Source organism: Nocardioides sp. (genome assembly GCF_035481145.1).
Classification (GTDB): Bacteria; Actinomycetota; Actinomycetes; order Propionibacteriales; family Nocardioidaceae; genus Nocardioides.
Map to the genome: position 1 here is coordinate 1 of NZ_DATIHB010000153.1, position 48,937 is coordinate 48,937.

Consider the following 48,937-nt stretch of genomic DNA (forward strand, 5'->3'; position numbering starts at 1 on the left):
GGCGATCGCGGCGTCGATGCGTTCGTCGGTCGCGGTGATCGCGATGCGCACGTGCTGGGCTCCGGCCGGCCCGTAGAAGGCACCCGGGGCGGCCAGGATGCCGAGGTCGGCGAGGTCGGCGACCGTCTTCCAGCAGTCCTCGTTGCGGGTCGACCACAGGTAGAGGGCGGCCTCGGAGTGGTCGACGGTGAAGCCGGCCTGCTCGAGCGCGGCCTTGAGGCGGGTCCGACGCGCGGCATACCGGGCGTACTGCTCCTCCGCGTGCGCATCGTCGGAGTAGACCGCGGTCATGACCTCCTGGACCGGCCCGGGGACGATCAGGCCGAGGTTCTTGCGGACGGCGAGAAGTTCCTTGATGACCGCCGTGTCACCGGCGACGAAGCCGGCACGGTAGCCCGCGAGGTTGGACCGCTTGGAGAGCGAGTGGACGACCAGGATGCCGTCGGCGGACCCACCGGAGATCGAGGGGTGGAGCACCGAGAGGGCCTCGCCCTCCCAGACGCAGTCGAGGTAGCACTCGTCGGAGACGAGCAGCACGCCGCGCTCACGGCACCAGTCGACGACCTTCTTCAGGTGCTCCGGCGGAAGCACGCGGCCGGTCGGGTTGGACGGCAAGTTGAGCCAGAGGATCTTCGGCGTCTGCGGCCCCAGCGCGGTCAGCGAGTCGCTCGCCTTCGGCGTCGCGCCGGCGAGCGCCGCACCCACTTCGTACGTCGGGTAGGCGGCCTCCGGGAAGACCACCAGGTCGCCCTCGGTCACGCCGAGGTGCAGCGCGAGCTGGGCGATGAGTTCCTTGGTGCCGACGACCGGGAGGACCTGGTCGAGGCCGAGCCCGGTCACGCCGTGGACGCGCGCGAACCAGTCGCTGATCGCCTGACGCGTCGCGGGCAGGCCGATCGTGGTCGGGTACCCCGGCCAGTTGGCCGCAGCCACGAGGGCGTCGACCGCGACCTGCGGAGTCGGGTCGACCGGCGTGCCGATCGAGAGGTCGACGATGCCGTCAGCGTGCGCGCGTGCCTTCTCGGCGTACGACGTGAGCTTGTCCCAGGGGAAGTCGGGGAGACGTCCCGAGACAGGACCGGAGAAGGTCACTCCTGGTTCTGCGGGGGGAGCTCGGCGATGATCGGGTGGTCCTTGTCGATCTCACCCATCTTCGCGGCGCCACCCGGCGAGCCGAGGTCGTCGAAGAAGTGAACGTTGGCGTCGTAGTACTGCTTCTGGTCGGCCGGGACGTCGTCCTCGTAGTAGATGGCCTCGACGGGGCAGACCGGCTCGCACGCACCGCAGTCGACGCACTCGTCGGGGTGGATGTAGAGCATCCGCTTGCCCTCGTAGATGCAGTCGACGGGGCACTCGTCGACGCACGCGCGGTCCTTGACGTCGACACACGGCTGGGCGATGACGTAGGTCATCCTGACCTCCGAAGGCTTGGAAGAGGGCTTGCGCGGCCCAGCCTAGTATCCCGGTCATGCCCGACAGCACCCGCTCTCCCTATCTGGGCCCTCACGTCGTCGGGCAACGCGTCGTGGTGCGTCGGTTGGTGCCCGGGCAGACCGGCCCGACGGGCGGTCCGGCGTTCACCGATGTGCTCGGCGACTGCGTCGCCTGGGACCCCTGCGTGGTCGTCACGGCCGCCGGGGACTGGGTCGAGATCCCCCTCGACCTGATCGTCTCGGGCAAGCCGGTCCCGCCCCGACCGAGCGTCCGGATGCGTGCCACGGTCGCTGAGTGCGAGGCCCAGGTGGCCGGCCTGTGGTCGTCCGTCACCACGTCACGGGTGGGCGCCTGGCAGGTCCGCTCCTCCCCCGCCGTCCCCCGGCGGCGGGCCAACTCCTGCCTCGCGGTGGTCGACCCGCGCATGCCGCTCGCGGCCGCGGTCGAGCAGGTCGTCGCCGCGTACGCCGCGCGCGACCAGGCCGCGCTCCTCCACGTCGAGACCGGCTCCGACCTGGCAGGCGCACTTCGCGCCCTCGGCTGTACGCCGGCCGGCGGCGAGGCCGATTTCCTCCTGGCCGGCACCGGCCGCGCACTCCGCGCCGCGCGTGCCCATCCGGCGCTCGTCAGCCCGGAGCTCACGGAGAGGGGCTCCGCAGCGAGCGGGTCGGCGTACGCCTCGGTGAGCCACGGCGGCGCCTGCGACTCGATCGTCGAGGCGCAGGCCACCGTCACCGGGGAATGGCTCGGGATCCACGACCTCGTCGTCGACGCGGGCCACCGGCGCCGGGGGCTCGCCCGATCCGCTCTCGCCGCCTTGCTGGAGTGGGGCGCCGAGCAGGGCGCGTCGCACGCATGGCTCCACGTGGAGACCGGAAACCTCGCCGCTCGTGCGCTCTACGGCTCCCTGGGCTTCGCGGAGCACCACCGCATGGAGTACCTCACACCGCCTCGCTGAGCCTGCGCCTGGCGCCTGTCGGCTGCGTCACCTTCCCGTCACGCGGTGCCCCGTGGGCCGTTTACTCCTTCCGTGACATCGCAGGTCCTCGAGCAGCCGAGCCCGACACCGTCGGGCCCCTCGGCGACCTCCCGGCGCGAGCCCTGGGCAGACGTCGCGAAGGGCACATGCATCCTGCTGGTCGTGCTGCACCACCTGGTCCACAAGCAGCTGGACCTCGTGGCACCGCTGGGCCACCCCCACTGGCAGGACATCTGGGCCTCGGTGACCTGGGCACTGAAGCCCGTGCGCATGCCGCTCTTCTTCCTGGTCAGCGGCTTCTTCGCCGCCGGAGCGATCCATCGCCCGTGGGCGCAGGTGCGCCGCCGTGTGCTCACCCCCGCATGGCTCTACGTCGTCTGGCTGGGCGTCCTCAGTGGCTTCTACCTGCTCGAGACGACCACGCCAGCGAACCGGATCACGAGCATCGAGGAGCTGGCGCGCCAGCTCGTGCTGCCCGCGACGAGCATGTGGTTCCTCTACGCGATGACGGCCTACTTCCTGCTGGCCCGGCTCCTGCGGAAGCTCCCGCCCGGGCCCGTGCTCGCGGTGGCAGCCGGCCTCTCTGCGAGCGTGTCGTGGTGGGGGCTCGAGGGCAACAACGAGATCGCCTTCCTCAGTCACTTCGTCTACTTCGCTGCAGGCGCCTGGTTCCCCGACGCCGTACGCCGGGTGGCCGCTGCCGACCTCTCCCTGCGCGCAGTAGGCCTCGTCTACGCGGCAGCGACCGTCGTCGTGCTCGTGGCCCCGCTGCGACTCTCCGCCTCCGTCGTGCTGCTGGCCCTGCTCGGCGTGCCGCTCGGGATCGCCGTCGCCCAGCGACTCAGCGGTACCGCGGCAGCGGGCCCGCTCGCGTGGCTCGGCCAGCGCACGCTGCAGGTCTACGTGCTGCACCTGCTCGTGATCGGCGTGCTCGCACACATCCCGATGCGGATCGGCCCGGACCCCGGGCCGTCCGAGGTGATCGCGTTCGCGACGTACCCCCTGCTCGCGACGGTGGCCGTCACCGGCGCCTGCCTGGTGCTCCACCGCGCCCTGCTCGGCGCGGGGATGCGCTGGATGTTCCGCGCACCAGCCTGGCTGACGGGTCGCTGACCACAAGCCCCACCTCGCGTGACCACAAGCCACTCCTCGGCGGGCCACAAGCCCCACCTCGGCGTCAGCGGGCGGCGGGCTTCTTCTCCTCGGGCTTGCGGCAGGTCACCTTGTCGGCGGAGTTGTAGTGCGTCGTCATCGTCTCGGTGCGCACCCGCTCGCCGTTGCGGTTGAAGTAGCGGTAGACCTTGATGTCGAAGCCGGTGTTGGGATCCTGCGGCTCGCAGTCGGGATCGGTCGAGACGCGCTCGCCCGGCTGGACGATGTTGTAGCGCTCGCTGGTCGAGGTGGTGATGTCCCAGTACTTCGTCGACCACATGGAGACGGTGACGACGCCTGAGCTGCCCGGCGTGGAGCGCTGGACACTGGTGTCGATCAGGACGCCGTAGGGCGTGTCGTTCTCGAACTTCAGGTCGACGTAGGGCCAGGCCACCGTGGCCTCGCGCCCGACCGGGTAGCGGTCGAAGTAGAGGCTGTGCGGCTTGTGCTGGATGTCCTTCAGGCCGGCGAAGAAGGCGGCGTTGAAGGTCGTCGTCGCCACCTGCGAGACGCCTCCACCCAAGGCCGTGGTGATCTGGCCACCGTCGATGACGAAGCCCTCGACGAACCCGTTGGCTGCTGTGCGCTGACCGACCGTCTCGTTGAGGGAGAACGTCTCACCCGGCGCCAGGACCGTGCCGTCGATCAGCTCGAGGGCCCGCGGGATGTTGACGTTGCGGTAGTCGGTGTGGGGGTAGTAGGTGGTGAACGTGGAGACCTTCTCCTTGATCCCCCACTTGCGGGCCTCGGCAGTGGTGACCTCCGGCTTCGCGACCTTCGCCTGCACCGCGAGCGTGCGCTCGCCGGCCGGCTTGGTGACGACGTCGAGGAACTGGGCGCTGACGTCCTTCGGGTCGTAGGTGACGCCCGGCTTGCCCGGCACCACCCGCGGCACACCGCCAACGAGCTCGACCGTGGCGTCGACGGGCTTGCCTGCGTCACCGAGACGCGCATCGACGATCGCCTTCAGCCGCTTGGCACCCAGGTGCGGGACGAGCTCGCCGTCCTGTGCCACCAGCGCCAGCGCGGGGGTGAACTCCACCGGCTTCAGCACGATCCGCTGGTCGTCGAAGAGCAGCGTCACCGGGCCGCTCACGGCCGGCTCACCGAAGGCCTCCAGCGCAGCAGCGGTCTCCTCGTCGGTCACCTCGGGCTGCACGTCGGTCAGCGGCAGTGTCGCTCCCTCGCCCGCGACGTACGCCGCCTGGAGCGCCTTGCGCGTCTCGTCACGGTCGAGGCCGAGACCGGTCGCCGCGGGGATCGCCTTCGCGACAGCACCCTTGAAGCGGACGGCCCCCTCGCGCGCCGCTCGACCGTGGCGCTTCTCCAGCCCGGCGATCGCCTGCTCGAAGGTGCCTCCGTCGACATTGATCACCGGCGTGACCTCGTCGACGCCGGCGTAGTACTCCCAGAGGCGGCGCGGGTCGAACGAACGTCCGCCACCGGCCTCCTCGACCGTGGCCGCTGCGTCGAACCGGAAGCCGAGCTGCGCGACCGTGAGCGTCTCGCGCGCACCGCCGACGGTCACCTCGACGGCCTTTCGGCCGGCGAACTCCTTCTCCAGCCTCTCCTGGGCGGCCTCTGGCGAGAGGCCGCCGATCTCGACGCCGGCCACGGTGGCACCACGAGGGAGCTTGTCGGCCGCGAAGACCCAGGCCGCGGCGTAGAGCCCGCCCAGGAGGAGAAGGACCGCGATGCTGACGATGAGGGCGGCGCCGCCGCCGAGTCGGCGCCCCATCAGAGCCCCGCGAAGAGGTCGGTCTCGAAGCCCTCGGGCCCGACCGGACCCAAGGTGCCCTTGGCCAGGCGGTAGAACTCGGTGCTCCAGAAGGCCGTGCCGACGGAGCCGCCCATCGCGAAGAAGGGGCCCTCGGGGTCGATCTGGGTGCGGTGCGCCTTCATCGCCTCGATCTTCTGCTCACCGAACTCGCCTCCGTCGACAGCGGCCGCGAGCCACACGTCGGGCGTCGTGAACGGGCCCATGTCACCCTCGGGGTCCATGCCGGCGAAGGTCTCGGTGTCGCCACTGGCACGGAGCGCCCTGAGGCTCTCGCGCATGCGGCCCTCGCTCATCGCGCACCAGTAGATCTTGGCGATGTCGTGCGGCTCGCCGAGGTCGAGCTTGTAGGAGGCGACGGCGGCCAGCTGGGCGGCGTACATCGCCACGCGGTGGGCCTGGATGTGGTCGGGGTGGCCGTAGTTGCCGAACTCGTCGTAGGTGACGAGGACCTGGGGCCGGACCTCGCGGATCACCTTCACCAGCTCGTCGGCTGCCTGGGTCAGGTCGGCGTTGGCGAAGGCCCGCTCGTCGGTCTCGTCGGCCGCGATCGCGTGGCCCTGCTCGTGCCACTTCATGCCCGAGTCGCGGTAGGCGCCGAAGCCACCGAGGAACCGGTGGTCGGTGACGCCGAGGATCTTCATCGCGTCCGCGAGCTCCTCGCGGCGATGATCGCCCAGGACGTCGTCCTGGTCGGCGGCGATGTGTGCCAGCTCGGGCACCAGCACCTCGCCGAGCTCGCCCGCCGTGCAGGTCACCAGCGTCACCTGGCGGCCCTCCGCGACGTAGCGCGCCATCGTCGCGCCGTTCTGGATCGTCTCGTCGTCGGGATGCGCGTGCACCAGCAGGAGCCGCATGTCGGCGGGGCGAAGCGTCATGCCCGCAACCCTAGCCAGCGCGACCGACAGGCCGGCGCCAGCCGCTCCGCATCACTGCAGGTCTGGCCGCTTCACCCTGATCGGCGCCTGCGGGAGATCGGCCTTCAGCGGAGGCAGCACGACCGCCGTCGGCGCCTGTGCGTCGACCTCGAGCCAGCCGTCGAACTCGTCGACGAGGAGCTCCAGCGCGATGTCGGGAGCGTCGGTGACGACCGCCCACGGGTGGTCCTCGTCGTCGTCCTCGCCGGCGAGGCGCTCACGCACGACGTCGGCGTCGAAGCCGTCGGAGCGGAGTCGCGCAGCCGCTGCCCGCGCGTCGTCCTCCTCGAAGAAGATCCCTCTCATGGGCGCTACGGTGCCAGACATGGCGTACGAGTTCATCCAGGGCGTGCACCTGCGGCGCACCCAGGAGCGCGTCGAGGAGATCGACGCCCTGGCCGACCTCTGTGGCGGCCGCGCCGGCGGGGTCGGGGCGCTCCTCGCCGACCGTCGTACGCCGGGACGCCGGCGCATGCGCCGCTCACTGCCGGCAGGGCTCAAGGTCGCGGCGGCCTGGCGCTGGGAGACGGCCGACAACCGGACCGAGCGCTGGTGGCCGCAGGGCATCACGACGTCGGCCGACGCCTTCGCGTCCACCCGGCTCGACGGCCGCGAGGTGATCGCGGTGAGCTGGTACTCCAAGGAGGTCGGCGGCTACGGCAAGGGCACGCGGATCTCCTTCATCGACTTCCTGGGCCGCCACTACCGCCACGTCCTGCTCGTCGTCCCCAAGATGGTCGACGGCCGGGTGGAGCTCGAGCCGCTGCACGCCCACGCCGGCGGGATCGTCTGGGCCGGCAACCACCTCTACGTCGCCGGCACCCGCAAGGGCATCTACGCATTCCGGGTGGACGACCTGCTGCGGGTGCCCGACGACCTGCACGTGGCCGACCACGCGAAGGTGGGGCGCGTCGGCGACCGCCTCGCGACACACGGCTATCGCTACGTGCTGCCGCTCCGTTTCGCCTGGCAGGCCTCCGCCGACGAGGGACACGAGCCGCTGCGCTACTCGTTCCTCTCCCTGGACCGCACGGGCCGGAGCGGACCCGAGCTGGTCGCCGGTGAGTACGGCCGCCGCAAGCAGAGCACCCGCCTTGCGCGCTTCCCGCTCGATCCGGAGTCGTGGCACCTGCTGGAGGCCGAGGATGGCTACTCCCGCCCGCTGCTGCTCGACGCGCAGGGCGAGCGTGGCATGCAGGGCGCCACCGTCGTCGACGGGACCTGGTACGTCACCTCCAGCCGTGGACCGGCCGGCCTCGGCAGCCTGTACGTCGGGCGGCCCGGCAACTTCCGCGAGCACCGCTGGGCGCTGCCGATCGGTCCGGAGGACATCGCCTACGTCGGCGAGAACGACACTCTCTGGTCGGTCAGCGAACACCCGCGCCGGCGCTGGGTCTTCAAGGTGAAGCGGTCGAGCGTGCCCGGCCCGAAGTGCTGAGCTCGCGGCACGGCCTGCGGGCTCAGCGGCCGGCCCTCACAGCCAGCGCTTCGTACGCAGCGCGTAGTCGTCCCACTGCTCGCCGAACTTCTGCTCCATGACCCGCTCCTCGGGCTGGACCTGGAGCTCGTCGATCGCGAGGACGAAGCCCGCGACGGGCAGCCAGGTGAGCAGGCCGCCCTCCCCCAGCGCGTGGGCGGCGAGCGCGCCGGCCATGCCGACGTACATGGGATTGCGCGTGCGTTGGTAGGGCCCGTCGGTGACGAGCGTGCTCGCCTTCTCGGGGTGGAGCGGATGCACCGTGGTCTGCGCGGCACGGAAGCGCGCAACCGCCGCGCCGGCGAGGCCGACACTGCCCGCGGCGAGGGCGGTCGCGGCGACCTTGCGGACCGGGCCGGCGCCCTGCTTCGGAGCGAGTGCGTGCTGCACCGCGGCGAAGCCGAGTGCGATGACCGGAGGCGGGATGACGGGCATGCTCCGACGCTAGGGCATGTCTCTCGATTCGGGGCCGTGCAGCAGGCCGGGACTTGAGAGACATGCCCTGGTCGCGTGCCGGTCAGCGGGGCTACCGTGGCGGGATGGGAGAGCTCGCCGAACCAGTCGCCCCGCACTGCCCCACCTGCGGCCAGCCGTTGCGCAGCGGCGGGCACCTGCGGCCGGACGACGCCGAGGCAGTCGCGCGCACCGGCAACGCGGGGATCACCTTCGAGACCCAGGGGCGCTGCGAGAACGAGGCGTGCCCCGACTTCGGGCGTGAGTTCGCCCCGGAGGCGTGGCTGACCTGATCGGGCCCGTCAGCGGGCCTCGTCGACGACGGCGTGGGCGTGGCGTACGCCCTGCTCGAGCGCGCCGTCGCCGCCGAAGAGCTGGTGCATCGTGTTGGCGCCGGCGAGGAATGCGTCGATGCGGAACGCCGCGTCGTCGGGCTCGGGGTGGCCGGCCGTCGCCAGGTCCGCGGCGAGCAGCGTGAGCCACTCGCGCTTGAGCGCGCGCACGCTGTCGGCGACGGCACCGTCGCGGTGGCCGTACTCGACCGAGGTGGCGGTCAGGAAGCACCCGCCGCGGAAGACCTCACCTCGCTGGTAGGCGAGCCAGGCGTCGAGGATCGCGTGCAGCCGCTGCGCCCCGGGCTCGGCTCCCCAGGCGGGTGCCATCACCGCCTCGCGGAAGATCTTCCGCGCCTCCCCGACGGCTGCGACCTGGATGCTCTCGCGGGACCCGAAGACCGTGAGGATGCCGGACTTGCTGACCCCCGTGGCCGCAGCGAGCCCGCCGACGGTGATCGAGTCGAGGCCGCTCACCGTCGCGACCATCGCCGCTTCGCGCGCGACCGTACGCCGGGTGGCATCACCCCGTGCGCGTCGTCCGTCGACCTGCTCCATGCCGACAGTCTATGCGACCGACTGGACGTAAAGGTCGTATCGGCTCTACGGTGAACTGAACGTCCGATCGGTCGCAAAGGAGCCTGTCCCATGAACGTCCCCGTCCTCGAGCAGAGCATCGAGATCGCCGCCCCACCCGCCGAGGTCTGGGCGCTCGTCAGCGACCTGCGCCGCATGCCGGAGTGGAGCCCGCAGGTCGAGTCGGTCCGCCCCTCCGCCGGCCACGAGACCATCGGCCTCGGTGCCCGCGTGACCAACCGCAACGTGCTCGGTGAGCTCGCGTGGATCACCCACGCGGAGGTGGTCCGCTTCGAGGGCGAGCGCGAGATCGCGTTCCGGATCGAGGAGAACTGGTCCGTCTGGTCCTTCACCGTCGCGCCCTCCCCCGCCGGCACGCGGCTGACCCAGCGCCGCGAGGCGCCGAATGGGCTGTCGCCGTCGTCGATCACGGCCCAGGAGACCTGGCTGGGCGGCCAGGCCGCGTTCACCCAGACGCTGCGCGACGGAATGGCCGAGACCCTCGAACGGATCCGCGCGACGGTCGCCGCCACGGCGGCGTGACCCGACGGACCCCACCTGCCAGTCTGGGCGCATGGCCGTGCGCGTCGACCTCAACATCTCCCTCGACGGATTCGCCACCACGACGGACCAGACGCCGGAGAATCCCTTCGGCGAGGACTGGGGCCGGCTCACCGCGGCGTACGTCGCGACCCGGACGATGCAGGAACGGGTCTTCGGCAACGCCGACAGCGGCACGACCGGCATCGACGAGAAGTACGCCGCGGCGTACTTCGAGGGGATCGGGGCGGAGATCATGGGCGCCGGCATGTTCGGGCTGCACCTGCACGGTGACGACCCCGACTGGCGCGGCTGGTGGGGCGAGGAGCCGCCGTTCCGCTGCCCGGTCTTCGTGCTGACGCACGCCGAGCGACCATCGATCGAGTTCGCCAACGGCACGTCGTTCCACTTCGTGGCAGCCAGCCCGCGTGAGGCACTGGAACAGGCGCAGGAGGCGGCATGCAAGCGCGACGTGCGCGTCGGCGGCGGCGCGAGCGTCGTCCGCGACTTCCTCCTCGCCGGGCTCGTCGACCGGCTGCACGTGGCGATCGCCCCGATCCTGCTCGGTCGCGGCATCCGGCTCTGGGACGACCTGCGCGGCCTGGAGTCGGGCTACGAGGTCACGTCCGAGACCGATGACGAGAGCGGCACGGTCCACCTGACCTTCAGCCGCTGAGCCTCAACAGAACGAAGCCCGGAACTGGTCTTGAGTGGCAGATTTCTGAGCCTGAAATCTGCCACTCACGACCAGTTGCGGGAGCCGGAGGCCGGTTCCCTGCGGGGCGGTCACTCAGCGGCGCCGGGTCCACGTGGGCGATCGGCGCTTGCGGGCCCGCCACGTTTCCTGGGCCCAGTAGATCGGGGCGACGGCAAGGGTCGCGACGCCGAGGCCGACCCACACCCAGCCCATGCGAGGCGCATCGTCCTCGGTCTCCACGGTCAGGCTGCCCCTCCTGCTGGGCATCTCCCATCCGACCGTGTGCGCCGGATCGAGCAGCGCGACCAGTCCCCACCCGATGAGCAGGAGACCCCCTGCGGTCGCGGCTGCCATGACGACGACCTGGTCACGCGCCATCACCCCGCGGGGTCGCGCGAGCACCACCAGCGTGACCGCGGCAACGAGCGACGGCACGCTGCAGGTCACGACCCAGCCCCACGCGCCCCAGGCCAGCAACGTCGCGCACGCGCCTGCTGCCGTCACCACCGCGGCAGCGACCGCAGCCCGGCGTCGCGCGCTCGGCCGCGGGGACAACTCTGCGGCTGTCACGCTCCGACCACTCAGACGTTGAAGCGGAACTCGACCACGTCGCCGTCCTGCATGACGTAGTCCTTGCCCTCCATGCGGGCCTTGCCCACCTCACGCGCCTTGGCGACGGAGCCCAGCGAGATGAGGTCGTCGAAGGAGACGATCTCGGCCTTGATGAAGCCCTTCTGGAAGTCGGTGTGGATGACGCCGGCGGCCTCGGGGGCGGTGGCGCCCTTCTTGATCTCCCACGCGCGGACCTCCTTGGGCCCGGCTGTGAGGTAGGTCTGCAGGCCGAGGGTGTCGAAGCCGACGCGGGCGAGCTGGTCGAGGCCGGACTCGGCGATGCCGAGGTCGTTGAGCATCTCGAGCGCCTCCTCGTCGGTCATCTCGATCAGCTCGGACTCGATCTTGGCGTCGAGGAAGATCGCCTCCGCCGGAGCCACGAGCTCCTGCATCTTCGCCTTGAGCTCCTCGTCGGCGAGCTCGTCGGTGTCGCAGTTGAAGACGTAGATGAACGGCTTGGCCGTCAGCAGCGAGAGCTCGCGCAGCAGGGAGCGGTCGATCTTCGTGGCGATGATCGGCGTGCCGGCCTCGAGGGCGGCCTTGGCCTCCTGCGCCGCGGCGAGGTTGGCGGCGAGGTCCTTGTTCTTCTTCGCCTCCTTCTCGAGGCGGACGACGGCCTTCTCGACCGTCTCGATGTCGGCGAGGATGAGCTCGGTCTGGATCGTCTCGATGTCGGAGCCCGGGTCGACCTTGCCGTCGACGTGAGTGACGTCCTCGTCGCGGAAGACGCGGGTCACCTGGCAGATCGCCGCGGCCTCGCGGATGTGCGCGAGGAACTTGTTGCCCAGGCCCTCACCCTGCGACGCCCCGCGCACGATGCCGGCGATGTCGACGAACTCGACGGTCGCGGGCAGCAGCTTCTGCGAGCCGTAGACCTTCGCCAGCTCCGCCAGGCGCGGGTCGGGCACTCCGACGACACCGACGTTCGGCTCGATGGTCGCGAACGGGTAGTTCGCCGCGAGCACGTTGTTCTTGGTCAGCGCGTTGAAGAGCGTCGACTTACCCGCGTTGGGGAGGCCGACGATTCCGATAGTGAGAGACACGAGGCGCGATTCTACGGCCCTTCGACAGGCTCGGGACACCGCGTACGGCGGACCCCGCTGACGACGCACCCGCCGGCCGCCGGCCCCGCCGCCAGCCCCGCCACTGTCGGGCCGTCGTCGGGCGCTGTTGGGCCGTGAGCAAGGTGTTACGGCCGCGAACCGGCAGGTGACAGGCGCCGGAACGAGGAGGTCGCAGAGTTCAGGACACCGCGGCGGTCCCGATGGAGGAGACCGCCTGCACCCACGTTCGAGAGGAGTCCACGATGACCCGCAACCACTGGTTCGCCCGCACCGCCCGAGGCCGGGGATGGACGCCGATCACCTGGCAGGGCTGGGCCCTCGCCGTCGCGCTCGTCCTCGTCCCCCTCGCCTTCGCCGGACTGCTCGGCGCCGCACCCGGCGTGCTCGGTGCCGCGGCGTACGGCGCGACCTCGGCGTTCGCCCTCTGCGCGCTGCTGCTGGTGGGCTTCGTCAAGGGCCCGGCGCCGCAGTGGCGCCTCGCCGGACAGGACGACTGAGGCGGTCTCGGCGCGCTCACGCGTCCACGTTGGCGCGCCAATCGTCGCGCAGTAACGTGATCTGTGCCACGGTGGCCTCGAAGGCCAGGCAGGATCAGACGAAAGGCCAGCACAGATGGCGCACCACCCTCACTACTGGTTCGACCGCCGTAACCTGGGGCAGCTCCTCGTCCCTGTCACGTGGCAGGCGTTCGTGCTCATCGGCATCCAGGCCGTGCTCGTCGCCTCTGCCGCGCTGGTGATCTTCAGCGAGCTGGGCAACTGGGCGACGATCGGCTGGATCTCGCTGATCGGCCTCGGCCTCAACCTGACGTTCGTGGTCGCGATCGCCAAGAGCCCCATGCCGCACTGGCTGCGCCACAGCCTCGGCGACTGACTCCCGGCACCCCCGCCCGTTACCGACGAAAGTCGGTCCGGCGCAGACCTCCGGACGATGCGCGACGGCTGCGTCGGGTCGGAGGATGGAGCCATGACCACGAAGCAGCTCTGGTTCACCCGCAAGCGCTACGGATGGGGCTGGACCCCGGTGACCTGGCAGGGCTGGGCGGTCGTCGCCGGGTACGTCGCCTTCGTCGCCTCGGGAGCGTTCCTCTTCCTCCGCGACGACTACGGAGGCAAGGGCGTCCTGGCGTTCCTCGTCTGGACGCTGGGCTACACGCTCTGGCTGTTGAGCGTGACCCGGCAGCACGGACCGGCCCCACGGTGGCAGTGGGGCAGCCGCGCAGCGTCGGAGGAGTGACCTTCGCGGTCAATCGAGGCGGCGGACGAGCTCGGTGTGCTCGACGACGTCACCCTCGGGGGCAGAGGCGTCGACCGGGCCCGGGCCGCGCACCACGTCGCGCGTGGTGACCTCCTTGCGCGCCATCCGCGAGCGGACGATGAAGCCCACTCCGCCCAGCATCAGGACGAGCCCGAGCATGTCCGTGTCGAGCCACGACGACTCGGCCGTGATCGCGAAGGCGAAGATGCCGCCGATGACGAGGAGGACGATTCCGGGAGCCATGGGCCATCGGTGCCCGTCTCCCCCTCAGCCCAAACCGAGGCGCACGACACAGCGAAGCGCCCCGGAGCAGCTGGCTCCGGGGCGCTTCGTCGTACGGCGTGGATCAGGCGCCGAGCTTCTCGGGGTTGTGGACGTCCATCGAGCCGATGTGGGCCTGCGACTCCTCGAGGCCGGCGTCGGAGGGCTTGAGGCCCTTGTTGAAGACGCGGTCGCGCTGCTTGGCGCGGATGTCGTGGTGCGCCTCGCCCGGGACGTCGAAGCCGAAGTGGGCTTGGGCCTCGCGGACCTCCCAGATCCGGTCGCTCACCGGCGTGATGCCGAGGATGGCCGGCGCGGCGACGTCGACGGCAGCCGGAGCGAGCATGGAGAACATCCAGAGGCGGATGTTCATGGAGCGCTCGAAGAGCTTGTGCAGCGCCTTGTTGCCGACGAGCGCGTAGGCGTCGAGCAGCGGGCCCTGCTGGAGGTTCGCCATGTCGCGCATGTGCTTGGGGTAGGTCGAGATGACGCCCTTGCTCATCGTCCACATGACCGGCGCGAGGGCCTTCTTCTGCCAGGCCGGCATCGACGGCGGAAGCGCGACGCTCAGCGGCATGATGAAGTGGATCATGTCCTGAGCGCCCTCGGAGGCGGCCAGGCGCGGGCGCCAGGCCTCGAAGTAGGCGTGCACCTCGGCGCGGGTCGCGGGGACCTCGTCGGGGTTGATCGTCTGGAGCTTGGCGATCTCGCGGCACTCTGCCCAGAACTGGTTCTCCTCCGCCTCGGTCAGCTTGCCGGGGCCGAACATCTCGTAGCACTTGAGGATCGAGTGCCACGCGGTGACATGGATCCACAGCTGCGAGTCGGCCGAGTTGGCGTCGTAGGTGCCGCCAGTCACCGGGTCGTGCCCGACAGCCTTGGAGTGCACCTTGACCAGGACGTCAGCCGCCTTGGCGGTGACCTCAGCGCCACCGAAGAGCTGCATCGCGAAGTAGCGGAGCGTGCGGCCGTAACGCGTCGAGGGGCGGTACTTCACGCCGCCCGACTGGATGACGGCAGCAGCCAGGTTGGGATCGAAGTGCTCGATCGTCACCGCGCGTGCGAAACCGAGCACGTACGACGTCGGGTGCGACCAGACCTTCCAGGAGACCGAGTCCGGGCCGAGGAAGCCGTAGTCGGCCTGCGGCTCGTACGCCTTCAACATCTGCTTGCGGGTCTTGATGCCGAGCATCCCGGCGCCTCCTTGTTACGGGGTCGTAGCAATTTTCTACAGGCCCGTAGGTTCGCATGCGCCAGGGCGTCGCGGATAGCGTTTCCGGCGTGAGCCGAGACACAGCGTCACAGACACCGCGCCGACGCTACGCGGCACGACTGCCCGTCGACGAACGCCGCGAGCAGCTGCTCGACGCGGCCCTGACCGTGCTGGTGCGCGACGGCTATGACGAGGTCAGCGTCGAGGCGATCGCCAAGGAGGCCGGCGTCACCCGGCCGGTCGTCTACGGCGCGTACGACGGCCTGGAGCCACTCCTCCACGCCCTGCTGGACCGCACCCGCGACCGGGCGCTCGGGCAGGCGATGGCCCTTCTCCACGAGGCCGGGAGCCCGGCGGACGTCGACACCTGGATCCTGCGCGCGATGGACCTCCTCGTCGAGCAGGTCCAGGCCGACCCGGAGGTCTGGCGACCGGTGCTCGGCCTCACCGCGGGAGCCCCCGCGGTCGTGCGCGACCGGATCGCCGAGACCCGCGAGCTCATCCGCGGCTACCTCCAGGCCGGTATCGAGGCCGGCATCGACCTGCGCGGAGGCCCGTTCGTCGACGCCGAGATTCTCTCGCACATCGTGCTGGCGATGGCCGAGGAGTTCGGCCGACTCGTGCTGCAGGACCCACCCCGCTACGACAAGGGCCGCCTCGTCAGCGCTCTCGAGGGACTGCTCGCGGCGGCCCCGCCGACGCGGAGCTGAGCGGGTCGGTGCCGGATGTCGGCGCCAGCCCCTAGTCTCGCGCCATGAGCGACACGATGAGGGCAGCCGTAGTCCAGCGGGGCGAGTTCAGCGTGGTGGACCTGCCGGTCCCCCAGCCCGGGCCGGGGCAACTCCTCCTCAAGGTCGTACGGGCCGGGATCTGCGGCTCCGACCTGCACGCGCGATCGCACACCGCCGACCTGCATGCTCTCGGAGTCGACCTCGACTACCCCGCGATCATGGCGCCCGAGCAGCAGGTGGTGCTCGGGCACGAGTTCGTCGGCGAGCTCGTCGCCCGCGGACCCAGGACCCGCCGTAGGTGGAAGGCCGGCGCCCGGGTCGTGGCCCTGCCGATGGTGAAGCACGGCAACGAGATCCACATGACCGGCTTCGACGTCGCTGCACCGGGCGCGTACGCCGAGTACGTCCTCGTCCAGGAGGGCTTCGCCTTCGAGGTGCCCGACGGCGTGGACGATGAGAAGGCCGCCTTCGTCGAGCCGCTCGCGGTGGCCTGGCATGCCGTACGCCGCGGCGAGGTCGGCCGACGCCCCGCGATCGTGATCGGCTGTGGCCCGATCGGGCTGGCGATCATCCTGATGCTCAAGGCGTCCGGCGTGAAGACGATCATCGCCTCGGACTTCTCCCCCACCCGACGCGACCTGGCCCGCCAGTGCGGTGCCACCGTGGTCGTCGACCCGCGCGAGCAGTCGCCGTGGACGGCGTACAAGATCCCCGGGCCGATGGGCTCGGTCACCGAGTTCGCCGACTTCGGGCTCACGGCGATCGGCGGGATGCGCAAGGTGCCGTTCTTCCCGTGGGGCCGGGTGCTGCGCATAGGCGACAGGATCGGCGCGGCGCCGGCGGGACCCGTCGTCTTCGAGTGCGTGGGCGTTCCGGGCGTGCTCGACGAGATCATGGCGAAGGCCCCGGTCCGGACCCGGATCGTCGGCGTCGGTGTCTGCATGGAGCCCGACACCGTGCGCACCACGCTCGCGCTCAACAAGGAGCACGAGATCCGGTTCGTCTTCGCCTACGACCCCGAGGAGTTCCAGCACACGCTGGGCATGATCGCCTCGGGCGAGGTCGACCCGTCGCCGCTGCACACCGGCACCGTCGGGCTCGACGGACTGGCGCAGGCCTTCGCCGACCTCGGCGATCCCGAGCGCCACGCGAAGATCCTGGTCGACCCCGCGCGCTGAGGACGGAGCACGACCAGCAGCACCGGCGCGCGTGCGACGTACGTCTCCTTGACCACCTTCTTGACCGATCGGTAAATTAACCGATCGGTCAAGAAAAGGAGACGCCCATGGACCTCACCGCCTTCTGGCACGCGATCGAGAACCCGATCCTCTACGCGCTGCCCGTGTTCGCCGTCGTCATCGCCCTCGAGGCCGCCTTCTACGCCTGGGACGCGAAGAACGACGCGATGGCGTCCGCCGGGAAGGGCTACCTGCCGATCGACACCCGGACCAGCCTCTCGATGGGGGCCGGCGCACTCGTCGCGATGCTCGTCTTCAAGACGCTGACGCTGGTCCTCTTCGTCTACCTGTGGCAGAACTTCGCCCTCTTCGACATCCCCGTCACGTGGTGGTCGTGGGCCCTGCTCCTGCTGGTCACCGACTTCACCTGGTACTGCAACCACCGCTTCTCGCACCGGATCCGCATCGGCTGGGCGGCGCACCAGGCCCACCACTCCAGCGAGTACTTCAACTTCGGCACCGCGCTGCGCCAGAAGTGGAACCCGTGGTCCGAGGCGATCTTCTGGCTGCCGCTCCCCCTGCTCGGCTTCGAGCCGTTCATGATCTATGTGGTCTTCGGCGCCAACCTCGTCTACCAGTTCTTCAGCCACACCGAGCGCGTCGGCCGGCTCTGGGCCCCGGTCGAGTACGTGTTCAACACCCCGTCGCACCACCGTGTCCATCACGGCTCCGACGACATCTACCTCGACCGCAACTACGGCGGCATCCTGATCATCTGGGACCGCCTGTTCGGCACCTTCCAGCCTGAGATCCACACCCCGACGTACGGCCTGACCACGCCTGTCGACACCTACAACCTGATCGAGCTCGAGTACGGCGAGTACCGCAACATCTGGTGCGACGTACGCCGCGCGAAGGGCCTGCGCGCCAAGCTCGGGTACGTCTTCGGCCCACCGGGCTGGAACCCGGTCGACGGAGCCCCCGTCCTGCCGCCCCACGACGACCCCGCCCGCTTCGTTCCGGCCGGCGCCGTCTGATGTCGCTGCTGCTGCAGACCCCGCGAGCGCTCCTCTCCCGCGGCGTACGACGGGTGACCGGCGCCCCCAGCCCGCTGGCGGGGCGCGTCGTGATGATCACCGGTGCGTCCTCGGGCATCGGCGAAGAGACTGCGCTGCAGGTGGCCCTCCGTGGTGGGCACGTCGTGCTCGTCGCCCGACGCGCCGACGAGCTCGAACGGGTACGCCGGGCCATCGAGAAAGCAGGCGGCAGTGCATCGGCGTACGCGTGCGACCTGACCAACGGTCCTGCGGTCGACGTGCTGGTGGCGGAGGTACTGGATCAGCACGGCGCGATTGACTACCTGGTCAACAACGCCGGCCGGTCGATCCGGCGCTCCCTCGACCTGGCCTACGACCGGATCCACGACTTCGAGCGCACCATGGCGATCAACTACATCGCCCCGGTACGGCTGACCATGGGTCTGCTGCCGGCGATGCGGGCGCAGCGGTTCGGCCACGTCGTCAACATCGTGACGTGGGGCATCCAGATCAAGGCGCCTCGGTACACGGCCTACATCGCGTCGAAGGCCGCGCTGGACACCTGGGCCCGGATCGCGGGCCGTGAGACCTGGGCTGACAACGTCACGTTCACCAACATGCGGTTCGGCCTGGTGCAGACGCCCATGACCGCTCCCACCGAGGCCTATGCCGGCCGGGGCGAGACCGCCCAGCATGCGGCACGGCGCGTCGTCCGCGCACTCGAGGACCGGCCAGTCGTCGTCAACACCACCCTCTTCGCCCGGGTCTGCGAGGTCGCCAACCTCGTGACGCCGCGACTAGCTGATCATCTCGGCGCCCGCGGCTACCGCTCGTCGGAGGACTCCTCTGCGGCACGGCGGCACGGCGCCTGAGTACCCTCAGGCTGGTGGCCGCCCGACCCTCCCCCGCCAAGCTTCCCCGCGACCAGCGAGAGGCACTGCTGCTCGATGCGGCGCGCGAGGAGTTCGGCGCGCAGGGCTATGCCGGGGCCTCACTCGGTGCGATCGCGGCGCGGGCCGGGGTCAGCAAGGCGCTCGTGCTGACCTACTTCGGTTCCAAGGACGGGCTCCACGCGGCCTGCGCGGAGCGGGCCGGCAGCAACCTCGCCGTACGGATCGAGGAGGTCATCACCTCGCGCGTCGACCCGGCGGACATGGCGCTGGCGACGCTCACCGCGATCTTCGAGGGCCTCGACGGCCGCCAGCAGGACTGGAACGTCCTCAACGACCGCACGGCCCCGTCGAGCACGGACGCCGGCAAGGTCGCGCGCGACCAGCGCCGGACCATCGCCGAGCAGGCGACCCGCGGCATCGCGAACCTCGACCGCTTCGCCGCCCTCGAGAAGGACGACCGCGACCTCCTCACCAGCATCTGGATGAGCTCGGTGTCCGCAGTCGTCAACTGGTGGCTGCGCCACCCCGACCGCACCGCAGCGGAGATGGCAGAGCGCTGCGGTCGCATCCTCGCCACCCTCGACGACGGCTGAGGGCCCGTCCGGCCTAGGCTTCTGCGTCATGCGCATCGCCACCTGGAACGTCAACTCACTGAGGACCCGCATCGACCGAGTCGAGGCCTTCCTCCAGCGCCACGACATCGACGTGCTCGCGATCCAGGAGACCAAGGCGAAGGTCGAGCAGATCCCCGAGATGGGCCTGCAGATGCTCGGTTACGAGGTCGCCGCGGTCGGCTACGACCAGTGGAACGGCGTGGCGATCGTGTCGCGGGTCGGGCTCGAGGACGTGACCGTGGGCTTCCCCGGCATGCCGACCTTCAAGGACGCGAGCGAGGCCCGCGCTCTCGGCGCGACCTGTGGCGGCGTGCGCATCTGGTCCCTCTACGTGCCCAACGGCCGCAAGCCCGACGACCCGCACTACGCCTACAAGCTCGAGTGGCTCGCCGCGCTCCGCGCCTCTGCCGGGGAGTGGCGCGAGGTGCCGACCGCGCTCGTCGGCGACTGGAACATCTGCCCCACCGACGCCGACGTCTTCGACGTCGCGCAGTTCCGCAACTCGACGCACGTGACGCCGCCGGAGCGGGCTGCGTTCTCGGCGTTCGAGGAGGACGGCTGGCTCGAGGTGACCCGGACCCACGCGGAGGGGTACACCTACTGGGACTACTACCGTAACAGATACCAGAGGGACCGTGGCCTCAAGATCGACTTCGCGATCTGCTCCCCTCCACTCGCTGAGCGAGTCACTGGCGCATTCATCGACCGCGAGGAACGAGACCCGGACGTGTTCGCGGGCGCCCCCTCTGACCACGCCCCCGTGGTCATTGACCTGCGCGACTGAGCCTCAGTAGCCCGAGCGCTTCGCCAGAAGCAGGAACACCAGCGCAACGCAACCAGCCAAAACAGCAAGCACGACTAGGCTCCTGAGAGCACCGAGCGCCTGTGTCCCCAGCGTCTGCTCAGGCGGCTTCACGGTGCAGTGGCAAGGGGGAAGACTCTGCGTCCGGCCTGCCTCAATGAACCCACTTACTCGACATGGCACATCGCGGCCTCCAGACAGCCCCAGAAAACCCATGCCACTGCGGTGAAAGTCCCAACGGTGCTTGCACCTGGGGCATAGATCCGACTCGACTGCCATGTCCCACACCCTATTGGCGAACTGTTCGCCTAGGAGCCGAAACCGGCAGTCGCCTAGTTGGCGTGCTCCCTCAGCCAGTCCTCCAGGTCTTCGCGTCCCCAGCGAGATACCGGACGGTACGGGTTCGGCCCACCGAAACTGCGTGTCGGATCAGTCTTCGGCGGGTTGCCTAGCAACCGCTTCAGCGTCGGAATGTCGCCGTAGTAGTAGGACACTCGCCCATCACTGAAGGTGACGATCTGGGGCCGACTTCCCCGGACAGAGATCGGGATGACGATGCCCAGCTCGCGAGCGGTCTCGACAACCTGCTTGCGCATCACCGCGACCTGCTCGTCTGCGGTCTGCTGCTCGGAGACCTTGGCGACCTCGACCTGACGCCGGATGCGGGCGGTCACGTCGAACTTGTGCCATGCCCACCAGAGAACTCCAGGGACAGCGACTATCGCCGCGATGATGACCCCAGCGATCACCTGCTCCGTGATGCTGTCGGCACTGAGCTTCACGGCGGCACCTACGCCCTCGGGTCCAGGTCGATCTTTCCATCGACATACAAGGTGAGCAGATCCTCGATCAGTCGCGTCATCGTCCGGTCACCGGGGCCGGGGCGCTCAGGGACGCCGTAGACCTGTTGAGCCTCATTCCAGAGGTCGTCCTCGATCCTCACCTTGCGTTGCGGCGGTCCCTTGTGTCTGTCGCCGCCGCGCTTGTCCCCTGTCGCCATGCGGGTCATCATCTCAGCCTTCACTGCCCTCTCCTCTCATTCGTGGGCGCTCATGGGCTCACAGGTGTGAACCCTCCTCGTCCGTAGACTTGGCAGCGTCGGCCCGGTGGGACCATCACTCTCACCGGGCCGCACTGTCACTCCTCGGACCTCTCAGTCACTCGGGCGCTTCGCTCGATCCCTGACGTGCTCTCGCACGTCTTCCCTGTCCCACTGCTCACGACGACGGAGCAAGAGGGTCACCAACACCGCTGGCCGGCCGGGTCGCTCAGCGACCACAACGGTCAGTCCGTCCCTGACGTACCTGACGTGTCCGGCGTGACTCTCAGTCACGTGCGGATCACTGAGCACCTCAGCGACCACGGACCACGGCACCTGACGCTCCTCCCTCTTGGCGAGGAAGTGCATCGACGGCACAGTGTTGCCAAGGTCCAGGCGTCGCCCACTCACGCCTTGGTCGCCTTCTTGGCCTTGGTGAGCTCGGCCTGCACCTGAGTCAGCAGGTCACTCAGGAGCTCCCTGTCAGCCTCCTCGATCTCAGCCGCAGCGATCCGCTTGGCCGTGGTCAGGAGACGCTTGGCGTCCGCGATCACCTTGGAGTCGTCGTCGCCACCCTTGCTCTGGTTCGTCTTCTTCGTGACCTTGCCGTCACGGCCCACGGTCTCCCGGTCAGCGTCAACGTCACCGCTCTCCCGACCCTGCTGGATCGCCTTGTTGACGGCACCAGCGGAGACCTTCAGAGCCTCGGCGATCGCCTTCTGAGGCATCCCCGCGTTGTAGATCAGGACGAACAGGTGACGCCGGGACTGAGTGCTCAGCGTCTTCACGTCAACGTTGAGCGAGCCGAGCACGTCAGTCAGGTAGGCAGTCCAGGACTTGTACGCCTTGCCGGTCGCCGGGTCACTGAGCATCTTGTGGATCTGCTGACCCTTGGCCTCCTCGATCAGGTTGAGGAGGGCATCGTGCGAGTGGAGCACCACGCGGAAGCCGTCACGGATCTCCCGATCAAGTCGAGCTGCCTCAGCGGCAGGCGTGCCGGCCACGTCGGACGGCTTCACGATGGTCAGGTTCACAACGTCGCCAGCGGCGTCCAGGACGGCAGCCTCAGCGGTCTTGGTGCTCTTGGTCTTGGTGGTCATGTCTCTTGCCTCTCAGGTGGTCGTGAGGCGTTCACGGGTGTGAACGTCTCGGGTGTCTGGCACCCAGCGGGCAGAGACGTGCTCCCATCACAGGCACGTCTCTCCCACAAGAGGTCAGGCAGTCAGCCGAAGACGACGACGGGCCAGCGGTTGCTCCCCCACGCCTGCCACTCGTCGCAGCCGTCGCAGAGCCACGGGTGGCTTCCCTGCCACTCCTCCGGGTCACCAGCGATCACGCTGGTCATGGGCAGCAGCGCCCCGGCGTCATGTGTGTGCCCGTAGTAGTCACGGCATCCCGAGTCGTCGCCGTTGGCGAGCATCAGGGCGCAGCAGTCACAGACCTTCAGGTCTCCGGTGATCGTCGCCATGTCAGATCACCCCGTGTCCGAGGCAGTAGTCGATCGGCTCGCCACACGTCTCGCACGTGGGCCACTCCTCGGCGTCTTCCTCGTCGTCGCAGAAGGCCGTGACTCCGGGGAGCACCACGGGCTCAGTCAGGTCGTCGTGCTCGCTCATGTACCAGCGAGCGATGGTGCAGTCACCGACCTCAGCGATGTCAGGCGAGTAGGCGTAGACCTCCCAGACAGCGCCCTCGGGAGCGTCAGCACCAGCGGGGCGCACCACGCCCATGCATCCCCCGGCAAGGTCGTACAACTCGCCGTCCAGGTGGCGAGCCAGCGCCACGGTCTGCCCGTAGTAGTCAGGCGTCCAGATGCCGTCGTCGTCAACGGTGCCCAGCGGGTAGGTCAGGACGTGCTCGGTGAAGCGCCCCGACATGGGGCCAAGCATCTTGCTCATGGTGTCTTCCTCTCGGATCAAAGGTGGTGGGTACCCACCAGTCATGCGGCGACGACGGGGCGGATCATGCCCAGGCTGAGGGCGTAGCTGACCGTGGACTGGTGACGGGTGGTCGTCAGCGAGTAGCGCGTCTCGGGCATCACCCATCCGAAGTCAGGGACGTGCCATGCGATCGGCGTTGCGTAGGAGTAGACCGCGTAGTCAGCGGTCAGGAAGGACTCCACGTACTCACTCGGCAGGCGACCAGAGTCCCAGCGGCCCAGCGTCTCTCGACCCTCCAGAGCGCCATGCGTCTTGAAGGGGTCACGGTTCACCGCGTAGCGAGCGATCTGGCGAGCGTCACGGGTGCTGATCTTGGTCATGGTCTTCCCTCTCGGGCTCATGGGTTCACGGGTGTGACCCCTCAGTGAGTGCGCCGGGACTTGCACCCGGCATCGCTCGCCACCCGTCTCCGGGTAGGTCATGGCGCACGGCTCTACTCGGGCTCGCACTCTCGACCGTTGCTATAGGCGTGAGTTGTCACGGTGGGTACCCACCACTCATTCCGTTCCACTGTTGAGTTCTCAAGGGTCATGCGGTCACCGCGATCTGATCCCCGGACTGAAGCGCCGGACCACTCACGCGGGCCTGTCTGCTGCCGCACTGGCGGGTCTAGATCCGACTCGGGCAGAGCCCCGCTTGGAGGATGCTTGCTCGGTTCCGGTTGACCCCGGTGCCTTGCGACAGGAAGAACATTACATGGTGGGTACCCACCTGTCAAACCATGCCCGCCAGTGAGCGCCATTCACGCTCAGATCAGCCGTTCCCCTAGGTGTGTCAGGCGGACACACTGCCGCCCGACATGAGCCGGTGGCGTGGCCCAGCGTGCGACGACGGGACGCGGGCAGGCGCGGTGCCCCGGTCCCCTGTCGTCGTGCCTGACAGGCAAGCGCGCGCCACTGAGCCCGTGAGCCTGCCTGCCTTGCTCGCTTGCCCTGCCCGCGTGATCCAGGCGAGAGGTAGTCGAACAGACGTTCGATCAACCACGAGTCGGCCAACTGGTCGAACGTTTGTTCGGTTCGGGTCAGCCCCTCCCCCTATGACCCCCTCGGCGCGGGGGCCTGGACCGCCACGTCATAGCAGCAAGACTCGCGTTGCATTCAGAGGTCTGGAGCTGGAGGTCGCCCCGAGGAGGAGTTTCCGCGTTTTCCTGCGTGTCGGCGCACCCGTGGCTAGCCTCTTGAACAGAGCCACAGGTGACCCGAGACGCCTGTGGCTCTACCTATGTCTCGGGGACGCACGAAAGAGCCCCGTTGAGAGGCCATGACGGCATCCCAGACGGGGCTCAGCGTGCTTCTACTTGCGACGACAGGGTGCGGACCAAGGGAGATCGCTCCCCTGCCTGTCGTCGCAACCAGATCGGATCGTGCGACCGCTAGCGCGGCTTCCTGCGGCGGGATCTCACTCGAAGATCGCGGAGACGCTGGCGAGTACGCCGTCGTCATCCTCCTGGACACGCTCCAACTCGATCTGTGCCTTGCGACGATCAGTCTCGGTGAAGAGCAGGCTGTTGAGGTTCTGCATGAGCACTCGGAGGAGTTCCGGGGATCGACGGCCACCCTGTGAGAGCCAGTGATCGACTCCCTCGCACGTGAGGAAGAGGATCGACAGGTCGGAGCTCTCGTAGAACTCAGCCTGACCTGACTCCAGGCCGGCCTCCCAGACCTGACGAGCGATCGGGTGCCATTCGGGATCGGCCTCGATCGCCAGCAGCGGCTTGGACTCAGCCTTGGTGATCTTGTCCTGTCCACGGCTCTTGCGGGCGCGCTCACTGCCGGGAGCAAGGTCGGTGGATCGGTTTCGAGGACGTGGCATCAGCCCTCCTTCCACCCCGCCGCAGTGGCGAGGTTGTCGTATTGGTCGCTCCGGTGCTCACTCGGGAGACAGAGGACGCTCATGGCGGTGTTCGGGTGATCGCCCATCGGACCCAACTTGGTGAGCACCGCGTTGAGCCACTTGTGCGTCTGCTCGTCAGTCAGGCTCTCGCGGGCATCGGCGTAGCCCTCGGCGATCTTCAGGGCGAGCTCATGAGCCACGTCGTCCTCGATCAGGGAACCGAGGAGGTAGGCCGGACTCGGGTACGTGTCCATCAGACCTCCTCTCCCGAGTCGAGTCGTCGGAGAGTCGGCACCTTGTCGATCAGGAACGCCGAGAGGCGCGGTGGAGCGATCTGCACGAAGTTGCCCAAGGGCAGGTTGGCGATCGCATCGAAGTCGCCGTTGTAGATCAACTCGACGGTCACCTGCCCGGTGTTGTGCTGGATCAGCACGTCCAGAACCTCGACGCGGTTCTTCTCGGTCTGCCAGTGGGCGAACTCGTCGCCGTCCGCGAGCCGAAACATCGTCCAGCCGTCGCTGGCATCTTCAGCGATGCCGTCGCGGAAGCCCGTGAAGATCAGGTCCAGGTCATCGTCGGTGCTGATAGTGGTCATGTGTTGCTCCTCGTCGTCTTGGTGCTTGCCACCCGTCGCCTGCGGCCACGGATCTGTTGGGTGTAGCGGTCTCGCAGGTCCCTGCACTTCGGGCAGCGAAGAGGGAGCGGACCAGCCTTGCCAGCCACTCCCTCGATGCCGCAGTCGCAACAGGTGTACGAACGTGAACCCTTCTTGCGCAGACCCTTCGGTGCCTTGGCGGGTCTGCACCTGGGTGTGCAGTAGCGATGGACGCCGCTGGTCATCGGAAACTCGTTCCCACAGCTCGGGCAGCGAGCCAGTCCGATGAACTTCCTCGTCTGCCTCATGCAGCGTCCCGTTCCTGCTCGCTGGCAGCGGTCGCCCCGGCGTTTTCAGCCGACGAGAAGGAAGTCCGGCGCGGTGATCCCTTCCGCTTGATGAAGCCGCTCCAACTGGCGTCCTCACCGTCAATCTCGAACATGGCCCACTCGGTCGTTCCCTCGTAGCGGCTTGCGACCTCGGTGATCTTGTCGCTGGCCTTGGCCTTGTTCCGAAGAGCCGTGATGACCTTCCTCTGGTAGGTCTCGATGACGAGAGTGTTGGCGAAGTCGCTCGTCATCGCCTTGGTCTCGCGCTCATTGGCCGGAACGTACGATCCTCGTCCGCTGACAACGGTCGCCCCGCTGTTTTCAGGGTGGATCAGGGTCTCGGTGGGGAGTTCTCCCCCTCGCTTCACCAGACCACTCCAGGAGACGTCGGTGACCGGGATGCGGAACTCTGCCCAAGGCGAGGAGCCGTACGAGCCGCTCTTGGTCTCGGTGATGTTCTGGTTCTGCTTGGCCTTGTTCCGCAGAGCCCTCAGGACCGGTTTCTGTGCGGTCCAGATCGTCAGGTAGTCGTCGGCATCCGTCGTGTTGAGGATGGTCTCGCGCTCGTAGTCGGTCAGGTGCTTGGTCATGGTTGTCCTCCTTTGGACATGCGAAAGGGGCACCCTCCTCGGCAGGAGAGCGCCCCTTGGTGTGTGCGGTCATTGGGTCAGGCACGGGGCGGTGCGGACAGAGGAGCGCAACTCCTCTCGCCCCACACCTGACGACTCAGGATCAGCCGTTGTGGGCGTCCGCGGCCTCGAAAGGCTCTTCGTCGGCCCAGAAGGTGTTCGCACGCTCAGCAGCAAGCTCGCTGAGGTTCTGAGCGAACGAAGCCACGGCCTCGCTGCCGGGTCGCTTGATCTGGATGGTGTTGCTCATTTGTCAGTCCTCCTCGGACTCGATGGATCGGCGGTTGCGGCAGGAGCCGCAGGGGCAGCAGTCACGGCACCGGCAGTGGGCAGGGTGCTTCGCCCAGGCGGGCATGACTGCGGGGTTGTGCGGCTTGGTGAAGATCGCGGCGGCGATGCCGTCCTCGGCCCTTGCCTGGATCAGGTCATCGCGAGCCTGCTTCCGAGACAGCCGAGAGTCGCCGTTGATGAACTCTCGATCGCTCACGTACGGGTTGACGTAGGTCATGCGGAGACCTCGACCGGCTCGTAGGTGAAGTCCAGCTCGACAGTGATGCCGAACTTGCCGTCGTACATCCGGTTGTAGATGCGCGGCTGGCCCTCGGGCACCCAGGGGCCACAGTCCTTGACCTCAGCCACGTTGATCTTGCTGAGCACGCCGGCCGACGTGTGAACGCCAGCGCGGAAGTGGCTGATCGCATCGTTGATGAACCCCTGCATCTGGTAGAGGGGCGGGTACTCGTCCTGAATGCCGAAGACGGCGACGACCTTGCCCTTGGCCGTGCCTGCCTCGATCACGTCCAGAGACGCCTCGATGGTCTGCCAGAGCGGCTTGTAGTAGGCGTACGAGTTGCCCGCCTTCTTGCCTCGCTGGATCTCGGCCCCGAACGTCTGCTCTAGTGCCTCAGCGAACTGCGACACCGCGAGGACGGAGGGCTGTGCGAGTCGAGTCACCGGCCAGAGAGCAGAGTCGAAGTCGATTACGTCGCCGTAAACGTTGACCTCAGACCCGGTGCCTCGGAGAGCGTCTTCCAGCGCCTCCAGGTCAAGCCCGGTGACGCCTCGCTCGGTCACTCGGACGATGCCACTCGCCTTCACGGTTCCGTAGCCCTTGGTCGGCTCGGTCTGGCTGAGGATCACTGCGTCAGCGATCCCCTTCACGTCACCGGGACGCTTGCGTACGAGCACCGGCACGTCCACAAGTTCAGAGATCGTGTCGGCGACGAACAGGGCCAGATGGTTGTCGGCGAGGAGAGGATCCACAGCACGCTGAGCCTTGCGGAGATCGGCCTCAGCTGGCTTCAGCTTTCCCTTGGTCGCACGGATCGCCATGTCAGCCTCCACGACCTCCAGTGGAGACACAGAGTCGTCTCCCCCGTCGATCCGCCTGTCCAGAGCGGCCTTGGTTGCCTCAGCGGCGGCGAGGGTGTCAGAGAGAGCCTTGACGGTGGCCTGGGCCTTGGAGAGCTCGAGCTCCAGGTCTCCCTTGACCTCCTCGTCTGCCTCGATCCCAGCGGAGATCAGAGACCTGATGACCTCTACTCGCTGTCCCTTCAGGGCGTTGATGTCCTCGGTGATCGAGCGGTGGGCGTCGATCAGGTTGTCGTTGATGGTCTCGGTCATGTGTTTCCTCCTTGGTGAATGTGAGTGAGCAGGGTTCTGGTCGTGAACCCTCAGCGGCGCTTGCTTCGCTTCGCCTTGGCAGCGGCGAGGTCGAACGAGTGGTGGACCTGAACCGAGGTCACCCCGATGTGCTGGCGGCGGTGGCCGTCGAACGACGGCAGAAGGTGGTTCCAGATCTGCCACGGCTCGGCCAAGAGCACCGGGGTGGTGATGGTGGGTCGATCGGTTCGGGTCTGCTTGCTGGTCAAGTGGTTGCCTCCTTGTGGCATCAAAAAAGGCACCGGAGAAAACTCCGATGCCTGCTGGCTTGGTCGATCTATTCAGTTGTTGTGCTGGGAGCGATCTCAGGTGGCCTGGGCGAGAGTCCAGATGCAGTCCGAGCCTGAAGTGCATCCAAGGCAACGACACTTCGCCTCTGCCTCCTCCTCCACTGCCTCCACCTTGCTTTCTGGAAACCCGGAAGCCTCAGTAGAGATAAGAGAAGGAGTAATGATTAGAGAAGTAGAGAGGTTTACTCTTCCGTTCCGGGTTTCCAGAACGCCCTTGGCTTCCGGGTTTCCAGAATGATCCTCTGGGAGGTATGCCTGAAGGATCGGAACGTTGACGAAGTAGAGCGTTGTGTCCTCGCGCCGCTGGATCGCTCGAATGACCTCGCGCTCCGATGCCCACTTGCGAGCGGCGTAGAAAGCGTCCTTGCCGCATCCCATGTCTGCCGCCGTCGTCTTCCAGGCCGTTGAGCACCCGGCTTCCCCACGCGAGTTGATCGTGTGGAGCAGGAGCTTCACGTTGCCGGGGACACCACGAACGTCGCGGATCAGCCACCCGATCTCTGTCTGACTCAGCGTCATGGCGTTCTCGCCTGCTTCTCATGATGAACGCAGTAGGCCGAGCCTCGCCGTCGAGCAGCCTGACAGGGTTCGCCGTCAGATCGGACTCCGCTGCATCGGGAGGTTTCAGCGACCGCCTTGCCTTCCTCGTAGCCGAGTTCGTCCCTGAGCGATCGGATCAGCCTGACCCCATCCGCCTTGCTCATCGTGCCGAGGATCGCCTCGCCAACGTCGAGCAGGTAGTAGTCCAGAATGAACTGGTCGAGTCCCTGCATCTTCGCCCACAAGACCTCGACGTAGCTGGACTGCTTGTCGGTAATCGGTGCCGTCACGTGCTGTCTCCGTACTCGTCCCTCCAAGGAGAGTTGGGCATGATGACCCATCCGCCGTCCTTGACCGTCTCCCTGACAAGACGCACGAGCTGGTAGCCCTGGAAACGGATCTCTCGACCCGTCCTCGCGTTGTGCGCGACGTAGAGCCACCGCTTCCCCGGCTTCACCCGGTCCTTGATGAAGAAGTCACCCACCACGGCACCGACGAGACTCTGCGCCTCGCTGTCGGCTCGATCGAAGATCGCTTCAGCCTCAGGGTTGATCGTCGTCACGCTTCTCCTTCGTTCTTGTGTCGTCGTACTTCGTCCAGGTCCCAGACGTGATAGCCACCCAGCCGGCCGACCGGCTGAAAGGGCAGTCGCTTCCGGGTGTGGCGCTTCTTGAATGCCTCGACCTCGATGCCGAGCTCATGTGCTGCGTCTGCTGACGTTCCGAGTCGCTGTTCCATCTGTGTCTCCTTCCTCTTGGTTGTGATGCGGGCATGAAAAAACCCCTGCCATGTGACAGGGGTGAAGATCAGGGGTTCACGGTCATGAAGGTTCACGGCCCACGGACAGGGACATGAAGGGCCAAGGAGGAGCGCCCCCTCGCCCAAGACCTGCCAAGAACAGGTGAAGGGCGAGGGGGCACCGCGCTACAACGCCAAGGGGAGAAGACTTGACGGAGCGCGAGTAGGGGGCCATGACCACGACCGTCCCCAACCGAGCGATCCCACGTGAAGACGCGACTCAGGAAGTGCGGCCTGAGCCGACGCGGGAGCACGCACGTGCGGGCGCAGCAGGCACGTCGTGCGCATCTGCTTCCACAGTTTAATAGTTTCTTGCCTACAGGTTAGACAACCCTGTCAGCCGAACTTTCTTCGGAAACCTCTACTTATACAGACGCGCGCGGACCCGGCTTTAACAGGATCGGATCGAGCTACGAGTCTGTAACGATCGACGGACAGGGACACCTTCAGTCCTGCTGGCATACCCCTATCGGTCCAGATCCCGAGTTTGTGGCATGGCGTCCCCAACCTTTTTCAACCGCGCAGCAGGTCGAGCAGGTTTCGCACGTCGAGCGCGTCCACGGTGACCTGACAGTCCACCCACTCACCCGCACGGCCCTCAGGACTCGTCTCCAAGTCCAGGAGAGCCCGCTCCAGCCGGATCACTGACTCTTGGCGCTGATCGGTCAGGCATGGATCACAGGCCGGGTCTAGGCAGTCGCTCGCGTCATGGTCAGTCATTGGTCTCGCCTTCCTTCGTCTCTGGGGTGAGTCGGGCGATCAGCGCCTCCCAGCCAGCGCGAGCCTCCTTGCCTTCTCCAGCCTCGATCGCATCGAGGAACTTCGACGGATCGCCGGTCTCCATCCAAGCCTTCGCGCCCGCCGACCACTTGGCCGGCTTGCGGTTGCGAGGGACACCGCGCCCGCCCCTGCCCTTCTGGCAGCCACAGCCCTCGGTGCGCCACCGCAGCAGGTTGTCCTGCCGAGCCTCGGTGAGGTTGCCGCACTCGCACTCGCACAGCCAGTAACGCTTGGCGTTCCGCATCGGTGCCTCACCCATCACTGTGAGGCGTCCGAACACCTGCCCAGTCAGATCCTTGCGCTTCCCACTGCCCTTCGGTCGTCCAGGGCCGGGAAGGTACCGCTGAGTGCGGTGGTCCCAGCCACCGAGCGCCTTGCCGTAGGCGACCTCGACGCCGACCAGCGGCATAGGCTTGCCGATGTACGGCCCGTCTTCGTTCGTCATGCTCTCCTCCTTCCTTTGTTGCACTCATGAGGGCATGGCAATGCCCCCGTCTTGTAGAGATAACAGGTTCAGTCCGTGAACCCTGACCCGCCCGCCAGCGCCGACAGTCAGCGCAGACCCTCGTTGACCATCCCCCAGATGACCTCGATCAGCTCGTCGGTGAACTCGGGAAAGTCAGGGTTGGCCTTCCCGAACTCACGAGCGCCGTACATGCTCCCGAGAAGGTCACACGCCTCCCCCGCGAGCACGCGAGGCTTGCCGTCGTCGTCCTTGTACGTCGTGACGATGCTGAACCGCGACGGGTCGAACTTGGTGTTCCCCGGCTTGGGGTTCGGGGTCACTGGGATAGCCACCACGTGCCGCCTGATGATAGTTCGCTTCACCGACAGGTTTGACACGTCGTAGTCGTCCATTGCCGCCCACGTCGAAGCCTCCTCAGCCTCAGCGGCCTGCGAGGCGACAGCCTTGGCCCTCTGGGCTCGGAGACCCTTCAGGATCGGCAGCAGGTCAGCGAGGTCGAGATCGCCAGCAGTGTGAGCGGCCTGCGCCTCCTCGATCTTGCGGTCGATCTCCTCGACGGGATCAGTCTCGGACTCCACCGCTACCGGGACGGTTGGAGCGTCCTGAGCGCGCTTCCACATCTGAAGGAAGCGGACGGCGTGCTCTACCGACTCGTCCAGCCACTCCTTCTTGATCCGCACCTTGCCGCAGCCGCCGATGATCCGGGCGCACTGGTAGGCACCGCCAGACACGTTCATCGTCGTCTTGCACACGTCGCAGATCGCGATGCCGCTCAGCAGGTTGGAGCGGGTGTTCCAGGCCGGTCGAGTCGCTCGCTGAGAGGCCACCTTGAATGCGGCCTCAGTGACCAGCCTTGGCACGTCCTCGGTAACCGTTCCGATGACTTCGCCCTTGTAACTCAGGAGGCCGGCGTAGATGGGGCTGTCGAGAATGCGAGCCGTCGCAGCGAACGACATCGGCTTGCCCGAGACCGTCACGACACCGCGCTCTCGCAGATCTCGACTGATCGCGTTGACCGACTCCCCCTTGGCGATGCGCTCATACGCCTCTCGGACGACGGCAGCCTCCTCCTCGACCACCTGCCAGTCACGCGAGTAGCCGAACGTCCGATAGCGCGAGCCGGGTGGCAGCCCCTTCTCCAGGCGCTCCTGCTTCTGGCGCTTCACACGGCGTGCCGTGTCCGCAGAGGACTTGTTCGCCATCATCACCAAGAGGCGAGCATTCATGCGCCCGTTCTCGGTGGACAGGTCAATGTCACTCGCGGTCGCAGAGCGGATCTCAGCGCCGTAGTGCTCAACTACCTCGATCGCGTCCTCCAGGTCGCGAGGGTCACGGGCGAGACGGTCCAGGTCCCACACCATGAGCCGCTTCGCTTCGCCAGTGCGTAGACGCTGGAGCGCCTGTGCCCAGACGGGTCGCATGACCCGGTAGGCGTGGTACGTGTTGCCGTACTGGTCCGTGAGCTCGACGCGCTTCTTCTTGTAGGCGCTGGTGTTGTTCTCGCAGTGGTGGACTGCAACGCGGCCACCGCGAGCCCTCACGGCCTCCTCGTTATCCTCATGTTGACGACCCACCCCGGCACGCTCGTCCGTAGGGTCGTCACTGATGCGCTCATAGGCATCCCACTCGGCCAATGTCATGCTCTCCACACTCCTAGCGTATTCATCCCGGTACTGGGACTACTACCGCCAGCGCTTCGAGCGCGACCGCGGCCTGAAGATCGACTTCGCGATCTGCTCCCCGCCGCTCGCCGCGCGGGTCACCGGTGCGTTCATCGACCGCGAGGAGCGCGACCCTGCTGTCTTCGCGGGCGCACCGTCCGACCACGCTCCCGTGATCGTCGACATCGCCGACTGACGGGTTGACGGTGTGCCGCCGGCGCCCGAGCAACTTTCGTGCCCGGGCACGAGATTCGCCGCCCGGAGACCGACGGGGACGTCGACCTTGGTGCCCCGGCGCCAAAGTCGCCGGTGGGGACGCGTCGTACGGTGGCGGCATGGCCAACATCGACGTCGACAAGGTCCGCTTCTCCCCGGTGCGTCTCCGCGAGGGCTATGACATGGGCGAGGTGGATGGCCACCTAGACCTGGTGAAGCAGACCCTCGACGCGCTCGACCGGGCGGTCGGCTCCGGCGGGCCCGTGCCCGGCGCGCTGCCGGCACCGCGGTTCACCCCGGTACGCATGCGGGAGGGCTACGACATAGGCGAGGTCGACGCGTTCCTCGCGGAGGTCGCGACCGAGGAGGCACGGCTGCGCCGGCTCGCCGGGCGTGGCCTCGCGCCTGCCACCAGCCCGCAGACCGACCCGGTGGTCGACCCCAGCGCGCCCGCCGAGGTCGTCGACGTGAGCGCGCCCTCGCAGCCGTACGCCGGCGCCGACGGCTCGTCGTACCCCGAGGTGATCCGCAAGGAGTCCTCCGGAACCGGCGCCCTGATCGTCGCGGCGCTCGTCGCGATCGCACTCGTCATCGCGATCGTGGCCCTGTTCTGAGCGGGGTCTGGACGTCCCTCTGCATCGCCCCGGCAGCGGTCAGGCGGCACGCAGGCGGCGGGGCAGAACGGGGAGTGTCAGTGCCGGGGCTTACCGTGACCTCGTGACCGCGGCTCCGACGATCTGGGACGAGGGCACCGAGCCGGCGCGCCGGGTGGTGCTCCTCGGCGTGGCGCTCACCCTCACGGCGGCCGCGCTCGACCTGCTGGTCGGCCACGACCTGGGGTGGATCTTCGACGTCTGCTTCGTGCTGCTCGCGCCGGCGCTCGCCCTCCGCGTCCACCCCCGCGACTTCTTCGCGATCAGCGTGACGCCGCCGGTGCTGCTGCTCGGTCTCTTCGTCGTCATCGCCGTCGTCGAGCCCGCGGTCATCGCGCGTGCCGACGACGGCCTCGTGCAGGCGACGCTCTCCGGGCTCACGCACCACTCGTGGGCGCTCCTCCTCGGCTACGCGGGATGCCTGGCCTTCCTGCAGGTCCGGCGCAAGCGGATCGCGGCGGGGCTGTGGCGCCCTCGACGGCCGGCTCAGTCCTCGAAGCGGTCCGCGTCGCCCGCGCCTCGGCGTACGACCTCGGGTGTGCCATCGGAGTAGTCGACGACCGTGGTCGGCACGGCAGGGCACTCCCCTGCTTCGACGACCGCCTCGACCAGGTGGTCGAGCTCCTCCTTGATCTCCCAGCCCATCGCGCGGGGCTCGGTCTCGCCGGGCAGGATCAGGGTGGAGGCCATCAGCGGCTCACCCATCGCCTCGACGAGCGCACGGATGATCGTGTGATCGGGGATCCGGACGCCGACGGTCTTCTTCTTCGCGTGCATCAGGCGGCGCGGGACCTCCTTCGTCGCCTCGAGGATGAAGGTGTAGGGACCCGGCGTGACGCCCTTGACCGCACGGAAGACGTGGTTGTCGACGTGGACGAAGGTGCCGAGCTGGCTGAAGTCCTTGCAGAGCAGCGTGAAGTGGTGCTTCTCGTCGAGGTCGCGGATCGTGAGGATCCGGTCCTTGCCGCTGTGGTTGTCGAGCCGGGAGACCAGCGCATAGCCCGAGTCGGTCGGGACCGCGATCAGGCCGTCGTCCTTGAGGATCTCGACCAGCTGGTCGATGACCCGCGGCTGCGGGTTGTCGGGGTGGACGTCGATGTAGCGGGCCACGTCCTGCGCCTTACCGGGTCGCCTGCTCGGCGGCGCGGAGGTCCTTGCGGAGCTCCGGCGGCAGGGCGAAGATCAGCGACTCCTCGGCCGTGTGGACCTGGGTCGCGTCGGGGTAGCCACGCTCCTTGAGGTAGCCGATGACCCCCTGGACGAGCTCCTCCGGAACGCTCGCGCCGCTCGTGACGGAGACGGTCGCGACGCCGTCGAGCCACGCCTCGTCGATCTCCGAGGCGTCGTCGATGCGGTACGCCGCCCGGGCACCGGCCTCGAGGGCGACCTCGGCCAGACGGACCGAGTTGGAGGAGTTGGCCGAGCCGACCACGATCACCAGGTCGGTGCCGGGCGAGATCTCCTTGACCGCGAGCTGGCGGTTCTGCGTGGCGTAGCAGATGTCGTCGGACGGCGGGTCGAGCAGCTCGGGGAACCGCTCGCGCAGCGCCGCCACGGTCGCCATGGTCTCGTCGACGCTGAGCGTGGTCTGCGAGAGCCAGACGACGCGCTTCGGGTCACGGACGACGACCTTGTCGACGTCCCACGGGCCCTCGACCAGCTGGGTGTGGTCGGGCGCCTCGCCCATCGTGCCCTCGACCTCCTCGTGACCGGCGTGGCCGATGAGCAGGATGTCGAAGTCCTCCTTGGCGAAGCGGACGGCCTCGAGGTGGACCTTGGTGACCAGCGGGCAGGTGGCGTCGATCGTCTTGAGGCTCCGCTGCTCCGCCTCGGCGTGCACCGCCGGGCTCACGCCGTGGGCGGAGAAGACGACGGTCGCGCCCTCGGGCACCTCGTCGAGCTCGTTGACGAAGATCGCGCCGCGCTCCGCGAGGTCGCCCACCACGTGCTTGTTGTGGACGATCTCCTTGCGCACGTAGACCGGTGCGCCGTAGAGGTCGAGCGCCTTCTCCACGGTGATCACCGCGCGGTCGACCCCGGCGCAGTAGCCGCGCGGGGCGGCAAGACGCACCGCCTTGTCGGCCTCGTCGGGGCTGAGGACGGCGGGGACGCCGAGGTCGGTGCTCATGGGGCTGAGTCTACGGGCGCGCGGGTCGTCCGCCTGAGGCCTGCCGACGTGGTGGGCCTCAGGCGGACGACCTCGGTGTCAGCTGTCGAAGTCGCGGCCGCGCGGACCGGTCCGTCCCAGTGCGGCGAGGCCGGCCAGGAGGAGGGCCGCGACGAGCGCGCCGACGGCGTACGGGAGCTTGTCGTTGCCCTGGCCGACGAGCCAGCCCGCAGCCATGGCCGCGCCGAGTGCCAGCACGAGCAGGATGACTGTCAGCGCCAGCAGGCGGGAGCGGAACCAGCCGTGGGTCTGTTGCACGTGGGCGAGGTACGCCGCCCGGGTCTGCTCGAGCTCGGTGGCGAGCTGCGCGGCGCGGACCTCAGCATCGCGGCGCTGCCCAAGGGCGTCCTGGGCGACCTCGGTGTGGTGGAGGACCGTTGCCTCGACCTTGCCGCGCTCGACGGTGCGCTCCTCGAGCGCGGTCTCGGCGGCGGCGCGAGCCTCGGCGGACTCCGCGGCAGCAGCCTCGGCCTCGAGGCGGGCGGTGTGGGCCGCGTCGGTCGCCTCGGCTTGCGCGGCGAGCGCTTCCTGGACCCGCTCGACCTCGGCCTTCGCAGCCTCCGCGGCCTCGCGCTGGGCGTCGGCAGCAGCCTGGGCGGCCTCAGCAGCAGCCTTCGCCGCCTCCTCGGCAGCGGTGCGTGCCTCGCTCGCCTCCACAGCGGCCTGCTCCGCGGTGGCGCGGGCCTCCGCCTGCTCCGCTGCCGCCTGCTCGGCTGCACCCCGCGCCTGCGTGGCTGCCTCGAGCTCACCGGCGAGACCGGCGACCTTGGCGTGGGCCTCCTCCTGTGCGGCGAGCGCCTTGGCGGCGGCCTCGGTGCGGTCGAGGGCATGCTGCTCGGCGGCCTCGCGCTGCGACTGGGCGTGCTCGGCGAGGGCGGACTGGTCGACGGCGCGCTTCTCGGCGGCCTCGCGCTCGGTGTGCGCCCTCGCGGCCGCCTGGGCCTGCGCAGAGGCAGCCTGCTCCGCCGCCGTGCGGGCCTTGGCGGCAGCGGTCGCGGCAGCCTCGGCCGCGCTGCGTGCTTCGTGAGCAGCCTTCGCTGCCTCGGCGTGCTCGGTGGCCTGGGAGTCGGCGAGGGCCCGCGCGTCGACCGCGCTGCGAGTGGCCTCGGCCAGCTCAGCGACCGAGGCACGCGCGGTGGCCTCCGCCTCGGCGGCCTCCGCGGCGCGCGCGGCGGACTCGCGGGCAGAGGTCTCCGCCTCGAGGCGCAGGGCCTGCTCGGCCTCGGCCTTCTCGGTCAGCTCCTGGAGCGCCACCTCGGCGGCAGCCCTGGCCTCGTGCGCCTCGGCGGCGAGACGCGCCTGCTCCTGCGCGGCCGTGTCGGCCTCGGCCCGGGCCTTCTGCGCATCGGCGACGGCAGCCTCGGCCTGCAGCCGGGCCTCAGCGAGGTCTGCGGTCGCCTTCTCCGCGTTGAGCCGCGCCTGCTCGGCCGCCGTGACCTGGCGCTGGAGCTCCTCGAGGTGCGCCCGCATCTCCAGCTCGCCCTGCTCCCGCTCACGGGCCAGGTCGACGAGGGCGCGCTCGGCGGCCTCGCGGGCGGCGTAAGCCTGCTCGGCCTGCTCGGCGAGGGTGGTCGAGCGGGTCTCGGCTTCCTGGCGCGCGAGGATGGCGGCTGCGGCGGACTGCTCGGAGGCGATCCGCTCCGCGGACTGCTCCTGGGCGGCACGCTCGGCGGCGAGGCGCAGCTGCTGCGCGCGCTCGGCGGCTGCAGTCGCGGCGAACGCCCGGTCGTTCGCCTCCTCGATGCTCAGCTCAACGCCCTTGCGGCGGCGCCAGAACGAGCTCGCGTGCTCCGGTGCGTCGTGCGGCGGAATGTCGGAAGAGGCCATGGAGGGAAGGCTATCGAGACGGAGAGGCCTTGTCGGACCAAACACCTAGGCTGCGGGCATGGCACTCGACACGTCCCCGGAGGCACCGGCCCCCGTCCGGCAGATCGCCCAGGCGATCACCGGGTGGGTCGACCGGCTCGGTGCCGTGTGGGTCGAGGGTCAGGTCGCCCAGGTCAGCCGCCGGCAGGGCATGCAGACCGTCTTCATGGTCCTGCGCGACCCGATCGCCGACATCTCGATCTCCGTCACCTGCTCACGCCTGCTCTACGACAGCCTCAACCCGCCGCTGGTCGAGGGCGCCTCGATCATCGTGCACGCCAAGCCGTCGTTCTACGCCCCGCGAGGCACGCTCTCCCTCCAGGCGCGCGACATCCGGATGGTCGGCCTGGGCGAGCTGCTGGCCCGCCTCGAGCGCCGACGCCAGCTTCTCGCCGCCGAGGGCCTCTTCGCCGCCGAGCTGAAGCGCCCGCTCCCCTTCCTCCCGACGAAGGTCGGCCTGGTCACCGCGCCCAACTCCGCCGCCGAGCGCGACGTGCTCGAGGTCGCCCGCCGTCGCTGGCCCGCCGTCACCTTCGAGATCGCGTACGCCGCGATGCAGGGCACCCGCTCCGTCGTCGAGGTGGTCGAGGGGCTGGAGCGCCTCGACAAGGACCCTGACGTCGGGGTCATCGTCATCGCGCGCGGCGGTGGATCGGTCGAGGACCTGCTTCCCTTCAGCGACGAGGCCCTCATCCGGGCGGTCGCGAAGGCGCGCACGCCCGTCGTCTCGGCGATCGGTCACGAGCCTGATCAACCGCTCCTCGACCTGGTCGCCGACGTCCGCGCGGCCACCCCCACCGATGCGGCGAAGCGGGTCGTGCCCGACATGGCCGAGGAGGTCCAGCGGCTCACGCTCGTGCGCGAGCGGCTGCGGCGAGCTGTCGATGGGCGCCTCACCACCGAGCGCTCCCGTCTGGACATGCTCCGGTCCCGGCCTGCGCTCGCCTCGCCCGGCACCTTGTTCGACAACCGTGCCGACGACGTGGGCTCGCTCCTGGAGCGCGCGCGGCGCAGCCTGGGTCACCAGCTCGACCGCGCGGTCGACGAGGTCGGTCACCAGCGTGCCCGGGCCCGGGCGCTCTCGCCGCTCGCGACGCTCGAGCGTGGTTATGCCGTCCTCCAGGACGCCGACGGCCACGTGGTGACCCGCAGAGGTGGCGTCACCTCCGGCGCCGCGGTCACGATCCGGGTCACCGACGGCCGCATCGCGGCCACCGTCGCGGCCGACCACTCCCCTGACCCTGCTGCTGAAGGACATGTTGATGACTGACTCGCCCGCTGACGCGACCCCCGTGGCCGACCTCTCCTACGAGGCGGCGCGCGACGAGCTCGTCGAGACCGTCCACCGGCTCGAGGCCGGCGGCACGTCGCTCGAGGAGTCGCTGGCGCTCTGGGAGCGCGGCGAGGCCCTCGCCCAGCGGTGCCAGGAGTGGCTCGACGGTGCCCGCACCCGCCTCGACGAGGTCATCGCGGCGCGCACGGCGGAGTGACAGGGTCAGCGGCTCGTGTCGACCGGGTCGAGCACGAGCTCTCCGATCAGCGTCTCGAAGTCAGCGGCGGATGCGCTGCCGAAGACGAGGAGGGCCATGCCCTTGCCGCGCTCCAGCTCGGCGTTCGGCTCGTCTCCGCGCTGCATGCCCAGCGGTGCGGTGTAGGCGCGGTCGTCGTTGTCGACCTCCCACGGCGTCCACTCGAGCGCGACGCCGGTGTCGAAGCCGGTGATGTCGCCCGGCTTGCCCTCGTCGTCGACGTACTCCTCGACGAGATCCCTGTCGCGCAGCGCGGCCTGGCGGACGCCGATGTAGCGCTCGTCATCGGTGAGGAGGTCGAGCTCCCACGCGAGGTTGTCGGGGTCGTAGACAGCGCGCGTCGCCTGCCAGCCCTTCGGCAGCTGCGGCGGGTACGCCGGGTCGAGGTCGTTGGCCTGGAGCCCCGCGACGACCTCGAGGTAGTCGACCGAGCGCGGCTCGACCTGGAGGTCGTCACGGTTGAGCGCGCGGAAGGCGACGAACGCGAGGATGACCAGCAGTGTCACGATCATCGCGCCGACCATGCCGGCGGCACTGCGCTCGTATCGCGCGCTTCCCTGAGCCATGGCCCCATCTTCGCAAGCGGTGCCCACCGACGCGCGTCAGGGGTCGTGTGGCGGTCACGGGCCGATAACATCAGCCGCATGAACGCGCCGGTGGACCTGTCCGTTGCCCCTTCCTCGCCCGACCGCAACCTCGCCCTCGAGCTGGTGCGCGTCACCGAGGCGGCTGCCATGGCCGCTGGCCGCTGGACCGGCAAGGGCGACAAGAACGGTGCCGACGGCGTGGCCGTCAACGCGATGCGCGTGATGATCTCGTCGGTCAGCATGAACGGCACTGTCGTCATCGGCGAGGGCGAGAAGGACGACGCCCCGATGCTCTACAACGGCGAGCAGGTCGGCGACGGCACCGGCCCCGAGTGCGACATCGCGGTCGACCCGATCGACGGCACGACGCTGGCCGCCAAGGGCATGAACAACGCGATCGCCGTCCTCGCCGCCGCCCCGCGCGGCACGATGTACGACCCCTCCGCCGTCTTCTACATGGAGAAGCTGGTGACCGGCCCCGAGGCCGCCGATGTCGTCGACATCCGCCTCCCCGTCGGTGAGAACATCCGCCTGATCGCCAAGGCGAAGGGATCCTCGCCGGAGGACGTCACGGTCGTCCTGCTCGACCGCCCGCGCCACGACAAGATCGCCGAGGACATCCGCGCAGCGGGCGCCCGGATCAAGTTCATCTCCGACGGTGACGTCGCCGGCGCCATCATGGCCGCCCGCCCCGACACCGGCATCGACCTGCTCCTCGGCATCGGCGGTACGCCGGAGGGCATCATCGCCGCCTGCGCGATGAAGTGCACCGGTGGCACGATCCAGGGCCGTCTCTGGCCCAAGGACGACGAGGAGCGCCAGCGCGCCCTCGACGCCGGCCACAACCTCGACCCCGACTTCGTCCTCCACACCGACGACCTGGTCACCGGCGACGACTGCTTCTTCGTGGCGACCGGCATCACCGACGGCGAGCTCATGAAGGGCGTCCGCTACCGCGCCGGCTTCGCGAGCACCGACTCCCTCGTGATGCGCTCGCGCTCCGGCACGATCCGACGGATCAGCTCCGAGCACCGCATCGGGAAGCTCCGCGCGTACTCCGCGATCGACTTCGAGCACTGACCTCGTCCCCCTGAGACGTCGCTCACGACGGCCCGCGACCCTCTTGGTTCGCGGGCCGTTGGTGCTTCACTGGGTGACGTGACTGAATCGATCGCCGTCTCCGAGGAACTGTTCGCCCCCGCCGGGCCGGACCAGGAGATCTGCTACCAGACCTTCGGCGATCCCTCGGGCGAGCCGCTGCTCCTCGTCATGGGCCTCTCCGGCCCCATGACGTGGTGGCCCGTCGAGTTCTGCGAAGGCCTCGTACGCGCAGGGTTCTACGTGATCCGCTACGACAACCGTGACGTCGGCCGCTCCTTCCGCGGCACCGGTCGCGTCGGGCGACGTGACCTGGTCAAGGCGTTCCTCGGGCGGCGGGTCGACGCGCCGTACTCCATCTCGGACATGGCCGGCGACGGCGTCGCCGTGCTCGACCACCTCGGCATCGAGCGGGCCGACATCTGCGGCATGTCGATGGGCGGGATGATCGTCCAGACCATGGCGCTCGAGCACCCCGACCGGGTGCGCTCGGTGACCTCGGTGATGTCCACGACCGGCAGCCGCCGGGTCGGCTGGCAGCACCCCTCGCTCATCCCCCGACTGCTGAAGCGACCCAAGCGCGGCCGCGACGCGTACGCCGAGTCCACGGCGACGTTCTGGAGCTTCATCGGATCCCCCGGTTACCCGGCCGACCTCGACGAGGTCCGCCAGCGGGCGCTGGAGACCTATGACCGCGGCATCAGCGCCTCGGGCGTGCTGCGCCAGATGATGGCGATCCTGACCCAGCCCAACCGCACGGCGGCCCTGGCCTCGCTCCCGATGCCTGCGACCGTCATCCACGGCCTCGCGGACAAGATGGTCCACGTCTCCGGCGGCAAGGCGACCGCCCGTGCGAGTGGCGCGGAGCTGCTGCTCATCGAGGGCATGGGCCACGATCTGCCCCGCGACCTGTGGCCGGAGATCACCGGCGCGATCCGCAAGACCGCGGACCGCGCCTCGGCGGGGGTGACGTGCGAGTTCGCGCCGCTTCGGCGATCAGGCGACGGGGACACGCTCCTCGTAGGCACCGTCGCCGAGCAGGCGCACCGCCTCGTCGAACTCGGCCTCGATCTCGGCGTTGGGCTGCCACGTGAGGCGACTGATCAGGATCGTCACGAGGCCACCGAGCACGAAGCCGGGAAGGATCTCGTACATGCGCGAGCTCAGCGCGTCGACGTTGCCCCAGACGACGACGGTTACCGCACCGGTCACCATGCCGGCGAGCACGCCCCACGTGGTGAGCTTGCGCCACCAGAGCGAGAGCAGGATCGCCGGGCCGAAGGAGGCACCGAAGCCGGCCCAGGCGTAGGCGACGAGCTCCAGGACCGTTCCGGTCTTCGGCCAGGCCAGGGCTGCCGCAATCAGCGAGATGGCGAGGACGGCGAGGCGGCCGAGCAGCACCAGTTGGCGGTCGGAGGCGTCCGTGCGGAGCACGGTCTTGTAGAGGTCCTCGACGAGCGCGGACGACGTGACCAGCAGCTGCGAGGAGATCGTGCTCACGGCGACGGGTCGGCGACGTGGCGAGCGGCGTCCGGGCCCCGACCACACGTACGACATACGACGCCGGGCCGGCGCGTGCTCGTGGCGCGCGCCGGCCCGGCGTGGGGACAGGGGCGGAGGATCAGCCCATGTGCGGGTAGCGGTGGTCCTTCGCCGGGACGAAGGTCTCCTTGATCACCCGCGGCGCGGTCCACCGCAGCAGGTTGAGCGGCGAGCCCGCCTTGTCGTCCGTGCCCGATGCCCGGGCGCCACCGAACGGCTGCTGGCCCACGACCGCACCGGTCGGCTTGTCGTTGATGTAGAAGTTGCCGGCCGCGAAGCGCAGCTTCTCCAACGCCCGCGCGACCGCGGCACGGTCCTGCGAGAGCACCGCACCCGTCAGGCCGTACGCCGTCCCTGTGTCGACGGTGTCGAGGATCGCGTCGAACTGGTCGTCCTCGTAGACGTGGACGGCGAGGAACGGCCCGAAGTACTCGGTCGTGAAGACCTCGTCGGTCGGGTCGTCGCAGCGCACCAGCGTCGGGCGGATGAACCAGCCGACGGAGTCGTCGTACGTGCCGCCGGCGAGGACGTCGATGCCCGGCTCGGCGTGGGCGCGGTCGATGGCGGCCTTGTTCTTCGCGAACGAACGGGCGTCGATGACCGCGGCGGTGAAGTTGGAGAAGTCAGCCGGGTCGCCGACCTTGAGCGCCTCGATCTCCTGGACCAGGCCCTCCTCGAGCTTCTCCCACACCGAGCGGGCGATGAAGGCGCGCGAGGCGGCCGAGCACTTCTGGCCGGAGAACTCGTAGGCGCCGCGGATCAGCGCGACGCGGACCGCGTCGACGTCGGCGGACGGGTGGGCGACGACGAAGTCCTTGCCACCGGTCTCGCCGACCAGGCGCGGGTAGGTGCGGTAGGTGGAGATGTTCTCGCCGACGGTCTTCCACAGGCGCTGGAAGGTGGCGGTCGAGCCGGTGAAGTGGATACCGGCCAGGTCGGGGTGCGCGAGCGCGACCTCGGAGACCTCGATGCCGTCACCCGGAAGCATGTTGATGACGCCCGCGGGGAGGCCGGCCTCCTCGAGGAGACGCATCGTGAAGTGCGCGGAGTACTGCTGGGTGGGCGACGGCTTCCAGAGGACGACGTTGCCCATCAGCGCCGGCGCAGTGGGCAGGTTGCCGGCGATCGCGGTGAAGTTGAACGGCGTGATCGCGTAGACGAAGCCCTCGAGGGGACGGTGGTCCAGGCGGTTCCAGGAGCCGTTCGGGTTGACCAGCGGCTGCTCGTTGATGATGTCGCGCGCGAAGCCGACGTTGAACCGCCAGAAGTCGGCCATCTCGCAGGCCGCCTCGATCTCGGCCTGGTACGCCGTCTTCGACTGGCCGAGCATCGTGGCGGCGTTCAGGGTGTCGCGCCACGGGCCGGTGAGCAGGTCCGCGGCCTTGAGGAAGATGGCGGCGCGCTCGTCGAAGCTCATCGCGCGCCAGGCCGGGGCAGCCGCCGCGGCCGCGGCGATCGCGTCCTCGGCGTCCTGCCGGGTCGCGCCGTGGCCGACACCGAGCACGTGGGCGTGGTTGTGCGGCTGCACGACGGTGAACTCGGGACCGGAGCAGACGCGCTGCTCACCGCCGATGGTCGCGGTGAGGTTGATCGGCTCGGCAGCGGCGAGCCGCTTCAGCTCGGCCTCGAGGCTGGCCCGCTCGGGGCTGCCGGGGGCGTAGTCGCGGACCGGCTCGTTGTACGGCGCGGGGACGGTGGTGACGGCGTCCATGGGTGGGTCCTCTCGGTGGGATCGGGTGGAAGTACGGGGCTGCGGCGAGCGCGGGAGCGCAGCCGTCAGCGGGCGAAGAGCGAGCGCAGGAAGAAGGCGACGTTGGCCGGGCGCTCGGCGAGACGGCGCATGAAGTAGCCGTACCAGTCGACGCCGTACGGCACGTACACGCGCATCTGCTCGCCCTCGGCGCGGAGGCGGCGCTGCTCAGTGACGCTGATCCCGTAGAGCATCTGGAACTCGTAGGAGTCCGGCGTACGGCCGGCTTCGCGGGCGAGCTGCTGCGCGATCGCGATCATCGTCTTGTCGTGGGTGGCGACCATCGGGTGGCCGTCGCCCTCCATGAGGATCCTCAGGCAGCGGACGTAGGCCAGGTCGACGTCGTGCTTGCGGGGGTGGGCGATGCTGGCCGGCTCGGCGTACGCGCCCTTGACCAGCCGCACCCGGGAGCCCTCGTGGGCGAGCGCCCGACAGTCGTCCTCGGTGCGGAAGAGGCAGGTCTGCAGGACGGCGCCGACCCAGGGGAAGTCGCGGCGGAGCTCGCGGAGGATGGCCAGCGTGGAGTCGACCGTCGTGTGGTCCTCCATGTCGAGGGTCACGGTCGTGCCGACCCGCTGCGCCGCCTCGCAGATGGAGCGGGCGTTGGCCAGCGCCACCTCGTCGCCTCCCTCGGGGAGCGCCTGGCCCATCGCGGAGAGCTTGAGCGAGACCTCGGCGCGGTCGGCCAGGCCCGTCTCGTCGAGCGTGGCGAGGAGGTCGACGTAGGCGTCGCGCGTCGCGGTCGCCTGCTCGAGGCTGCTGGTGTCCTCACCGAGGTGGTCGATGGTGACCGCCATGCCGGCCTCGACCAGGTCACGGGTCGCCCGCAGAACGTCGGCCTTCGCCTCGCCGGGAACGAAGCGCGCGACGAGGTCGCGGGAGATGGGCAGCGTGGTGACGAGGCGGCGTACGTGCGGCTTCTGGGAGACGGCGAGGAGCGCGGGGCCGAGCATGGGGACCTCCGGGAGAACGGGCTTCTCTCCAACGTACGCCGGAGCAAACCCGCGATCTCTCGACAGATGCCACGCACCTTGGTCTAATCCAGTGACAGATGCTCAAGGCCAGGAGACAGCGTGCGCCCCGAACTGCAGGACCTCGTCGACGAGGTCTCCCGCCTCCTCCAGCACCCGGTGACGCTGGAGGACCGCAGCTTCAACCTGGTCGCCTTCCACTCTCACAGCGAGCGCATGGACGACGTGCGCCAGCGCTCGATCCTGGAGCGCAAGTCGAGCGGGGAGGTGCGCCGCTGGTTCGAGAACTTCGGGATCGCGACCGCGACGCAGCCCGTGCGGACCCCGTCGGCGCCCGAGCTCGGCGTGCTCGCCCGGCTCTGCCTGCCGGCCCGCTGGAAGGAGGTCACCCACGGCTATCTCTGGGCGATCACCGAGGACAACGAGATCGACGACGCCCTGCTCCCCGCCGCGATGGAGCTCGCGGGGCGGGCGGGAGCGCTGATGGCACAGCAGGCCCGTACGAGGGAGGACCTGGGCTTCCTGCTCCAGGACCTGCTCTCCACGGACCCCGACACCGTCGAGCGCGCGGCCGACGAGATCGACGCGCGCCGGATCATCCGGCGCGGCGTTCCCGTCGCTGCCCTGGAGCTCCAGCTGGTGCGCCCGCCAGCCTCCGGCGTCGTCCCGGTGAACCTGTGGACCCTCCCCCGCTCCGTGCTCGCCTGGGCCGGCGAGGACCACACGACGCTGCTCGTCCCGCTGCCGGGCGAGGACCTCGGGCCAGCCCACGAGCTGGCCCGGCAGGCCAGGGCTCTCTACCTGGAACGACTCCCCGCCGGTAACGAGGCGGAGCTGGTGGTCGGCATCGGCGCGCCCCGCTCCGACCTCGCCGAGCTGCGGGCGAGCTGGCAGCAGGCACGCCTCGCGGCTCGCGTGCTCGCCGCCGTGCCGGAGCGGCGTCCGGTGGCGGCGTGGCCCGAGCTCGGCATCTACCGCCTACTCGGCTGCGGACCGACCAGCGTGCTCGCCGAGGCGGCCGTCGACACCGCAGTACGCCGCCTGCTCGAGCACGGCGACGCCGACATCCGGGAGACCGCCCTGACCTACCTGCGGACCGGCGGCAATGTCCAGCGCACCGGCGCCGCACTCAACATCCACCGCCAGACGGTCTACTACCGCCTGCAGCGGATCGAGAAGATCACCGGCCTCGACCTCTCGAAGGGCGAGGACCTGCTGCTGCTCCATCTCGGGCTCACGATGGCGCCGGCACTGGGTCTCGTACCGACGCCACCGCGCTGAGCGCGCGTCGCGCCACTGCAACGCCCGTGCAACCCTCCCCCGGTCAGGGACGGGGCGCCTACGGTCCGGAGACCGCAGTGCCTACCCAGGGAGACCCGTCATGACCGTCGCTCACATCACTGGTGCCGCCCGTGGCATCGGTAAGTCCATCGCGCTCCGCCTCGCTCGTGACGGGCACGACGTGGCGGTCTCCGACCTGGCCGTCATGGCAGCAGAGCTGGAGGCGACGAGGAAGGAGATCGAGGCGATCGGCGTCCGCGCCGTCGCCCTGCACGGCGACGTGTCCGACCCCGAGTCGGTACGCCGACTGGTCGCGGAGACCGCCGGGCAGCTCGGTTCCCTCGACGTGATGGTCGCGAACGCCGGCATCGCACAGACCAAGGCACTGCTCGAGGTCGGCCCCGACGAGTACGACAAGGTGCACGCCGTCAATGGCCGGGGCGTCTTCCTCTGTTACACCGAGGCTGCTCGGCAGATGATCGCCCAGGGCACGGGCGGGAAGATCCTCGGCGCAGGCTCGATCGCGTCCCACAAGGGTTTCGCGCTGCTCGGTGTCTACTGCTCGTCGAAGTTCGCCGTCCGGGCTCTCACGCAGGCAGCAGCCCAGGAGTGGGCACCTCACGGGATCACGGTCAACGCCTACTGCCCGGGCATCGTGGCCACGACCATGTGGGAGGAGATCGACCACGACCTCGGCGAGATCAACGGCGTGGAGACGGGCGAGTCGATGAAGGAGATGGCTGCCGGCATCAGCCTGGGACGCGTCTCGACCGGCGAGGACGTGGCCAAGCTGGTCTCCTTCCTCGCCGGCCCGGACTCGGACTACATGACCGGGCAGTCGGTCCTGGTCGACGGCGGCATGATCTTCGCCTGACCCAGCGGTGACGCGGCGTGACCGATCCGGGACGTCATAGGAGCTGGCGGTTCTAACGACCACCTCCTATGACGTCCGAGCCGGCAGGACCCTCAGACGCTCGGCTCCACGTAGACCGACGTCCCGAGCTCGACGAACTCCTGGCTCTTCGCGCGCATGCCCGCTTCGGCGGCAGCGGCTTCCGCCACGGCCGCATCGGCGGAGTCGGGCGTGAGGTCGGCGCCGAAGCGGTTGCGGACGTCCTGACTGATCTTCATCGAGCAGAACTTCGGGCCGCACATCGAGCAGAAGTGCGCGGTCTTGGCATTGTCCGCCGGCAGCGTCTCGTCGTGGAACGCCTCGGCCGTGTGCGGGTCGAGCGAGAGCGCGAACTGGTCGCGCCACCGGAACTCGAAGCGCGCGTGCGACAGGGCGTCGTCCCAGTTCCGGGCACCCGGGTGGCCCTTGGCGACGTCCGCGGCGTGCGCCGAGAGCTTGTAGGTGATGACGCCGGTCTTCACGTCGTCGCGGTTCGGCAGGCCGAGATGCTCCTTCGGCGTGACGTAGCAAAGCATCGCCGTGCCGTGCATCGCGATCGTGGCCGCACCGATCGCCGAGGTGATGTGGTCATAACCCGGAGCGATGTCGGTGACGAGCGGGCCGAGCGTGTAGAACGGCGCTCCGTGGCACCAGTCCTGCTGCAGGACGACGTTCTCCTCGACGAGGTTGAGCGGCACGTGGCCGGGCCCCTCCACCATCACCTGGACGTCGTACTCCCAGGCCCGCTTGGTCAGCTCGGCCAGCGTGCGGAGCTCCGACAGCTGGGCCTCGTCGTTCGCGTCGGCGGTGGCACCCGGGCGGAGGCCGTCACCGAGCGAGAACGCGACGTCGTACTGCTGGAAGATCTCGCAGAGCTCGTCGAAGTGCGTGTAGAGGAAGTTCTCCTGGTGGTGTGCGAGGCACCAGCCAGCCATGATCGAGCCACCGCGGCTGACGATGCCGGTGACCCGGTCGGCGGTCATCGGGACGTAGCGCAGCAGCACGCCGGCGTGGATCGTCATGTAGTCGACCCCCTGCTCCGCCTGCTCGATGACGGTGTCGCGGAAGATCTCCCAGGTCAGCTTGTCGGCCTCGCCGTTGACCTTCTCCAGCGCCTGGTAGATCGGCACCGTGCCGATGGGCACGGGCGAATTGCGCACGATCCACTCGCGCGTGGTGTGGATGTCGTCGCCGGTGCTGAGGTCCATCACCGTGTCCGTGCCCCAGGTGATCGCCCAGGTCAGCTTCTCGACCTCTTCGGCGATGCTGCTCGTCACGGCGGAGTTGCCGATGTTGGCGTTGACCTTCACCAGGAACCTCCGGCCGATGATCATCGGCTCGGACTCCGGGTGGTTGACGTTGTTGGGGATGATCGCGCGGCCCGCGGCGACCTCGCTGCGCACGAGCTCGACGGAGCAGCCCTCGCGCTGCGCGACGTACTCCATCTCGGGGGTGACGATGCCCTGCTTGGCGTAGTGCATCTGGCTCACGTTGCGGCCGGGGAGGGCGCGGCGCGGCTTGTAGGACCGGCCCTGCCACTGCTCCCGGTGTACGCCGGAACGCAGCGCGGCCTTGCCGTTGTCGAGCAGCTGCACCTCACGGCCGTCGTACTCCTCGGTGTCGGCGCGGTCCAGGATCCACTGCTCGCGCAGCAGTGGCAGACCGACCTCGGGCTGCGAGCCGGGGCCCTCGGTCGCGTAGCGGTCGAAGTGCTCACCGTTGGTGAGCTCGACACGCGTGACGGGCACCCCCAGCTCGCCCTTGAGGACGCGGCTGTGCGCGGGGTGGACGGGCTCGTGGAAGGGGCTGGTCTCGGGACGCTCGTCC

The 48,937-nt window shown here is 68.9% G+C and carries 63 protein-coding genes and 1 pseudogene; 24 read left to right on the forward strand and 40 right to left on the reverse strand.

The window, feature by feature from the left end:
* Positions 1-1,092, reverse strand: a 1,092-nt coding sequence (gene dapC, locus VLF38_RS12905; RefSeq protein WP_325271650.1) for a succinyldiaminopimelate transaminase, incomplete at its 3' end; no start/stop codon positions are given.
* Complete coding sequence (gene fdxA / locus VLF38_RS12910; RefSeq protein WP_107700536.1) at positions 1,089-1,412, reverse strand: ferredoxin; 324 nt, start codon at positions 1,410-1,412, stop codon at positions 1,089-1,091. The genes fdxA and dapC, both read right to left, overlap by 4 nt.
* 56 nt (positions 1,413-1,468) lie before the next feature.
* Between fdxA and VLF38_RS12915 the strand changes: the two genes are divergently transcribed.
* Together VLF38_RS12915 and VLF38_RS12920 are read left to right on the forward strand one after the other, a co-directional pair.
* Entirely contained in the window at positions 1,469-2,392 is a 924-nt protein-coding gene (locus tag VLF38_RS12915) for a GNAT family N-acetyltransferase (RefSeq protein WP_325271651.1), read from the forward strand.
* Between the two features lie 72 nt (positions 2,393-2,464).
* Entirely contained in the window at positions 2,465-3,526 is a 1,062-nt protein-coding gene (locus VLF38_RS12920) for an acyltransferase family protein (RefSeq protein WP_325271652.1), read from the forward strand.
* Between the two features lie 64 nt (positions 3,527-3,590).
* Here VLF38_RS12920 and VLF38_RS12925 read toward each other — a convergent pair whose 3' ends face one another.
* From VLF38_RS12925 to VLF38_RS12935, 3 genes are read right to left on the reverse strand one after another with little or no spacing between them, the layout of a single operon-like run.
* The gene (locus VLF38_RS12925; protein ID WP_325271653.1) at positions 3,591-5,303 is read right to left on the reverse strand and encodes a VanW family protein; all 1,713 of its coding nucleotides are present in this window, start codon (positions 5,301-5,303) and stop codon (positions 3,591-3,593) included.
* Positions 5,303-6,220 (reverse strand): N-acetyl-1-D-myo-inositol-2-amino-2-deoxy-alpha-D-glucopyranoside deacetylase, encoded by a 918-nt coding sequence (gene mshB / locus VLF38_RS12930; protein WP_325271654.1) that lies wholly within the window; start codon positions 6,218-6,220, stop codon positions 5,303-5,305. Before mshB ends, VLF38_RS12925 begins: the two co-directional genes overlap by 1 nt.
* 51 nt (positions 6,221-6,271) lie before the next feature.
* Positions 6,272-6,565 (reverse strand): hypothetical protein, encoded by a 294-nt coding sequence (locus tag VLF38_RS12935; protein ID WP_325271655.1) that lies wholly within the window; start codon positions 6,563-6,565, stop codon positions 6,272-6,274.
* Positions 6,566-6,584: 19 nt separating this feature from the next.
* Between VLF38_RS12935 and VLF38_RS12940 the strand changes: the two genes are divergently transcribed.
* Positions 6,585-7,697: a hypothetical protein gene (locus tag VLF38_RS12940; RefSeq protein WP_325271656.1), complete on the forward strand. Its 1,113-nt coding sequence runs from the start codon at positions 6,585-6,587 to the stop codon at positions 7,695-7,697.
* A gap of 36 nt (positions 7,698-7,733) precedes the next feature.
* On the opposite strand, the gene VLF38_RS12945 is transcribed toward VLF38_RS12940, so the two are convergent.
* Positions 7,734-8,171, reverse strand: coding sequence for an isoprenylcysteine carboxylmethyltransferase family protein (locus VLF38_RS12945; protein WP_325271657.1), 438 nt, complete (start codon positions 8,169-8,171; stop codon positions 7,734-7,736).
* Between the two features lie 104 nt (positions 8,172-8,275).
* Here VLF38_RS12945 and VLF38_RS12950 point away from each other — a divergent pair, with 104 nt between their 5' ends.
* A complete protein-coding gene (locus tag VLF38_RS12950) occupies positions 8,276-8,482 on the forward strand; it encodes a hypothetical protein (RefSeq protein ID WP_325271658.1) in 207 nt (68 codons plus the stop codon).
* A gap of 9 nt (positions 8,483-8,491) precedes the next feature.
* Here the strand turns inward: VLF38_RS12950 and VLF38_RS12955 are convergent, their stop codons facing one another.
* Positions 8,492-9,079 (reverse strand): TetR/AcrR family transcriptional regulator, encoded by a 588-nt coding sequence (locus VLF38_RS12955; protein WP_325271659.1) that lies wholly within the window; start codon positions 9,077-9,079, stop codon positions 8,492-8,494.
* Between the two features lie 90 nt (positions 9,080-9,169).
* Between VLF38_RS12955 and VLF38_RS12960 the strand changes: the two genes are divergently transcribed.
* Both VLF38_RS12960 and VLF38_RS12965 read left to right on the forward strand, forming a co-directional pair.
* Positions 9,170-9,640 carry an SRPBCC family protein gene (locus tag VLF38_RS12960; RefSeq protein WP_325271660.1) on the forward strand — a complete coding sequence of 157 codons (471 nt, stop codon included), beginning with the start codon at positions 9,170-9,172 and terminating at the stop codon, positions 9,638-9,640.
* Between the two features lie 31 nt (positions 9,641-9,671).
* Entirely contained in the window at positions 9,672-10,313 is a 642-nt protein-coding gene (locus VLF38_RS12965) for a dihydrofolate reductase family protein (RefSeq protein WP_325271661.1), read from the forward strand.
* A gap of 114 nt (positions 10,314-10,427) precedes the next feature.
* Here VLF38_RS12965 and VLF38_RS12970 read toward each other — a convergent pair whose 3' ends face one another.
* Both VLF38_RS12970 and ychF read right to left on the reverse strand, forming a co-directional pair.
* A complete protein-coding gene (locus VLF38_RS12970) occupies positions 10,428-10,904 on the reverse strand; it encodes a hypothetical protein (RefSeq protein WP_325271662.1) in 477 nt (158 codons plus the stop codon).
* Positions 10,905-10,915: 11 nt separating this feature from the next.
* Positions 10,916-11,989, reverse strand: coding sequence for a redox-regulated ATPase YchF (ychF, locus tag VLF38_RS12975; RefSeq protein WP_325271663.1), 1,074 nt, complete (start codon positions 11,987-11,989; stop codon positions 10,916-10,918).
* 263 nt (positions 11,990-12,252) lie between these two features.
* Between ychF and VLF38_RS12980 the strand changes: the two genes are divergently transcribed.
* The 3 genes from VLF38_RS12980 to VLF38_RS12990 all read left to right on the forward strand — a co-directional run bounded on the left by VLF38_RS12980 (position 12,253) and on the right by VLF38_RS12990 (position 13,246).
* Positions 12,253-12,507: a hypothetical protein gene (locus tag VLF38_RS12980; protein ID WP_325271664.1), complete on the forward strand. Its 255-nt coding sequence runs from the start codon at positions 12,253-12,255 to the stop codon at positions 12,505-12,507.
* 115 nt (positions 12,508-12,622) lie between these two features.
* Positions 12,623-12,883 (forward strand): hypothetical protein, encoded by a 261-nt coding sequence (locus VLF38_RS12985; RefSeq protein ID WP_325271665.1) that lies wholly within the window; start codon positions 12,623-12,625, stop codon positions 12,881-12,883.
* Between the two features lie 93 nt (positions 12,884-12,976).
* Positions 12,977-13,246 carry a hypothetical protein gene (locus tag VLF38_RS12990; protein ID WP_325271666.1) on the forward strand — a complete coding sequence of 90 codons (270 nt, stop codon included), beginning with the start codon at positions 12,977-12,979 and terminating at the stop codon, positions 13,244-13,246.
* A gap of 9 nt (positions 13,247-13,255) precedes the next feature.
* On the opposite strand, the gene VLF38_RS12995 is transcribed toward VLF38_RS12990, so the two are convergent.
* Together VLF38_RS12995 and VLF38_RS13000 are read right to left on the reverse strand one after the other, a co-directional pair.
* Positions 13,256-13,510 carry a hypothetical protein gene (locus tag VLF38_RS12995; RefSeq protein ID WP_107700550.1) on the reverse strand — a complete coding sequence of 85 codons (255 nt, stop codon included), beginning with the start codon at positions 13,508-13,510 and terminating at the stop codon, positions 13,256-13,258.
* 103 nt (positions 13,511-13,613) lie between these two features.
* Positions 13,614-14,720, reverse strand: coding sequence for an oxygenase MpaB family protein (locus VLF38_RS13000; RefSeq protein WP_325271667.1), 1,107 nt, complete (start codon positions 14,718-14,720; stop codon positions 13,614-13,616).
* 89 nt (positions 14,721-14,809) lie between these two features.
* Between VLF38_RS13000 and VLF38_RS13005 the strand changes: the two genes are divergently transcribed.
* From VLF38_RS13005 to VLF38_RS13030, 6 genes are all read left to right on the forward strand, one after another.
* Complete coding sequence (locus tag VLF38_RS13005; protein WP_325271668.1) at positions 14,810-15,451, forward strand: TetR/AcrR family transcriptional regulator; 642 nt, start codon at positions 14,810-14,812, stop codon at positions 15,449-15,451.
* Positions 15,452-15,495: 44 nt separating this feature from the next.
* Positions 15,496-16,650 carry a zinc-binding dehydrogenase gene (locus VLF38_RS13010; RefSeq protein WP_325271669.1) on the forward strand — a complete coding sequence of 385 codons (1,155 nt, stop codon included), beginning with the start codon at positions 15,496-15,498 and terminating at the stop codon, positions 16,648-16,650.
* 107 nt (positions 16,651-16,757) lie between these two features.
* On the forward strand, positions 16,758-17,687 hold the full coding sequence (locus VLF38_RS13015) for a sterol desaturase family protein (protein WP_325271670.1): 930 nt from the start codon (positions 16,758-16,760) through the stop codon (positions 17,685-17,687).
* Positions 17,687-18,559: an SDR family NAD(P)-dependent oxidoreductase gene (locus VLF38_RS13020; RefSeq protein WP_325271671.1), complete on the forward strand. Its 873-nt coding sequence runs from the start codon at positions 17,687-17,689 to the stop codon at positions 18,557-18,559. The genes VLF38_RS13015 and VLF38_RS13020 overlap by 1 nt, the downstream gene beginning before the upstream one ends.
* 14 nt (positions 18,560-18,573) lie before the next feature.
* Complete coding sequence (locus VLF38_RS13025; protein ID WP_325271672.1) at positions 18,574-19,173, forward strand: helix-turn-helix domain-containing protein; 600 nt, start codon at positions 18,574-18,576, stop codon at positions 19,171-19,173.
* Positions 19,174-19,201: 28 nt separating this feature from the next.
* Positions 19,202-19,978: an exodeoxyribonuclease III gene (locus VLF38_RS13030; protein WP_325271673.1), complete on the forward strand. Its 777-nt coding sequence runs from the start codon at positions 19,202-19,204 to the stop codon at positions 19,976-19,978.
* A gap of 350 nt (positions 19,979-20,328) precedes the next feature.
* On the opposite strand, the gene VLF38_RS13035 is transcribed toward VLF38_RS13030, so the two are convergent.
* From VLF38_RS13035 to VLF38_RS13135, 21 genes are all read right to left on the reverse strand, one after another.
* Positions 20,329-20,778 (reverse strand): hypothetical protein, encoded by a 450-nt coding sequence (locus VLF38_RS13035; RefSeq protein ID WP_325271674.1) that lies wholly within the window; start codon positions 20,776-20,778, stop codon positions 20,329-20,331.
* Between the two features lie 8 nt (positions 20,779-20,786).
* Positions 20,787-21,020 carry a hypothetical protein gene (locus tag VLF38_RS13040; protein WP_325271675.1) on the reverse strand — a complete coding sequence of 78 codons (234 nt, stop codon included), beginning with the start codon at positions 21,018-21,020 and terminating at the stop codon, positions 20,787-20,789.
* Positions 21,021-21,442: 422 nt separating this feature from the next.
* Positions 21,443-22,135 carry a sigma factor-like helix-turn-helix DNA-binding protein gene (locus tag VLF38_RS13045; RefSeq protein WP_325271676.1) on the reverse strand — a complete coding sequence of 231 codons (693 nt, stop codon included), beginning with the start codon at positions 22,133-22,135 and terminating at the stop codon, positions 21,443-21,445.
* Positions 22,136-22,257: 122 nt separating this feature from the next.
* A complete protein-coding gene (locus VLF38_RS13050; RefSeq protein ID WP_325271677.1) occupies positions 22,258-22,503 on the reverse strand; it encodes a hypothetical protein in 246 nt (81 codons plus the stop codon).
* Between the two features lies 1 nt (position 22,504).
* The gene (locus tag VLF38_RS13055; RefSeq protein WP_325271678.1) at positions 22,505-22,933 is read right to left on the reverse strand and encodes a hypothetical protein; all 429 of its coding nucleotides are present in this window, start codon (positions 22,931-22,933) and stop codon (positions 22,505-22,507) included.
* A gap of 41 nt (positions 22,934-22,974) precedes the next feature.
* Entirely contained in the window at positions 22,975-23,295 is a 321-nt protein-coding gene (locus VLF38_RS13060) for a hypothetical protein (RefSeq protein WP_325271679.1), read from the reverse strand.
* Positions 23,296-24,373: 1,078 nt separating this feature from the next.
* A complete protein-coding gene (locus tag VLF38_RS13065; protein WP_325271680.1) occupies positions 24,374-24,787 on the reverse strand; it encodes a hypothetical protein in 414 nt (137 codons plus the stop codon).
* Complete coding sequence (locus VLF38_RS13070; RefSeq protein WP_325271681.1) at positions 24,787-25,062, reverse strand: hypothetical protein; 276 nt, start codon at positions 25,060-25,062, stop codon at positions 24,787-24,789. The genes VLF38_RS13065 and VLF38_RS13070 overlap by 1 nt, the downstream gene beginning before the upstream one ends.
* A complete protein-coding gene (locus VLF38_RS13075) occupies positions 25,062-25,403 on the reverse strand; it encodes a hypothetical protein (RefSeq protein ID WP_325271682.1) in 342 nt (113 codons plus the stop codon). The genes VLF38_RS13070 and VLF38_RS13075 overlap by 1 nt, the downstream gene beginning before the upstream one ends.
* Positions 25,404-25,707: 304 nt before the next feature.
* Positions 25,708-26,322, reverse strand: coding sequence for a hypothetical protein (locus VLF38_RS13080; RefSeq protein ID WP_325271683.1), 615 nt, complete (start codon positions 26,320-26,322; stop codon positions 25,708-25,710).
* A 142-nt stretch (positions 26,323-26,464) separates the two neighbouring features.
* Positions 26,465-26,611, reverse strand: coding sequence for a hypothetical protein (locus VLF38_RS13085; protein WP_325271684.1), 147 nt, complete (start codon positions 26,609-26,611; stop codon positions 26,465-26,467).
* Between the two features lie 3 nt (positions 26,612-26,614).
* Positions 26,615-26,869: a hypothetical protein gene (locus VLF38_RS13090; RefSeq protein ID WP_325271685.1), complete on the reverse strand. Its 255-nt coding sequence runs from the start codon at positions 26,867-26,869 to the stop codon at positions 26,615-26,617.
* Positions 26,866-27,984 (reverse strand): hypothetical protein, encoded by a 1,119-nt coding sequence (locus VLF38_RS13095; protein ID WP_325271686.1) that lies wholly within the window; start codon positions 27,982-27,984, stop codon positions 26,866-26,868. Before VLF38_RS13095 ends, VLF38_RS13090 begins: the two co-directional genes overlap by 4 nt.
* Before the next feature lie 50 nt (positions 27,985-28,034).
* Positions 28,035-28,232 carry a hypothetical protein gene (locus VLF38_RS13100; protein WP_325271687.1) on the reverse strand — a complete coding sequence of 66 codons (198 nt, stop codon included), beginning with the start codon at positions 28,230-28,232 and terminating at the stop codon, positions 28,035-28,037.
* 96 nt (positions 28,233-28,328) lie between these two features.
* Complete coding sequence (locus tag VLF38_RS13105) at positions 28,329-28,832, reverse strand: hypothetical protein (RefSeq protein ID WP_325271688.1); 504 nt, start codon at positions 28,830-28,832, stop codon at positions 28,329-28,331.
* Positions 28,829-29,143 (reverse strand): hypothetical protein, encoded by a 315-nt coding sequence (locus tag VLF38_RS13110; RefSeq protein WP_325271689.1) that lies wholly within the window; start codon positions 29,141-29,143, stop codon positions 28,829-28,831. Before VLF38_RS13110 ends, VLF38_RS13105 begins: the two co-directional genes overlap by 4 nt.
* Positions 29,140-29,415 (reverse strand): hypothetical protein, encoded by a 276-nt coding sequence (locus VLF38_RS13115; RefSeq protein WP_325271690.1) that lies wholly within the window; start codon positions 29,413-29,415, stop codon positions 29,140-29,142. Before VLF38_RS13115 ends, VLF38_RS13110 begins: the two co-directional genes overlap by 4 nt.
* Positions 29,412-29,591, reverse strand: coding sequence for a hypothetical protein (locus VLF38_RS13120; RefSeq protein WP_325271691.1), 180 nt, complete (start codon positions 29,589-29,591; stop codon positions 29,412-29,414). Before VLF38_RS13120 ends, VLF38_RS13115 begins: the two co-directional genes overlap by 4 nt.
* A gap of 573 nt (positions 29,592-30,164) precedes the next feature.
* Complete coding sequence (locus VLF38_RS13125; protein ID WP_325271692.1) at positions 30,165-30,371, reverse strand: hypothetical protein; 207 nt, start codon at positions 30,369-30,371, stop codon at positions 30,165-30,167.
* Complete coding sequence (locus VLF38_RS13130) at positions 30,364-30,876, reverse strand: hypothetical protein (protein WP_325271693.1); 513 nt, start codon at positions 30,874-30,876, stop codon at positions 30,364-30,366. The genes VLF38_RS13125 and VLF38_RS13130 overlap by 8 nt, the downstream gene beginning before the upstream one ends.
* A 107-nt stretch (positions 30,877-30,983) precedes the next feature.
* The gene (locus VLF38_RS13135) at positions 30,984-32,537 is read right to left on the reverse strand and encodes a recombinase family protein (protein ID WP_325271709.1); all 1,554 of its coding nucleotides are present in this window, start codon (positions 32,535-32,537) and stop codon (positions 30,984-30,986) included.
* Between VLF38_RS13135 and VLF38_RS13140 the strand changes: the two genes are divergently transcribed.
* From VLF38_RS13140 to VLF38_RS13150, 3 genes are all read left to right on the forward strand, one after another.
* Positions 32,536-32,754, forward strand: coding sequence for a hypothetical protein (locus VLF38_RS13140; RefSeq protein ID WP_325271694.1), 219 nt, complete (start codon positions 32,536-32,538; stop codon positions 32,752-32,754). The genes VLF38_RS13135 and VLF38_RS13140 overlap by 2 nt on opposite strands.
* Positions 32,755-32,893: 139 nt before the next feature.
* On the forward strand, positions 32,894-33,388 hold the full coding sequence (locus VLF38_RS13145) for a DivIVA domain-containing protein (RefSeq protein WP_325271695.1): 495 nt from the start codon (positions 32,894-32,896) through the stop codon (positions 33,386-33,388).
* 103 nt (positions 33,389-33,491) lie between these two features.
* Positions 33,492-33,980 (forward strand): DUF6542 domain-containing protein, encoded by a 489-nt coding sequence (locus VLF38_RS13150; RefSeq protein ID WP_325271696.1) that lies wholly within the window; start codon positions 33,492-33,494, stop codon positions 33,978-33,980.
* On the opposite strand, the gene VLF38_RS13155 is transcribed toward VLF38_RS13150, so the two are convergent.
* The 3 genes from VLF38_RS13155 to VLF38_RS13165 all read right to left on the reverse strand — a co-directional run bounded on the left by VLF38_RS13155 (position 33,914) and on the right by VLF38_RS13165 (position 37,421).
* The gene (locus tag VLF38_RS13155) at positions 33,914-34,537 is read right to left on the reverse strand and encodes an L-threonylcarbamoyladenylate synthase (protein ID WP_325271697.1); all 624 of its coding nucleotides are present in this window, start codon (positions 34,535-34,537) and stop codon (positions 33,914-33,916) included. The two genes, VLF38_RS13150 and VLF38_RS13155, sit on opposite strands and share 67 nt — an antisense overlap.
* 10 nt (positions 34,538-34,547) lie before the next feature.
* A complete protein-coding gene (locus VLF38_RS13160; protein ID WP_325271698.1) occupies positions 34,548-35,555 on the reverse strand; it encodes a 4-hydroxy-3-methylbut-2-enyl diphosphate reductase in 1,008 nt (335 codons plus the stop codon).
* A 78-nt stretch (positions 35,556-35,633) separates the two neighbouring features.
* Entirely contained in the window at positions 35,634-37,421 is a 1,788-nt protein-coding gene (locus VLF38_RS13165) for a hypothetical protein (RefSeq protein ID WP_325271699.1), read from the reverse strand.
* Between the two features lie 58 nt (positions 37,422-37,479).
* Here VLF38_RS13165 and xseA point away from each other — a divergent pair, with 58 nt between their 5' ends.
* Together xseA and VLF38_RS13175 are read left to right on the forward strand one after the other, a co-directional pair.
* On the forward strand, positions 37,480-38,730 hold the full coding sequence (gene xseA / locus VLF38_RS13170) for an exodeoxyribonuclease VII large subunit (protein WP_325271700.1): 1,251 nt from the start codon (positions 37,480-37,482) through the stop codon (positions 38,728-38,730).
* Complete coding sequence (locus VLF38_RS13175) at positions 38,723-38,950, forward strand: exodeoxyribonuclease VII small subunit (RefSeq protein ID WP_325271701.1); 228 nt, start codon at positions 38,723-38,725, stop codon at positions 38,948-38,950. The genes xseA and VLF38_RS13175 overlap by 8 nt, the downstream gene beginning before the upstream one ends.
* Before the next feature lie 5 nt (positions 38,951-38,955).
* On the opposite strand, the gene VLF38_RS13180 is transcribed toward VLF38_RS13175, so the two are convergent.
* The gene (locus VLF38_RS13180; RefSeq protein ID WP_325271702.1) at positions 38,956-39,555 is read right to left on the reverse strand and encodes a DUF4245 family protein; all 600 of its coding nucleotides are present in this window, start codon (positions 39,553-39,555) and stop codon (positions 38,956-38,958) included.
* A 78-nt stretch (positions 39,556-39,633) separates the two neighbouring features.
* Between VLF38_RS13180 and glpX the strand changes: the two genes are divergently transcribed.
* Positions 39,634-40,656, forward strand: coding sequence for a class II fructose-bisphosphatase (gene glpX, locus VLF38_RS13185; protein WP_325271703.1), 1,023 nt, complete (start codon positions 39,634-39,636; stop codon positions 40,654-40,656).
* A gap of 207 nt (positions 40,657-40,863) precedes the next feature.
* Positions 40,864-41,523 (forward strand): annotated as a pseudogene (locus tag VLF38_RS13190) (alpha/beta fold hydrolase); the annotation flags it as partial.
* 147 nt (positions 41,524-41,670) lie between these two features.
* Here the strand turns inward: VLF38_RS13190 and VLF38_RS13195 are convergent.
* The 3 genes from VLF38_RS13195 to VLF38_RS13205 form a co-directional block, all read right to left on the reverse strand.
* Positions 41,671-42,174 (reverse strand): sodium:solute symporter family transporter, encoded by a 504-nt coding sequence (locus tag VLF38_RS13195; protein WP_325271704.1) that lies wholly within the window; start codon positions 42,172-42,174, stop codon positions 41,671-41,673.
* A gap of 121 nt (positions 42,175-42,295) precedes the next feature.
* Positions 42,296-43,927, reverse strand: a complete 1,632-nt coding sequence (pruA, locus tag VLF38_RS13200) for an L-glutamate gamma-semialdehyde dehydrogenase (RefSeq protein WP_325271705.1) — start codon at positions 43,925-43,927, stop codon at positions 42,296-42,298.
* 65 nt (positions 43,928-43,992) lie between these two features.
* The gene (locus VLF38_RS13205) at positions 43,993-44,919 is read right to left on the reverse strand and encodes a proline dehydrogenase family protein (protein ID WP_325271706.1); all 927 of its coding nucleotides are present in this window, start codon (positions 44,917-44,919) and stop codon (positions 43,993-43,995) included.
* Between the two features lie 120 nt (positions 44,920-45,039).
* On the opposite strand from VLF38_RS13205, the gene VLF38_RS13210 reads away from it, so the two are divergent.
* Together VLF38_RS13210 and VLF38_RS13215 are read left to right on the forward strand one after the other, a co-directional pair.
* Positions 45,040-46,218 carry a helix-turn-helix domain-containing protein gene (locus VLF38_RS13210; RefSeq protein ID WP_325271707.1) on the forward strand — a complete coding sequence of 393 codons (1,179 nt, stop codon included), beginning with the start codon at positions 45,040-45,042 and terminating at the stop codon, positions 46,216-46,218.
* A gap of 100 nt (positions 46,219-46,318) precedes the next feature.
* The gene (locus VLF38_RS13215) at positions 46,319-47,092 is read left to right on the forward strand and encodes an acetoin reductase (protein ID WP_325271708.1); all 774 of its coding nucleotides are present in this window, start codon (positions 46,319-46,321) and stop codon (positions 47,090-47,092) included.
* Between the two features lie 92 nt (positions 47,093-47,184).
* On the opposite strand, the gene thiC is transcribed toward VLF38_RS13215, so the two are convergent.
* Positions 47,185-48,864 carry a phosphomethylpyrimidine synthase ThiC gene (gene thiC, locus VLF38_RS13220; RefSeq protein ID WP_325271710.1) on the reverse strand — a complete coding sequence of 560 codons (1,680 nt, stop codon included), beginning with the start codon at positions 48,862-48,864 and terminating at the stop codon, positions 47,185-47,187.
* Positions 48,865-48,937 lie beyond the last annotated feature (73 nt).

Bases quoted from the DNA above. Each gene is read 5' to 3' on its own strand.
- VLF38_RS13000 (WP_325271667.1), bottom strand. From the start codon at position 14,720: ATGCTCGGCATCAAGACCCGCAAGCAGATGTTGAAGGCGTACGAGCCG.
- VLF38_RS12915 (WP_325271651.1), top strand. From the start codon at position 1,469: ATGCCCGACAGCACCCGCTCTCCCTATCTGGGCCCTCACGTCGTCGGG.
- VLF38_RS12995 (WP_107700550.1), bottom strand. From the start codon at position 13,510: ATGGCTCCCGGAATCGTCCTCCTCGTCATCGGCGGCATCTTCGCCTTC.
- VLF38_RS12985 (WP_325271665.1), top strand. From the start codon at position 12,623: ATGGCGCACCACCCTCACTACTGGTTCGACCGCCGTAACCTGGGGCAG.
- VLF38_RS13175 (WP_325271701.1), top strand. From the start codon at position 38,723: ATGACTGACTCGCCCGCTGACGCGACCCCCGTGGCCGACCTCTCCTAC.
- VLF38_RS13075 (WP_325271682.1), bottom strand. From the start codon at position 25,403: ATGACCACTATCAGCACCGACGATGACCTGGACCTGATCTTCACGGGC.
- VLF38_RS13105 (WP_325271688.1), bottom strand. From the start codon at position 28,832: ATGACGCTGAGTCAGACAGAGATCGGGTGGCTGATCCGCGACGTTCGT.
- VLF38_RS13050 (WP_325271677.1), bottom strand. From the start codon at position 22,503: ATGGCGACGATCACCGGAGACCTGAAGGTCTGTGACTGCTGCGCCCTG.
- VLF38_RS13165 (WP_325271699.1), bottom strand. From the start codon at position 37,421: ATGGCCTCTTCCGACATTCCGCCGCACGACGCACCGGAGCACGCGAGC.
- VLF38_RS12960 (WP_325271660.1), top strand. From the start codon at position 9,170: ATGAACGTCCCCGTCCTCGAGCAGAGCATCGAGATCGCCGCCCCACCC.
- VLF38_RS13140 (WP_325271694.1), top strand. From the start codon at position 32,536: ATGCTCTCCACACTCCTAGCGTATTCATCCCGGTACTGGGACTACTAC.
- VLF38_RS13030 (WP_325271673.1), top strand. From the start codon at position 19,202: ATGCGCATCGCCACCTGGAACGTCAACTCACTGAGGACCCGCATCGAC.
- mshB (WP_325271654.1), bottom strand. From the start codon at position 6,220: ATGACGCTTCGCCCCGCCGACATGCGGCTCCTGCTGGTGCACGCGCAT.
- VLF38_RS13045 (WP_325271676.1), bottom strand. From the start codon at position 22,135: ATGACCACCAAGACCAAGAGCACCAAGACCGCTGAGGCTGCCGTCCTG.
- VLF38_RS12980 (WP_325271664.1), top strand. From the start codon at position 12,253: ATGACCCGCAACCACTGGTTCGCCCGCACCGCCCGAGGCCGGGGATGG.
- VLF38_RS13160 (WP_325271698.1), bottom strand. From the start codon at position 35,555: ATGAGCACCGACCTCGGCGTCCCCGCCGTCCTCAGCCCCGACGAGGCC.
- VLF38_RS12945 (WP_325271657.1), bottom strand. From the start codon at position 8,171: ATGCCCGTCATCCCGCCTCCGGTCATCGCACTCGGCTTCGCCGCGGTG.
- VLF38_RS13080 (WP_325271683.1), bottom strand. From the start codon at position 26,322: ATGACCAAGCACCTGACCGACTACGAGCGCGAGACCATCCTCAACACG.
- VLF38_RS12940 (WP_325271656.1), top strand. From the start codon at position 6,585: ATGGCGTACGAGTTCATCCAGGGCGTGCACCTGCGGCGCACCCAGGAG.
- VLF38_RS12950 (WP_325271658.1), top strand. From the start codon at position 8,276: ATGGGAGAGCTCGCCGAACCAGTCGCCCCGCACTGCCCCACCTGCGGC.
- VLF38_RS12925 (WP_325271653.1), bottom strand. From the start codon at position 5,303: ATGGGGCGCCGACTCGGCGGCGGCGCCGCCCTCATCGTCAGCATCGCG.
- VLF38_RS13010 (WP_325271669.1), top strand. From the start codon at position 15,496: ATGAGCGACACGATGAGGGCAGCCGTAGTCCAGCGGGGCGAGTTCAGC.
- VLF38_RS13095 (WP_325271686.1), bottom strand. From the start codon at position 27,984: ATGACCGAGACCATCAACGACAACCTGATCGACGCCCACCGCTCGATC.
- VLF38_RS13130 (WP_325271693.1), bottom strand. From the start codon at position 30,876: ATGACGAACGAAGACGGGCCGTACATCGGCAAGCCTATGCCGCTGGTC.
- VLF38_RS12990 (WP_325271666.1), top strand. From the start codon at position 12,977: ATGACCACGAAGCAGCTCTGGTTCACCCGCAAGCGCTACGGATGGGGC.
- VLF38_RS12965 (WP_325271661.1), top strand. From the start codon at position 9,672: ATGGCCGTGCGCGTCGACCTCAACATCTCCCTCGACGGATTCGCCACC.
- xseA (WP_325271700.1), top strand. From the start codon at position 37,480: ATGGCACTCGACACGTCCCCGGAGGCACCGGCCCCCGTCCGGCAGATC.
- VLF38_RS13145 (WP_325271695.1), top strand. From the start codon at position 32,894: ATGGCCAACATCGACGTCGACAAGGTCCGCTTCTCCCCGGTGCGTCTC.
- VLF38_RS13090 (WP_325271685.1), bottom strand. From the start codon at position 26,869: ATGACCTACGTCAACCCGTACGTGAGCGATCGAGAGTTCATCAACGGC.
- VLF38_RS13085 (WP_325271684.1), bottom strand. From the start codon at position 26,611: ATGAGCAACACCATCCAGATCAAGCGACCCGGCAGCGAGGCCGTGGCT.
- VLF38_RS13065 (WP_325271680.1), bottom strand. From the start codon at position 24,787: ATGCCACGTCCTCGAAACCGATCCACCGACCTTGCTCCCGGCAGTGAG.
- pruA (WP_325271705.1), bottom strand. From the start codon at position 43,927: ATGGACGCCGTCACCACCGTCCCCGCGCCGTACAACGAGCCGGTCCGC.
- VLF38_RS13015 (WP_325271670.1), top strand. From the start codon at position 16,758: ATGGACCTCACCGCCTTCTGGCACGCGATCGAGAACCCGATCCTCTAC.
- glpX (WP_325271703.1), top strand. From the start codon at position 39,634: ATGAACGCGCCGGTGGACCTGTCCGTTGCCCCTTCCTCGCCCGACCGC.
- VLF38_RS13215 (WP_325271708.1), top strand. From the start codon at position 46,319: ATGACCGTCGCTCACATCACTGGTGCCGCCCGTGGCATCGGTAAGTCC.
- VLF38_RS13205 (WP_325271706.1), bottom strand. From the start codon at position 44,919: ATGCTCGGCCCCGCGCTCCTCGCCGTCTCCCAGAAGCCGCACGTACGC.
- VLF38_RS13125 (WP_325271692.1), bottom strand. From the start codon at position 30,371: ATGACTGACCATGACGCGAGCGACTGCCTAGACCCGGCCTGTGATCCA.
- VLF38_RS13060 (WP_325271679.1), bottom strand. From the start codon at position 23,295: ATGACCAAGATCAGCACCCGTGACGCTCGCCAGATCGCTCGCTACGCG.
- VLF38_RS12955 (WP_325271659.1), bottom strand. From the start codon at position 9,079: ATGGAGCAGGTCGACGGACGACGCGCACGGGGTGATGCCACCCGGCGT.
- VLF38_RS13120 (WP_325271691.1), bottom strand. From the start codon at position 29,591: ATGGAACAGCGACTCGGAACGTCAGCAGACGCAGCACATGAGCTCGGC.
- VLF38_RS12935 (WP_325271655.1), bottom strand. From the start codon at position 6,565: ATGAGAGGGATCTTCTTCGAGGAGGACGACGCGCGGGCAGCGGCTGCG.
- VLF38_RS13070 (WP_325271681.1), bottom strand. From the start codon at position 25,062: ATGGACACGTACCCGAGTCCGGCCTACCTCCTCGGTTCCCTGATCGAG.
- VLF38_RS13135 (WP_325271709.1), bottom strand. From the start codon at position 32,537: ATGACATTGGCCGAGTGGGATGCCTATGAGCGCATCAGTGACGACCCT.
- fdxA (WP_107700536.1), bottom strand. From the start codon at position 1,412: ATGACCTACGTCATCGCCCAGCCGTGTGTCGACGTCAAGGACCGCGCG.
- VLF38_RS13180 (WP_325271702.1), bottom strand. From the start codon at position 39,555: ATGGCTCAGGGAAGCGCGCGATACGAGCGCAGTGCCGCCGGCATGGTC.
- VLF38_RS13055 (WP_325271678.1), bottom strand. From the start codon at position 22,933: ATGAGCAAGATGCTTGGCCCCATGTCGGGGCGCTTCACCGAGCACGTC.
- VLF38_RS13020 (WP_325271671.1), top strand. From the start codon at position 17,687: ATGTCGCTGCTGCTGCAGACCCCGCGAGCGCTCCTCTCCCGCGGCGTA.